Below are 57255 nucleotides of genomic sequence, written 5' to 3'. Positions count from 1 at the left end.
GCCCGCCGACACGGCGGCCTTTTTCTCGATGACTTTCTGCGCGAAAGCAGACCCGGCAGTTAATCCGACAAGTAGGAAAAGAAACAGAAACCGATGCATGATGTAGCGTTTAAAATGACGGAAAGTTGAGTAGCACAAGAGCGAAATACTCCGACAAGCGGACACCAGATCAGGCTCGGCGTCCGCTGTCACCTACTTAGCCTTGCGGACGAAAATGTCGCCGCTGATGGTTTTCAGCGACAGAGTTGCCCCACCGCCACCGTTGATGTTGCCGCTTACCGTTTGCCCCCCTACCCGCGTCATGTTCTCGGGTCCTTTGCCGAGGTTCAGGTCGAAGTCGGTGTAGATTTCGCCGGAGATAGAGCGCAGGGCCAGGTTGGCTTTGCTGGCGGCGGGCATGGTCACGTCCAGGTCGCCGCTGACCAAGGAAATCGAGCTAGGCTCTGACCGCATGCCGGTGAAGCGGACCGTAATGTCGCCGCTTACGCTGTTGGCTACCACCGGCCCCGACACGTTCAGCAGCTTCAAGTCGCCGCTTTTCACGGTAGCCTCTATGCTGCCTTCCACGTCGCGGATCACCAAGTCGCCGCTGTTCCAGTTGGTTTGGGTGAAGACCAGCGCCGTGCGGCGCGGCACCCGAATAGTGTAGGTAGCACTCTGGCGCGAGGCCTTCACCACGCGCAGGGTGTTGCCGGAACCCGGCGTCACCGACAACCCGATTTGGGTGTTGTCCTCGGCCGCATTGTAGACGGGGCGTAAGCCTTGTGCTTGTTTGGGGGGCCCATCATACCCGTTGCCGCGGATTATCAGCTCGTCGCCGTCGTATCCTTCCACGGTTACTTCGCTGCCTTGCATTTCCAGCACCACTTTGCGGTCTTGGCGGCCATTGAATTTCGCTTTGAATTCCTGCGCCTGTACACTAGCGCTGGCCGTGAGCAGGGCAAAAAAGGTGAGTACTACGATCTTGTTCATAAGTGAAAACGGTAAGTCGGGAGAGGAAAAGAGAAGTAGTTGCGGCCCGCTGCACAGCAGGTGCGGACAGAAACTGAGTGCACATCCGGATGCGTCATCAGGTTTGCTAGGCCGGCCGCAACAACCTTATATGAGCTGCCCCAAGCCGCTAGCGGCTTGCTGACGCACCGCGGGCAGTGCGTCGGACTGGCGCGAAAGGCGCTCCAGGGTTGGCACGGCCCGCTTGTCGCGCAGGGCTACCAGCAACTCAATCAGGGTGATTTGCACGTTGGGGTCGTTTTGATTGGGTAGGGCCTGCACCAAGGCCGGACCTACCCGGGGGTCGGCCCGCAGGCGGTAGAGGGCCTCGCAGGCGGCCAACCGCACATTGGGATTAGGGTCAGCATTCAGCGTATTGATAAGCACCTGGATGGCCGGGTCGCCGGGCTGCACCGAGGCCGGCGCTTCGGCCACCAGCTGAATGCGGCGGCTAGCGGTAGCCGGTTGGCTGGTAGCGGCCGTCAGGGTGGCGGCTAGCGTTTCGCCGGCGGCTGGCTGGCGCGAGGCTAGTTCCGGTGAAATGCCGGGGCGCAGCATCAGCCCAAGTAGCGCTCCGACGGCCAGCAATGCAATGCTAGCGGCTATCCGGAGCCAGCGGGCCGTGGGCGTGGGGGCCCAAAAGGCTACTACTTTCGCTTCGACCGGTTCCGTTGACTGCGCATCAACGGCTTTGGGGAGGGCCATTTTCTCCTCGGCCAGTTGCGCCAGAAAGTTGTCGCGGAGGGCCAGCGGGGGCATAGGGAACACTTGGTCGTCGATGCAGGCCAGCAGCTCCCGCAGTTCTCGCAACTGGGCGCGGCAGGCGGGGCAAGCCGGCAAGTGGACTTCCACCTGCGTTGTTTCCACCGCCGTCAAGTCCTGCTCGGCATAGCCAGCGAGCAAGGGCGCAATAGCTTCGCAATCAGGAGTGAAAGATTTATTTTCCAGAGACTCGTTCATGGTATGGATTCGGGTTCGGGCCCGGGATTTTCAGCTGAAATAAATTTTGCGCAACGCTTCCAAGGCACGGTGGGCTTTCACGCGGGCCGCGCCAGCGGTGCAGCCCAGCATATCCCCTATTTCGGTGTAGTCGAAACCCTGGAAGCGGTGCAACACCAGGATTTCGCGCTGCTCGGGCGGCAGCAAGTTCAGCGCTTCCTGCAAGGCCTGCTTCTGGTCAGTGGACTGGCAATCGGCCTGGGCTATGCGGCTGTGGCCGACGGTCCGTTCAACCCCGTCGAGGTCGGCAGTGGGCTGCTGGCGGCGGCTTTTCTGCCAGTGGTCGGCGTGGACGTGGCGGGCTAGTTGGTAGAGCCAGGCCCGCACCGGCTGGCCGGGTTGGTAGCTGGCCCGGTACTTCATAGCCCGGTAGAACACGTTCTGCGTAAGGTCTTGCCCAACTTCCGCATCGCCCCCACTTAGCCGGCACAAGAAGCCAAACAGCGGCCCTTGGTAACGCTCAAACAACGGTACCATCTGGTCCAGGTTGTCGGCTTTTACCTGAGCCATTAGCTCCTCGTCGCTTGTAGCAACTACCTGCATTCTAAGTGGAAAGAAACGTGGATGATTGATTTTGCACCGATTACCGGCGACCCGGCTATTCGTTACAGCCGGTATCATTTATTTTTTCGGAAGTAAGAATACAGCTTTCGCGGAACTGCTACTACTCTGTTTATCAAGCATAAAAAAACCAGCCTTATCGGGCTGGCTTCTCTGTGTTTACTATTGGTTGTGTTGCATTCATGATGCTGCAACTCATCTACAATGTGGTCATTACCACCCTAACCGTCCTGCTTCATCTGGTGTCCGCTCGCCGAAGTAGGACGAGGAAATGGACAATATTCTCCTAGCTAATAGCTAGTCACCGCGCTGCCGGTCCAAGGTTACGCGGGCGCGGTGGCAGATGCCACCCAGGGGCGGGTTGAACTTCGAGACGCTGACTTGCACGGATTCGATGTAGGGGAATTCTTCCATCACCCGGTCTATTACGCGGTAGCCCAAGTGCTCCAGCAACCGCGCGGGAGCCAGCATTTCCTCGGCCACTACCCGGTAGAGTATTTCATAATTCACCGTCTCGTGTAGCCGGTCGGAGGCACCGGCCGCGTGCAGATCCGTCGTGATGTAGAGGTCAACGCCATACTTGTTCCCGATTTTCTGCTCTTCGTCGTAGTAGCCGTGGAACGCGAAGAACTCCATTCCCTCCAGTGCAATCTGGCCCATGCGGTGAAATTGTGAGATTGTGAATGCCGAAATACGCAGGCGCAAGCTACGGCAACATTATTGTTGGCACAGAGGTCATGTTATGACCTAAGCTGAGCTGAGTATATATGCAGTAGCAGAGTCTGTAGTGCGAAGCCTGCGCTTCGCGTGTCAATGAACATCGTTGTTGTTACAGCACGGCACCAGTCGTTCAACGATACGCGGAGCGCAGGCTTACAGCCTATACGCCAGCGTAAGAACTGTTCTAAGTTGGTATTTGGCGCAGATGCAGATAGGGAATAGGAAATCAGAACACTAGCGCCGGGCTAACCATTAAACAACAAAGCCCACCCGTATTGGGCAGGCCCTGTGGTAATTACTGAAATCAAGTCTCGGGAAATCTGCCTTTATATCTCGTCGAAGAAAGACTTTTCGGTCGATGCCACGGCGGCCGCCATGCCAGGGTGAGTGGAAGGCTCGGGTTGCGTGATTTCGGGGTGGCTTGGGCCGATAGGTTGAATATCCGGCGCCATCGGCTCTACGCGGGGCTCACCGGGTTGGGGCACCGTGGAAGGCTCGGGCTGATAGATACGGGAAGGATCCACCCGGCCCGGATTTTCGCTCGGCGACGGGTTAGGCTGAATATCGGGGCCGGGGGTTTGGGCCGGGGCGCCCGGGTCGGGCTGTTGGCCGGGCTTGGGGTTGTAGGCTTGGGGCTCAGTGCGGGCAGAAGTTGACCCGTTGAAAGCAGCAACTGAGGCATCACCTACAGCGGCGGCCGAAGAAGGGACGGAGGAGCTAACGTGCATGGGAGCGTCGGATGGCGCTGAGTGGTCTGCAGCATCTATCCGGTTCACCTTTACGCTAGCCGCCCGCGAAAGGATGGCCGCCGTGCTGGCTTTCGGTTGGGCCCGCGCTTTTTCCACTTTCGCCAGCGCATCGGAAGCCAGATGGTGCAGGTCGCGCACGAGCCCGTCGAGGTGGGCTTCCAAGCGCTGGCACTCCTGGCCGAGACTGCTGACTTCCTTTTTCATCTCGGCCACCGTCTTCTCCGACTGCTGATACGCATCTTCCACCACGGCGCGGGCTTTTTGGCGGGCATCGGCAAGTATGTGCTCGGCTTTGAGTTGGGCTTCACGAATGCGCAGCTCGGCGTCGCGCTGAGCTTGTTCGGTGATGCTGTTGCCAGTGTCCTCGGCGGTTTTGAGGGTGCGGTAGAGGCTGGTTTCCACCTCGCGCATCTTGCTTACGTCCTGGGTGGCGTGGTCGAGCTTCACGCGCAGCTCGCGGTTTTCGTCGCCCATCCGCTCCCACTGCTGCGAGAGGGTAAGCAGAAACGCTTGCACTTCGTCTTTATCGAGCCCACGAAAAGCTTTTTCAAACGTTTTCTGGCGGATGTCGAGGGCGGTGATTTTCATGACTTTGGTAGTAAGTACTAGGTAGTGAGTAGCGAGTTGGTGGCAATAAAAAGGAAGAACGTTTGGTGAACCTACCGGAAGCTGGTCTTCTAAACATTGTTCTCGCCACTCAGTACCGACTACTCAGTACCAACCTGCCACACGGCAAGGCTGCGGTCGTCGCTACACGAAACTAGCCGATTCTGGGTTCCCGGCCAAAACAACTTGTTTACCGAGGTGCCGTGTCCGGCGTGCCGCGCTCGGTCTACCACCCGTAGCAAGGCCAGCGTATCGGCGTCCCACAACTTGATGCTCTTGTCCATGCTACAGGTGGCCAGCAGCCGACCGTCCGGCGAAAACGCCAGGTGGTTGATGGTAAACATATGGGCCACAATGCTCTGGTGCTCAACGTAACCGGCCGCCACGTCCCACACCCGCAAGTGGGCATCGCGCCCTGCCGTAAGCAGATACCGACCGTCGGGTGAGTAGGCCGCAGTAAAAACGGAATTGGTGCTGCCGTTAACGGTGTTTTTCACGGCCAGCGTATTCGCGTCCAGAATGCGAATGAGCCAGTCGGAGCCGCCTACCGCCAGTTCGCCCCGCTCTTCGTGCAGCGCCAAGCAGCGCAAACTTTTGTCGGACAAGCGCAGCAACGTTTCCACCCGAAAATCAGTTGCCCGCAGCACGGCCAGCGTCCCGTCGCCGAGCGCCACGTAGAGGCGCTGCCAACCTTCGGAGTACACCATATCGAAAATGGCCACCGGTGGCAGCGCGGTAGCAAAGGCCAGCTTCTTCTCGTCGAGGGCTATGGCTTGTATGCCCTGGAAGTTGTGGCCGAGCACCAATAAGTTACGCTGGGGCAGGTGCAGCAAGGCGTACACCGAGTTTTCCACTTTTGCCACTAGCTCGCCATCCTGCTCCGTTGCATCGGAGCTCCAAACGGCCACCATTCCATCAGCCCCACTCGAATAGAAGGTTGAGGCGCCTGCCGTACCGGCTAAGGCATACACACAGTCGCGGTGCCCAGTGAGGGCAGCGAGCTTCTGAACTTCGGGACGGTGCATGAGTGCCATGTCGCGAAGTTAGTTTCTCCTTGCCATTGCAAGGAAAAAACAATGATGCAACTCCTCTACTCCGCTCCACCAATGTAAGAAAAACTAGAGCTATACTAATCCAAGTACTTAGAGCTTGTCTAAGCAGACGATTATTGTCCACTGAGATAGAACCTTGTCCTTCCGACGCAAGAGGAATCCGAGAAAAGTCGTTCAACGAACTTACCTCAGCTTCCTCTTGCGTCGGAAGGACAAGGTTCTTACCTATTCGGATGGTGTCCTAGTTGAATGCCAGCACTGACTCTATAGTTATGCACCATCCCCATTCCCGATGGCCAGCTACCTTCGCTTTTATGCCGCTTCACTCTCTCACTCCTCTCTCCGACCACAGTGTGCTAGGCTTGTGGCAGCTTAGAGAGCCTGCGCAAGCCCTGCTGCAAGTCCTGCCCGAGCGGTACGCCGCCATTCAACCTACGGGCCGCGACCAGACGCGCAGCACGCAATGGCTGGCCGGCCGAGTTTTGGCGCACGAGGTACTGCGAGAGTTTTGTACGACTTCTGTCATCCTTGTCAACGATGCGAATGGCCGCCCATTCTTCGAGCAATTGCCGGCATTCGCCGTTTCTTTATCGCACTCCGGCCAGTGGGTAAGCTGTATGATAGCTACGCGAGGCCATGTTGGCACAGATGTTGAACTAGTGCGGGACAAAGCGCAAAAGTTGGCGCCGCGGTTTCTATCGGAAGCCGAACGGGCTGACGCCGGCGACGAAACAGCGAAGCACAGTCTCTATTGGAGTGCCAAAGAGACGATCTATAAGCTGTATAGTCGCCGGGGCCTGGTGTTTAAGGAGCATATTCTGCTCGACCCGTTTAAGCTGCGAGAGGCCGGTGTACTGACGGGACACCTGCTCCTAGAAAACTCTCGCAGCAAACACCAAATCCACTACCAGCGCCTCACTCCCGATTACGTGCTAACTTACGCTTACTGTGAAATGGTGATGTGGTGATATGGTGAGTTCAATGTTCTGTTTCTTGCTTTTCAGAACATCAAACTCATTTTTCACCAAAATAAGAACTCACTATTTCACCACATCACCACTTCACCTTTCTCCATGTCTCTCCGCCGAGTTCCTATAATTGCTGCTGCGGCTTTGCTATTCTGTACCGTCGCTGTGGGTGTAGCCCGCGCGCAAAGCGACCGTACCGTTAGTGATTTCAGCTTGAAAAACGGTGCCAATGCAGAGGTAGCTCTCCGCAATTACGCAGGCAGCAAAGCTGTGGTGGTCGTGTTTGTTAATCCGAATTGTGCATTCACTCGCTTATATCAAGCGCGCCTCTCGGCGCTGAGCGCGCAGTACAGTGGCAACGGGGTGCAATTCCTGTTCATTGAGGCGCCCATCAACCTTGATGCCAGCGCCGACACCGGAGATGCCGAAAAGATAAAAGTTAAAACTACGGGCGCCGATTTGCCCTTGCTCAGCGATGAAGGCCAGAAAGTAAGTACGCTGCTAGGAGCCACCAAAACGCCCGAAGCAATTGTATTACAGCCAGTCGGTAATGGCTTTGCCGTGCGCTACAAAGGTGCCATCGACGATAATCCGCAAATGGAGGGCTACGCCAAGGAACATTACTTGCAGCAAGCCCTCGACAACCTCTTGGCCGGTCGCCCCGCGGGTGTTCCCGACAAACGCGCGGCCGGCTGCCTGATTAAACGGAATTAAAGTTACTCATAGTTAAAACGGAAGAAGCCTTTGACGACTAGTCATCAAGGGCTTCTTCCGTTTTAACTATGAGTAACCGAGCAGAATGACATTGCTTGGTTCATCTTTACTCTTCTCCCTGCGGCGCGTCGGTAGTGGTAGATGGCTCTTCAGTGAGAATGGCCAGCAGTTTGTTGACTTCGGCGGCTTTGGCGGGCTCTTGGAGCTTCTCGAAACTCAGTTGCAGGTTGCGCAAGGCCCGGCGTACGATGTCGATATGTGAGCAAGGCTCGTAGAAAATATCGTTGGGCGTGAGGTTGAGTTGGGCTACGTAATGCTCGATGTCGGTGCGCGACAACACGAGGCCCCGGTTGTAGCAGTTGATGTAGAACGGTTCTACATCGAGGTCGTCGAGGCGGTAGGTGAGCACAAACAGGTTGGGCAGGTTCACGCCGTAAATGGGCAGGTTCAAACGTTGCGCCACCAGCAGGTAGATAACGCAGAGTGTGAGTGGGTTGCCGCGGCGAGTTTCCAGCACCCGCTGCAACATGGAGTTGGCCGGGGAATGAAAGTTTTGGGTGTTAGCGGCGAACTTATGCGTCTTAAACAGCACGTAGTTTAGGGCCTGCACTTGGTCGGCGGGGTGCATTTCTGGCTTCAGCAGCGTCCACACTTCGAAGCGCAACTGCTCGATGGCGCGGTTGAGCACTTGTAGGTCGGCATCAGGATACTGATACGAGTTCAGCAGCCACATCCCCTCAACCAGATTTTCACCACCAGAATCGCGCCACACGCGCAGGCGCTGTTGCAAGCCTTCGAACTGTAGATTGTGAATCAGATTTTCTAGCCGCTGCTGCTGCTGCGAGTCAAGAGTTTCTTCCCATGACTCTTCCAGGAAAGGAATCAAGCTTTCCCCGAGCGTTTGGATCTTCTCCTGAATCTGCGGCGCGACTTCGGGGTCGTCGAGCAGGGAGATAAGTGCTTTAATTTCTTTGTTGGTCATGTAGTAATAAAGGGAGCCGAAAAGGCAGAAGCGGCCGGAAGTAACAAATTAAAGCATCCGGCACGGTATCACCGCTGCCAGCTGCCAAGGATTAACAGTACCAACGGGTTGGATTGTTCAATTTAAAGAGGTTTCCAGGTTATCGTAAAAAGTAGCGCAAGCCTTCTAGGGTGTGGCCCGTACATAGTTGCCCGTCATGCTTCGACAAGCTCAGCATGACGGGCAACTATGTACGGGCCACACCCTAGCAAAAAGGTTACGTAGTGTGACACGCAACAAAACTTGCTTGTTTATCCAACAATCACCGGAAAAGGTTGGTCTTAGCTAGCTCGACCAGCTCATCACCGCGGCCGTTCATGATGGCTTTGAGGGCGTAAAGGCTGAAGCCTTTCACCTGACTGGCATCGATGGTAGGTGGCATGGAAAGCTCGGTGCGCTTGACCACGGCATCGAGTAGTACGGGACCCGGGTGGGCCAGCATTTCGGCTATGGCAGCGGGTAGGTCGGCGGGGTCACTTACGCGGATGCCGTGCAAACCAGCCGCCTCGGCCAGTGCGGCAAAATTCGGGTTGTCGAGCGCAGTGCCGTATTCGAGGAAGCCGTTGGCTTTCATTTCCAATTCTACAAATCCGAGGCTGCTGTTGTTGTAGACCACAATCTTTACTGGCAGCTTTAGTTGGCGAATGGTCAACAACTCGCCCAGCAGCATAGCCAGGCCTCCGTCGCCCGCCATGGCAATAACCTGACGGCCGGGGTACGTGAGCTGCGCCCCAATGGCTTGCGGCATGGCACAAGCCATACTGCCGTGGTTGAAGGACCCAATAAGCCGCCGCTTGCCATTAAAACGCACGTAGCGGGCCGCCCAGATAGTAGGCGTACCCACGTCGCAGGTGAAAATAGCGTCTTCGGCGGCTTGCTCGTTTAGTAGGCGGGTCACGTATTGGGGATGCATGCTGGTGTCGCCGGCTTCTCCGGTAGCCAATTCATCGAGGCTCTGGCGGGTGTCGTGGTAATGTGCCAACGACTTCTTTAGATGCGCCCGGTCGGTTTTGTAGGTAAGGTGCGGCAGTAGCAAGCGCAGCGTTTCGGCTACATCGCCCACCAAACCGACTTCTACGCGGGTGCGGCGGCCAATGTGCTCGGCGCGCACGTCTACCTGCACTACCCGGGCATCGTCGGGCAAAAACTGGATGTAGGGGAAGTCGGTGCCCAGCATCAGCAAGGCGTCGCAGTCCATGATGGCTTCGTAGCCGGACGAAAAGCCAAGCAAACCCGTCATACCCACATCATAGGGGTTATTGGGCTCGACAAACTCTTTGCCGCGCAACGCATGCACAATCGGAGCGCCTAGTGCTTCGGCCACGGCCAGCAACTCGGCGTGGGCCCCGGCGCAGCCTGCCCCGGCCAGAATCGTCACTTTTTCCGTGGCGTTCAACAGGGTTGCCGCTTCTTGCACATCGGCCTCGGCAGGGCGCAGGGTGGCGACGCGGCCCAGCGCGGGTAGGCGGGGCGCGGGCACATCGGGCACGCTCAGGTGCGTTACATCGCCGGGCACTACCAGTACGGCCACTCCGCGTTGGCTGAGGGCCGTCTGGATGGCGGCCTCGGTCATGCGTACGGCCTGGCCCGGCTGCGAAAGCAACTCACAATAGGCGCTGCACTCCTTGAACGTGACTTCGGGGTGGGTTTCCTGGAAATAGCCGGTTCCGATTTCGCCGCTCGGGATTTGCGCGGCAATGGCCAGTACGGGCACGCGGCTGCGGTGACAGTCGTAGAGGCCGTTGAGCAGGTGCGTGTTGCCGGGCCCGCAGGAGCCGGCGCACACCGCCAACGAGTTGGTGAGGTGCGCTTCGGCGCCGGCCGCAAACGCACCGGCTTCCTCGTTGCGCACATGAATCCACTCAATGCCTTCCCGCGCCCGAATCACGTCGGTGATGCCGTTGAGGGAGTCGCCGACCACGCCGTATACGCGCGTTACGCCGGCGGCCATGATGGTGTCTACTATTATTTCGGAAACGGATTTGTGCGCCATAGAGCAACAAGTATCGGCGGGTAGTGCGAGTTGCAGCCCACCCCTCCCGCCGAATAGCCGGCGGGCTTGTTACGTACGGCACCCGCTAACCCCTTGTTTAGCCCACTATTTCGCTACTTGGTCAACACGCGCAACGCCGCCCCCGACAGTTCCACTTGGGCACTGTCGCTGAAATGCAAGCGCAGCCCCGGCAACTCCAAGTTCTGGGCCACCAGCTTACCGCGGTGCTCCACCCGCACGTCGGTAGCAGCCAGGCGGTTGTCGGCGCTCAAGTCGAGTTCGGCGGTGCTACCGGTAGTGTTGCCGACTACCGCCCGCAACTGACCGAGGTGGTTGCCGGCCAATACTACGTGTGCGGTATGATTTTGTACCAGCCGCAAACTGTCCTGCGTGAAGCCTTTCACTAAGAGTTCTGTGCGGTTTGGTTGGTTTCGCAGCGCTACAGTTTGGGGGCTGCCTGCCCGCGTGTAGGTGCTGCCAGCCGTCAATAAATCGAGGCGGGGGCAACGAATAATAACGGCGTCACCCTGGCCGAGGTAGTCTTCTTTCTCCGGAAAATTCAGCGTAACCGTCAGTTGGCCGCCCTGTTGCTTTACGTGCACATAATCGGCGGCTTTCTTATTCACATAAACCGCAAAGGGCCCGGATTCCACTCGCACACGCATGATGCCGGCAGCGGGCAGGTTTAGCGTGTTGAAGTTGCGCAAAGACAGCGCCTGATAGTTGTTCAGCGGGTCTTTGTAGGCGCCATGCTGGTATTCGGCCCGCAAGGCGGCATTGTAGGTGGTGAGGGAACCGAGCAGCAGCAAGCCAGCGGCCGTCAAGAACTTGAGGCTGTTTTTCATAATTGCGGAGTAACGGGTTCGGGATGTTCGGCCAGAAATTGCACGTAGCGCTCCTGCACCTCGGTCAGGTCGACGCCCAGCAGCCGGATAGTGCGGAAAAAAGCGGGTAGTTCCTGCTGCAAAAAGCGAACTTTGCGCAGTTCCTGCACGCGCTGGGGGCCCCCAGGGGCCACAAAAAAGCCAATGCCGCGCTTGTTGTAAATCACCTGTTGGCTTTGCAAGTGCTCATAGGTGCGCATCACCGTGTTGGGGTTCACCTGCAAGTCGCCGGCCAGTTCCCGCACCGACGGAATCTTGTCGTCGGGCGGCCATAGCCCCCGCAAAATATGCTCGCTCACGTACCCAGCGATTTGCAGGTAAATGGCCTCGTTTTCGTTGAATTCCATGTGAATAGCTAGCCCCGAACTACAGTTGTTTTTCGGTCAGACGGGCATAGGCCCCCGCCCAGAGCAGCACGGCCAGTAGCAGCGGCAGCAGTATCAGCCAAGGTTGTTGCGCTGGCGGCAGCGCCAGTTCAAATAGTTGGCCGCCCGTAGCTAGCACTACATCACTAAACGGCAGCGCTGGCTGAATATCGTGAACAAGAATGCGCTTCAAAACCTGAAAGTTGACCAGCGCCAGCACGCCCACCAAGCCGAACACCGCGAAGGCCACCTTAATAACGTGCCGCCGCCGAAAGTAGATAGCGCCCCATAATGCCGCCGCGTGGAGCGCCGCGTAAGTCAGCAGTGCCCGCACCGAAATGGCCTGATTTTCCCGCAAGTCGAGCAATACACGCGGCTCCGTGCTGGATGCTAATTGCAACGTCAACGCATCAATGAGCAGAAAAACGCAAGTATACACCACCAGAAATACGGGCAGCGAGTATAGCCACACCACCAAGTATTTTTCGAGGTGTGACGCGGGCAGCAGCAGGGCCGGGGCCGCTTGCCGCTGGTCGCCCATGGCCGCGAACACCGAAGCCGTGAACATGGCCCCGGCAGCCAGCAACCCATACGTGAACAGTATCATCTGCACATTAGGCTGGAGTGGCCGGTCACTGATATACGTCAGCCCACCTAATACTGCTACCGTACCGCCGGCCAGTACGGCCGTACCCATCAAATAACTCCGCACGTGTTCGGCGGTGTGCTTGCGCAACAAGCGCCCGAAGCGAGAAAAACTAAAGAGCTGGTTCATGCGAAGGTTGAGCTAGGTAGTTTGTTAAAACAGCGTTGTCACCAACCAAGGCATTGAAAAGCAGTTCTAGATCAACCCGGCTTGGTAGCCCGGCCGGGTTGGGCCAGATACCCCGTTGCCCGCGTACCGAGGACTCCGCATAAATGGGAGTGGCAGCTTCGTTGGGCCGAGCTGCGCCGAAGCGCAAGCGTTCCGCCAGCTCGTCGATGCTGTGGTTGAGTACAATCCGGCGCTCGTGCACCACCACTACAGTATCAATTAGGGCGTCGAGGTCGCGCACTTGGTGGGTTGAGATAATCACGCACCGCTCGTCGCCTAGTGCCGAGGCCACAATCTTGCGGAACTGCGCTTTCGAGGGTATGTCGAGGCCGTTAGTGGGTTCGTCGAGCACCAGCAAGCTCGTGTTGGTGGCTAGGGCAAAGGCAATCATGAACTTTTTCTGCTGCCCAAACGACAGCGCCTGCAACCGGGCGTGGGCGGGCACCTCTAGTTCCTGGAGGTAGCCAGTGAGCTGCGTCTGGTTGAAACGCGGATAGAACGGCGCCGTGTTGGCCACAAATTGCTGAACTGTCAGCGCCGGCACGTATACTTCTTCGGGCAGAAAGAAGAGGTCGGCCAGCACGTCGGGCCGGCGCTCCGCCGACGGTTGCCCGTGCACCGTACACGTTCCTGACCACGGAAAAGCCAGCCCTACCATGCACTTGAGCAACGTGGACTTGCCCGCTCCGTTTTTGCCTAAAAGGCCATAAATATGTCCTCGCATGAGGCTCAGGCTAAGTTCTTCAAAAAGCGGTGCTCGGCGAGAATATCCAAATCGGAGATGCTGGATGGCAACCATGCGTTTATTGTTTTAGTGTACTATTAATCTAATACACCACAAACGTACGCGCTATATTCCGACCAGCAAATTTTATTTTGTTTTTTATACGGGCTATTGTTCGCAGCTACCCTTTGTGGTTTCGGTCAGTAGGCTTACGGACCCATTACTGCTAAAGCAGGTTTTAATGATCTCCATTTGGCTTGCCTCCACTAGCAGCGGTTTGCAAGCCGGCTATACCTTTCACATTCAACCGCGCAAACTTCTTTACTCGCTCAAACTTAGCGGCTACTGCCTCCAACTCTTCATCTTCGGGGAGTTTGGTAGGTACGTGCGTGCTGAGCAACTCAAATATGGAAGCGGCAATGTCCATGTAGCCAAGTAGCAACAAATACAGTTGCTTTTTCTGGTCCTCGGAATAGTTTTTGGTTCGAATAGCTTTTACCAATGTGTCTAGCTGGGTGGTCTCGTCGCTGTAGAGGTCGCGCAAGGAGTTCCGTGCGCTCCAGTAACCTGCTAGCTGCTCCTCATTAGCCGTGTGCAGGGCAAAAGGGAATTCATCAACGAAAGCAACAGAAGCTAAAAAGGCTTTCTCAGCCCCATAAACACTTATCAAATGCTTCTGCAAACTGGTCCACAGACCAGTGCGGGCCTTTTCAAATGCGGCGGTATTTGGTTCGTTCACGCTCAACTAAATGCAGGATGGACGGCAAAGGTAAGGTGACGAAGGTGCATTAGCCGCCCAGCCCGCACGCTTACCGTTTCTGGCTGAAACGGCGAAAAACCTCACGCTATTTCGTCGGCATTCACAAACTCCCAGCAGCCCAGTAATCCTGGCAGCATTACGTATGCAGTCGTGGTTTTGCCCGCGCCGTCGCAGCCAGCTAGGAGGTAGGGTGGAGGGTTTCATAGATGGCAAAAAAGCTACCATACGAGCGTATTCAATCCATAATAAAGGCTGTTATCTGCCGACTTCTCCATAGAGCAGACAGTTCTCGCAATTTATTTAACTCACGCGCCGACTGAACCACGACTAGGAAGGTAGCTTCCTGCTTATTGAGTTTATAAACGACTAGCAACTTCCCTGCGCCTGAACTTGTGCTACTCCCACGTGGCGCACCTGCGTACCGGTCTGATATCAATACAATACTTTTTAAGTCGCTGACTGCAATAGTCTGATTATTTACTATAAGATGATCTTCGCTTAGGCTAATAGTGCCCAGTTTCTGCTGTTGATTCGAGTTGATAATTTGCGCATGATCCAAAAGGCTCACTATCATAATAGCTACTAGCCAGCAACTTGTTGAAATTCCTGTCACCCACAACAAATCACAAAGTATTGCAAGCAAACCGTGATAAGTTGTTCCTGATGCGTTTTCACTTATCACTCGCACCCAGAAGGCACAAAAAGCAAACGCACTTAGTGAAAAGGCTCCTAAGTAATGAATGATTTTCAACCATCGTTTTGTTTCAGCGCGCAGAGGCAAGCATACTAGTTCAGCCATTTTTCACACCTGAATCACGCCCACATTGTACGCCTTTTCAATCGGCGCGTGATTAGCCATGGAGATACCTTGGGAAATGACCTTGCGGGTTTCCAATGGGTCAATGATGGCATCTACCCAGAGGCGGGCGGCCGCGTAGTAGGGCGAGAGTTGCTCGTCGTAGCGGACTTTGATGCGGTCCAGCAGTTCCTTTTCCGCTTCCGGCGTGATGACTTCGCCTTTGGCTTTGAGCGAGGCTACCTGAATCTGGAGGAGCGTGTTGGCGGCGGCAGCACCGCTCATAACGGCTAGTTGGGCGGTAGGCCAGGCCACGATGAGGCGCGGGTCGTAGGCTTTGCCGCACATGGCGTAGTTGCCGGCCCCGTAGCTGTTGCCGATTATCACCGAGAACTTGGGCACCACCGAGTTACTCATGGCATTCACCATCTTGGCGCCGTCCTTGATAATGCCGCCGTGCTCGGACTGTGAGCCCACCATAAAGCCCGATACGTCGTGCAGGAACACCAGCGGGATGCGCTTCTGGTTGCAGTTCATGATGAAGCGCGCCGCCTTGTCGGCCGAGTCGGAGTAAATGACGCCACCCATCTGCATGGCGCCTTTTTTGGTTTTCACGATCTTACGCTGGTTGGCCACAATGCCCACGGCCCACCCCTCGATGCGCGCCAGCCCGCAGATGAGCGTTTGACCGTAGAGGTCCTTGTAGGGCTCGAATTCCGAATCGTCGACCAGGCGGCGGATGATGTCCATCATATCGTAGGGCTTCACCCGGTCGGCGGGCAGCAGGCCGTAGATTTCCTCGGGCTTTTCCTTGGGTAGCGCAGGCGCTTTGCGCGAGAAACCAGCCGTGGCATGGCCGCCCATCTTGTCGAAAATGTTGCGGATGTGGTCGAGGCACTCCTCGTCGGAGGTGAACTTGTAATCCGTGACGCCCGAGATTTCGGAGTGAGTAGTGGCGCCGCCCAGCGTCTCGTTGTCGATGGTTTCCCCAATGGCTGACTTCACCAGGTACGAGCCCGCCAGGAACACCGAGCCGGTACCGTCCACAATCATAGCCTCGTCGCTCATGATGGGCAAGTACGCGCCACCGGCCACGCACGGCCCCATGATGGCGGCCAGTTGCACGATACCCAGGCTGCTCATCACGGCGTTGTTGCGGAAAATGCGGCCGAAATGCTCTTTATCAGGAAAGATTTCGTCCTGCATGGGCAAATACACGCCCGCCGAATCGACGAGGTAGATGATGGGCAGCTTGTTTTCGATGCTGATTTCCTGGGCCCGCAGGTTTTTCTTGGCCGTAATTGGAAACCAGGCGCCGGCCTTCACGGTGGCATCGTTGGCTACGACCACGCACTGCCGGCCTTGCACGTACCCAATGACCACGACCACACCCCCGCCGGGGCAGCCGCCCTCTTCCTGGTACATCCCCTCCCCCGCAAACGCCCCAATTTCAACGGTTTCCGAATTTTTATCCAGCAAGTAGGCTATCCGCTCCCGCGCGGTTAGTTTGCCTTTGGCTTTGTGCGCGGCAATGCGTTTCTCCCCGCCGCCGAGCTGCACCTTCTTTAAGCGTTGGCTGAGTTGAAAATTAAGCTGTTTAAGCAGATCGTCGTTTTTGTTGAATTCCAGGTTCATGCGGGTGGGAATGGGTAGTGAGAGAGTGAAGCGGTAAAAGTTGCAATGGCACAGCTAAAGCTTTACTTGCCCAGCTTAGAAGTACCAAATCATTATCCTTTTACGGTTTCACGGTAGGGGTAGAAAGCAGAAATCCGCCTGTGGGGGCGGATTTCAAAGGTAGATAATGTGGCTCGGTTCTGCGCCGTGCCGTGGGCAGCAGTTACTTCTGCACTGTCGAATCCGAGGATTGCAGGTCCGGTGTGCTGGTTACTTTCTTGGTTTCCGTCTTTACCTCCCCATTGGGTTTCTTCTCAACTTCTTTCTTGACCTTCTCCTTGCCACCACCGAACACCGAGAAGTGAACGTAGCGCTTCGGATTAGTTTGAAAGTCGGAAAGCAAAGAGTTTGTGCTGGCCGCGGTGGCATTCAGGTTATTATAAAGCGAATCATCATTGATGAGCTTGCCCAAAGACCCGCTTTGGTCGGTCATCGACTTGTTGAGCGTGGTCATGGCAGTTTGCGCTTCCGTCATGGTAGCGTTCAGCTTGCGCATAGCCGGCCCGACGGGCGCCCCCTTGAGCGAGTCGCTGAGTTGGCTGAAGTTGGAAGCAATTCGGTCGAACTTCTTGGTGGTCACGGCCAAGTCGGAGGTGAGTTTGGCCATATTGGTGGTAATCTGGTTGATGTTCCGTTGGTTCATCACCAGCAAGTTGCGGAGGGCCTCGGTGCTACCCTGGGCATTGAGCAAAGTGGCCTGTAGGCTCACGCGGGCATCTTTGTTCAAAAAGCTGTTTACTTTCGTCAGCGTCGAGTCGACTGTGCCTAACACGGGCAAGGCCTTCGCCTGAAATGCGTCGGTGATACTAGCTACCGTGTAAGACTTCAGTTCCTCGCCACCGTCATACACTTTGGAATTCTTGCCAAGAAAAAGCGTAATCGTCTTCGACCCTAGCAGCGAGCCACTCAAACTGGCCACTGTTGAGTCGCCGACAGTAATGCCTTTCTGCAATTCCACGGCCACCTTAATCCGGTTAGCTTGCTCAGGCATTAACTTCATTTCCTTCACCTGCCCTACTTTGATACCGTTCAGTATCACCGGGTTACCCACGGTGAGACCATCCACGTTGTCGTAGGTAGCGTAGTACGTACGGTCGGAAGAGAGCAAATTGGCTCCCTTCAGGAAGTTGAATCCAATAAACAGGGCCACTAAGGCCACAATGCCCAATAGGGCTACTTTAATTTCTTTCGCCACGGTGGTCTATCGTTAGTGATATGCAGAGGTGAGAACTGGCCACGACAGGCGCGAAAAGGGTTATTCCCCGTTCATTACCTCCAGTTCAGTTTTGTAGTCGCGGAAGGCCCGGTAGATACCCGAGGCCATATACGCTTGGCCCGCTTTATCGTTCAGATACTTCTCTTCGGTTCGGTTGGTAAGAAAGCCTGCTTCGATAAGTACGGAAGGCATTGTCGATTTCCAAAGCACTAGAAAACCCGCTTGCTTCACGCCCCGCGAAGGACGCTTGATGGTGGTGCGGAACTGCCGGTCCACTTTTTGCGCGAATCGAATACTATTTACGATGTGGGCGCTCTGGTAAAGAGAGAAAAGAATATGGCTTTGGGGAGAAGTAGGGTCGAAGCCGTTGTAGCGCTCCTGATAATTTTCTTCTTGTAGAATAACCGCGTTTTCCCGTTTGGCTACCGAGAGGTTGGCATCGGTCTTGTGCGGACCCATCGTCCAGACCTCCGTACCGTAGGCGGACGGCGCGGCAGCGTTGCAATGCACCGAGATAAACAAGTCGGCGTTGTTTTTATTGGCGATACCAGCCCGGTCGGCTAATTCGACAAATACGTTGGTTTTGCGGGTATACACCACTTTCACGCCGGGCATGCTGTCCTGAATCAGGCGCCCGAGTTCCAGCACGATTTTCAGTGCTACATCAGCTTCCCGGGCACTTACGCCCGCACAGCCCCGGTCTTTTCCGCCGTGGCCAGCGTCGAGAACAACCGTCCGCAACCGGTACCCCGTGGGCATGGCGGAGAGGGCAGGCCGAGGCGCCGGAGTTTCCGGAGCTACTGCGGCCGGCGAGCCGGAAAAACACAACACGCCTACTAGGCACAAGGCGACAATATTCCGCACAGTTTTCGTTAGTGAAGAGCAGCGACCCGCTACCTTTGCAAACCGCCACAAAATAAACGAATAAAACCACGTGGCCGTACTCGAGCCTTTGTCCGACGCAAGTATTATTTTCTTTATCAGGCCACTAAGCCGGATTATCCGGCCCCTGGTAGTATCCGTTATTCTAGGGTTACTGGCATTTCCGGCCCTGGCACAAACACCCACTCGACGCCCTGGCGCCGATGTGCCTTCCGACGTGCGGACTCCACCGCCCATCTTGCGCCCCGATACTATTCCTGGTACGCGCCGGCTGGGTACAAACTCGGCCGCCGATACGGCCGGATTAGTACGCCGGGCGGGCTTGGATTCGTTGCAGCTCTCGACTGGCTCTCGCCGCAGAGGCGACGTGGAAACAACCGTTAAGTATGCGGCCAAGGATTCCATTCGCTTCAATGTGCAAGAGAAAAAGGCTACGCTCTATGACAAAGCCAACGTAGATTATGGCGAGGTGTCATTGAAAGCGGCGGTAATCACCGTGGACTACAGCAAGAATCTGATTAATGCGGAAGGGGCTCCTGACTCTCTGGGTAAGGTGCAGGACAAGCCGGTTTTCAAGAATGGCGCGGAAAACTACGAGGCGGGGCGTATCAACTACAACTTCAAAACCAAGAAGGGTAAGATTGCAGAAGCCGTGACGCAGCAGGGCGAGGGCTATGTACACGCCGAAGTCATCAAGAAAAATCAGTACAACGAAATCTACGGCCGCAACGGACGCTATACCACGTGCAATCTGTCGCATCCGCACTTCTTCATCAACGCCAGCAAGATCAAGATGATTGCCGGCGAGAAGATTGTAACTGGCCCGTTCAACCTCGTTATTGGTGACATTCCGCTGCCGCTGGGTTTGCCGTTTGGCTACTTCCCCTCGCCGAGCAAGAGCCGGGCATCGGGCCTCATCATTCCCACCTTCGGCAGTTCCACCGAACGGGGCTTCTTCCTGCGCAACGGCGGCTACTACTGGGCCGCTAGCGACAATATCGGCTTGCGCCTCACCGGCGACGTCTATTCTGGTGCCGGCGAGAAGTTTGGTGGCTGGCGCGGCACGGCTGAAATGCAATACATTAAGCGCTACCGGTACAGTGGTTTGCTTAGCTTCGAGTTTTCCTCGCGCCCAGTCACTCAAACCTTAGGGCAAGACGGAACTACAACCAGCCTAGCTGCCCAGCAAATACGCAAGCCGCAAACATTCTGGTTGACATGGAGCCACGCTCCTACGCCCCGGCCGGGTGGCGGCCGTTTCTCGGCCAGCGTACGAGCTGGCAGCTCTGACTTCAACCGGCAAAACTCTATTGACCCCGGCCAGTACCTAGCGCCGGCCTTCAACTCGACGGTTAGCTACAGCAAGCAGCTGCGCAACGCACCTATCAACTACGCCATTAACGCGAGCCAGAGCCAGAACACCCAAACCGGCACTATGGACTTCACCCTGCCCGATATTACGGTTGGGGTGGCTCGGCAGTATCCTTATCAGTGGTTGGGCCTAGCGCCTACTGGCAAGTTCTACGAACAATTTGCTTTCTCATATACCCTGAACGCGCAAAACCGTCTCACAAATACCCAACCGGCCCGGTCGTTGGGCGCTGGTATTCCGCTACTCGGTGGAAGCAATACCAGTTCAGTCTTTCCGATAGAGCTGAGCAACGTTGACAAGTTGCTTGGCAATGCGCAGACGAGCATTCTGCACCAGTTTCAGATTTCGCTTGGCAGTTACAACCTCTTGAAATTCATCAACCTTGCTCCTTCTATCAATTACAATGAAGCTTGGTATCTGAAAAAGCTTAGCTATGAATATGATCCGGTAGCTCAAGCAGTACGAATTGATACCCTACGCCAATTCCGCCGGGTGAGTGACTTTTCAAGCGGATTTGGGGTGAACTTCGGGACAAATATTTATGGATTGTACCAAATAAAGGGCAAGAAAATAGAGGCTATTCGCCATAAGGTTACGCCAAACATCAGCGTCAACTACGTGCCGGGACGAAACGCTCGTGGGTCCGCACAACGAATTGACGGCCTGCCTTATTATGGTATTGCTCGCAATACTCCTGATGCTAGCCTAGAGGCTCTTCAAGCAGAACGGGACCCATTAACTGGCAACATACTGGACCGGCGCTATTACTCTTATTACCAAGGATTTACTGGCGCGCCCTCTATTACGAGTACTAGTGCAGCCGGTACCATAGGTTTCTCATTGCAGAATGCAGTGGAAATGAAGGTGCGCGACAACAACGACACAACGGGTACCACACCATTCAAGAAAGTCAGCTTGATTGATGGATTGGACTTGAACTTCAGTTATAATTTCCTTGCTGATCCTGGCATCCCTCGGCTTTCTCCGATTACCACTTCCTTCCGGACGCAGGTGGCGCGTAAGCTGAACATCCTGGTAAGTGCTACGTTTGAGCCGTATCAGCGCGATTCATCCGGCGCCGTCATCAACAAGTACCTTTTCGATCAAGAACGCCGGCGGTTAGCGCGTTTGGCTAATGCCAGCATGTCGCTGAATTATCAGTTCAACCCGAGCCAGAAACCAGGCCGCAAATCCAACATCAGCCGCGCCGTAGCCCCAGCCAATGACCCGGCGCTTGGCAGCCCAATCCCGATCAATCCGTACGAGGATTACGTGGACTTTGAATTGCCCTGGGAACTCAGTTCCGGCTTCACAGCGCAGTACACTGATCCGGGCCCGCGTCCTAGCCGCGGCACCTACGTCCGGCCGCGGTCCTTGGCTTCCGCCTCATTGAACTTAAGTGGCTCCGTAAAGCTCACGGAAAACACACGGGTAGGCTACACCACCAACTACGATTTTATCAACGGCACCTCCGCCTTCACGTCGCTCGATATTTTCCGCGACTTGCACTGCTGGCAGATTACGGGCACCTGGCGGCCATTTAGAGGCTATGCACAAGGTTATTTCGTGACTATTGCCGCCAAGTCGTCGCTGCTCCAGGACCTGAAGCTGAACCGCAACCGTACCTTCCTCAATCGGTAGTGGCTGCGGCTGCTACTAGCTGATTTCAAGTTAACAGATGAGGATTGCAGCCGGATAGAAACGGTAGGGCCGCGGAAATGCTAGAATTTCGACACTTTTGTTCCCGAATTCCAGTCACTGCATCAGCTACCTCTATATCCATTCTCTAATGTCGCAACACAAAGAAGTCAAGCTCGTGACTACGCACCAGTTGCTGGCCATGAAACGGCGGGGCGAGAAAATTTCCATGCTCACGGCTTATGACTTTTCAATGGCGACTATCCTCGATGGTGCGGGGATTGACGTGCTTTTAGTTGGCGATTCGGCTTCCAACGTTATGGCCGGCCACGAAACCACCTTGCCCATCACCCTCGACCAGATGATTTATCATGCTTCGTCGGTTGTGCGGGCCGTGAAGCGAGCTTTCGTGGTTGTTGATATGCCTTTTGGCTCGTATCAAGGAAACTCTTCAGAGGCGCTGCGCTCCGCTATCCGTATCATGAAGGAATCGGGCGGGCACGGCATAAAAGTGGAAGGCGGCGCTGAAATCAAGGATTCCATTACTCGTATTCTGACGGCCGGTATTCCGGTGATGGGGCATCTTGGCCTCACACCACAAAGCATTTATAAGTTTGGCACGTATACCGTGCGGGCCAAGGAAGAGGTAGAAGCGCAAAAGCTTCTCGAAGACGCTATTCTGCTGGAAGAACTCGGTTGTTTTGCGGTAGTACTGGAAAAAATTCCGTCCGCGCTGGCCAAGCAGGTAGCCGAGAAACTCACAATTCCCGTTATTGGCATCGGCGCTGGCCCCGACGTAGACGGACAAGTTTTGGTTGTACACGACATGCTAGGCATTACCAAAGAATTTAAGCCTCGTTTTCTGCGCCGCTACGCCGACTTAGGTGACGTAATGCACAACGCCGTACAACGCTACATCGAGGATGTTAAAAGCCGGGACTTTCCCAGCACCGAAGAAGCCTATTAATTTAATTGCAACAAGCAAGTATCAATGAGCAGCAAGCAATTGTCATTGATACGTTCTGCGCGAACATGCGCCGATGCTCGGCTGTTGCTCACCGTTCATTGCTGATTATTTACTAGTGAATCGTCCGAATCTGTGGTCGGAGCGGAAGGAAATTCTGTTCGAAGACAATCATCTCCTCGTTATTAACAAGCCAGCCGGCCTGCTCGTGCAGGGCGACGCCACTGGCGACGAACCTCTTTCTTCGAAAGCTGAAGAGTACTTGCGCTTCAAGTACAAAAAGCCCGGTGCAGCCTTCATTGGAGTGGCGCACCGCATCGACCGGCCCGTGAGTGGCATCGTGATACTGGCCAAAACCAGCAAAGCGCTGAGTAGGCTAAATGAAATGTTTCGCGACAACAAAATTCACAAAACCTACTGGGCCTTGACCGGCAAATGCCCCGATCCGACTAGCGGCCACCTTACCCATTGGCTGGTGAAAGATCCTATTCGCAATACCACAAAAGCTTATACCGAGCGCCACGGTCAGGGCCAAAAGTCCGACCTCGACTATACCGTATTAGGACAGGCTGGCACTCGCTATCTGGTGCAGGTAAACCCAATTACAGGTCGTCCGCACCAGATTCGGGTGCAATTGGCTACCGGGTTAGGGACGCCCATTGTCGGTGATGTGAAGTATGGTTTCCTGGCTCCGCTGCCTGATGTGAGCATTGCGTTGCACGCCCGGCAATTGGAGTTGCAACACCCAGTTACCAAGGAAGACATGAAGTTTGTGGCCCCACTACCCGATATGCCGCATTGGGAAGCAGCAGTAGCATACTATTAGGCTTCGCTTCTAGGAGCTATTGCCAAAGTTATCAGTTGCCTTCAGCCCTCAACCCTCCGTGTGATTGGTGAATAGTTACTATAAGCAGTGCCTAAAGAAAACATCAATCAGAACAAGGCGTGCTTCAGTTAAAAGTAAAACTATAACAACATTTTGGCCTTTCTATTCCGAAAATTGCACTCAGTAAATACTGGCCGTAGTTTTGTGAAAGCACTTCTGAACTAAAGGCTTGCATTTGGGCTTTGCCACCTGAAGCGCCCGCATCCGACTTCGATTCTCATCTATTTTCGCCATGGCAATTCTCGTATTCTTTGTTGCCCACTACTACTTGTCGCTGTTCACGCAGACGTTCTACCTGCACCGTTACGCAGCGCACAAGATGTTCACGATGAACAAGTTTTGGGAGAAATTCTTTTTCCTGTTCACTTACATCTGCCAAGGCTCTTCGTTTCTGTCGCCGCGGGCTTATGCGTTGTTGCACCGCATGCACCACGCGTATTCGGATACCGAAATGGACCCGCACTCGCCTCATTTCTCCTCGAATGCTTTTGCGATGATGTGGAAGACCAAGGTGATTTACGGTGAAGTAGTGGAAAATACCCATGATGCTGCCAAGCGTTTTGAAGGCGACACGCCAGAGTGGAAATGGCTGGATTGGTTTGGAGGCACCGCGTATTCCCGCTTAGGCTGGGGCACGCTGTACGTGCTGTTTTATATAAATTTCGCCACGGCATGGTGGCAATACTTACTGTTGCCGATGCACTTTTTGATGGGTCCTTTGCACGGCGCTATCGTGAACTGGGGCGGCCACAAGTATGGCTACCAGAACTTCGACAACCACGACAAATCCAAAAATACGCTGGCGCTGGACTTTCTCGCCTTCGGGGAGTTGTTCCAGAACAACCACCACAAACTACCGATGCGCGTGAACTTCGGCGTGAAGTGGTGGGAATTTGACCCTACGTACGTGTTCATCTGGACCATGGACAAAGCAGGCATTATCAAAATCAAGCGCAAGCAGAAAGCGCAGAAAATGCGAGTGGCTGCATAGCTTTAGTTTACGAGCAACAAAAAAGCCTGTTCCACTTCGGAACAGGCTTTTTTGTTGCTCGTAAATGGCGTCCACTGTTATTTCTGCATCACCATTACGCCATTCATCAAGAAAGTAGTGCCCTCGGCGGCTACCATGTTGTAAACCTTTTGCACGCCGCCTGCCCGCTCCTTTTTCTGTAGCACCGTGTAGGGTTCGTACGTTTGGGAAACCTTATTGAAGCATAGAACCTCTTCTCCCTCCGTAATCTCGCTTATCTTTTTAGAGCCGCTACGCGTCATCATCGGGTGATTGGGTGTGGCTTCCAGCACTTGGCTAAGCAAGTGAATTTCGGTAGCCGAAGCACTTACTTGCTGTTGGGCCGTTGCCACTACCAGCTTGGTAAGGGCATAGTTGCTTGCTTCGTGCGCTACCAACTCCTGCACCCGCGTGACGGCAGCCTGCTTGGTTTCGGGGTCGACTGTCACTACTTGGTCGCCGGGGCGGATGTCGCGCAGCAGCTTTCGGCCGCCGTTGGCCATAGCCACTTCTTGGTCGCCGGGGAAGCAAATATCGTTGCCGTAGGTGGCCGATTCCACTTTCAGGTCTTTGCCTTGGTTGATGTTCTTGTACTGCTGAAAACTCATCTCCTTGGACAGCACGTAAGAGAGCTTGAGCACAAAATTCTTTTCTTCCTTGTCGATGGCATGAATGTCCTCGAAGTATTGCTCCCACACGTTGCCGGCCGCCGTGAAGTCGGGTACTAGTACTTGGTAGCGCTTGCCTTTTTCGTTGGCGTAGCACACCATCAGCCCTATTTCCTGCATGCCCTCTTTGGCGAGCAGCTTATAGAGGTCGATGCGCTTCTTTAAGCCGTCGTCGCCGGTAATGAAGTAGGGCTTGCGCGTTTCGTAGCGGTCCAGGATGTAGGCGTTTTCAAACTTGACGTAGGTTTCAGTACCCGGGTCCTTGATCTGAAATGTTTTGGCCTTTTTATACTCGTCCAGGGTCAACGGGCGCGGATTGGTTTGCGCCTGTGCGGCCCCCACGCTGGCTAGCGAGAAAGCCAAGGTTAGTAGCTGTTTACGCATATTCAAAAGCTTTATTTACAGATAGTAGGGTTAGGACAGTTGCTTGAAGGCCGCGGCAAAAGCCTGCATTTCATCCATGCGGCCAATGCTGACCCGACACCAGTCTTGGTTGTTGAACTTCCAATTACGGATGCCGACTCCGCGCTGCGCCATTTCTTCTACGAAGCGCTTGCCGTCCATCTTCAGTGGAAACATCACGAAGTTGGCCGACGACGGGATGTAGGAGTAGCCTTCCAACTTTAGCGTGTCGTAGAGAAACTGGCGGGAGGCTAGAGTCTTCTGCAAAGCCTCTTTCATAAATGCCTGATCTTGGTAGGCGACGAGTGCGCCCCGTATAGCCGGCGCCGAAATGCTCATGCCCCCCACGGCATACTTGCTCAGGATTTTGATGGTCTCGGGCTGTGCCACGATGTAGCCGACCCGCATGCCCGCAAAGCCATAGAGCTTGGAGAAGGTACGCGCCACAATTACGTTCTGCCCCTTCTTCACCGCCTCAATCATCGTGACGCTCTGCGGGTCGGGCAAGTAGTCGATGTAAGCCTCATCAATGAAAACGGGCACTTTCTGGGATACTCGCTCCGTGAAGGCCTTAAGCTTGGCGGCATCCAGCACCGTCCCGGTTGGGTTGTTTGGGTTGCATAGGTACATGAGGGCGGTAGTAGCGTCCACCTTCTTCTCCATGGCCTCAAGGTCGAGCTTATACTCGGTTGTTAGCGGCACCTCCACGATGGTGGTACTAAGGTCTTTGGCGCTATCCGGCAAATCCCGGTAAGACGGCGCCCCGGTAATGATGGCCCCGCCTTTCCGGGAAAAGTGGATGGCGGCGGCTTGAAGCAACGGGCTGGAGCCGGCATCTACTAGTATATGCTCGGGCGTGACCCCCTCAAATGTGGCAATCTTCTGCACCAGCTCCCGCGCGTACATAGCCGGGTACTGATAACTGGTCGATAGCGCCTCCATCATCGCCTGCTTCACCTTTTCCGAAGGCCCAAACGGATTCTCATTCGCCAGCAGCCGCGCCTTTATTTGCGGCGGACTACCCAACAAGGCCGCTTCATCCGTCAGTTGCTCGCCGAGAGCGGAGACGGGCGGACTTGCTGCCAAAGCGGTAAGTCCCGAAGGTAACAAGGTAAGGCCACCGGCCAGCAGCGCGCCGGATTTCAACCAGGCACGCCGATTCATTGAAGTTTTCATAGTACTTAGGAGTTAGAAGGTTGTTCTGAAATTAATGGCCGCTCGTACTCGGGTAGCTGATGCGCTGCGCGCTTAAGCGCCCGTGCACGGCCGTCGCTACGCTCCGCGCCGACTCGAACGCGCCGGCCATCCAGGCGGTGAGGTAGGTGGTGTGTTCTCCGGCGAAATACACGTTTTTCTCTGGTTTCAGTAAGGCTGCGTAGTGCGTTTTGCGCTCGTCGGCGCTGTAGAGCGCCCAGCCACCGAGGCTGTAGGGCTGCTTTTGCCAACTTACGGAAAAAGACTGCTCAAACTCCTTGGCATATTGCGGGTGCACGAGCTGCCCTTTTTGCAGCGCCAGCTTTTCCCGCTCCTGGTAAGTCAACTCGCCGACCTTCTTGGCCTTCTCGTTGAAATTGTAGTAGCCAATCAATATCCCCTTCTTGCTTAGGTAGTCGTAAGACGGGTAGAAGATCTGCGTCAATTCGTTGTTGGTGTGCGTGATGCCGCCAAAGATTTGCTCGTCTTCCTCCCAGAACCGCCGCTTGAACTGCAACCCGATTTTACTGGTCTGGATGTAAGGCACAAAGTCGATGGCGCGACTGACATCCGCCGAAAAGTTGTGACTGATGTTGCTAAGCACAGGCAACGGCAACGTGCAGATGCACAGGTCGCCCGTCAATTCGTGCGTACCCTTCTGGTCTTTGTAAGTAACTTTCACGCCTTCCGGCTGGTTCTGAATAGCTATTACTTCGGCTCCCAGTTGAATACTGCCCGCCACTTTCTTTTCCAGCGCTTTGGCAATCTGCTCCATGCCGCCCACGGCCTGGAACATCGTCATTTGCAACTCGTACGTATACTCCGCCACGTTGTAGAAATCGGGGTCCAGCAAACCCGATTGAATAATTTCGGCCAGTTTAAGTGGATTTCCGAGCTTACCGGCTTTCGAACCGGCTCCCGGCGCCTCGGAGTAGCCGCGCCGGGCCGAGGCTTTATAGAGCTTGTCGATATCCAGGCCTCCTTCGGCTCGCAAGTACTCCAGCACCTTGGCGGCATCCTCCGGCGTAAGGCCGGTTTCCAGTTTTTTCTGATCGAGCGCCTTGGCCAGCAACTCGCTCATGTAGCCGCGCATATCATTGTGTACTTCCCGGGCGCGCACTTTCTGGTTAGACAAAGTTCCTTTGCCTTCCGCGTAGTAATAAGTGCCCTCATTCACATTGTTATAGACCTCTAGCGGCACGCCCAGTTCCCGGCAGTAGTGCATGGTGAGCTGGTGGTGGTGCGGAATGCGCGACGGGCCGGCGTTGAAGTAGAGTCCCTCATCGAAGCGCGCGGTCTGGGGCGGATTAGTTGTTTCCGTTGCGGTAGCACCCCTCCGGACGCTCCAGCAGCGGCCACCCGTGCGGGTGCGAGCCTCCAGAATGGTACAGTGGTAACCTAGCTTGGTAAGTTCGTACGCTGCCGTCATACCGGCTAGCCCGGCGCCGAGAATCAGAACGTGCTTGCCCTTACCGCTGCCCCGCAATTGAAAGGCATGTGCCGGGGCGGCGGGCAATAGATTTAGCGCCAATATAGCCGGATACGCCGCGGCACCTAAAACAGCACTTTTGGTTAAGAAGTCTCTGCGTGATAAAGATTTCAAAATCTGTATGCGTTGGTAGCATTCATAAGCTAGCAATACTTATGCGCACTTAAAAACTTGTTAACTAAAATAGATTTTCTGCTATTAATTTGTTAAGGGCACTTAATCAGCAGCTTACAAAAGTTGTTTGGAAACCCAAAGTACGAGTTCAGGCTTGTACCCTGCCTTAGCTGCCGTTGAGGTCAGGGGCCGCTTGGTTGGCACGCTGAGGCGGCCGTTATAAGCGCTATATTTTTGTGTGCTCTTCCTCGCTTCAAGCAAATCTTTGAAATCAGTATAGTTAACTAGCGCTTTTCCTTTTACCTTTGCACCTCATTTTCAATCAGACGCACGAGATGCGTCGCTTAACCAACTTGGTTTATGGCAGTTAAAATCCGCCTCGCCCGTCGTGGCCGCAAAAAGGCCGCTCAATTCGATATCGTTGTTGCCGACTCCCGCTCCCCGCGTGACGGCCGCTTTATCGAGAAACTTGGCACCTACGACCCCAACACAAACCCTGCTTCCATCAATTTTGATGGCGACAAGGCGTTCGATTGGATCATGAAAGGCGCACAGCCTACCGATACGGTTCGGGCCATGCTCTCTTATCGTGGTGTTCTTTACCGCAAGCACTTGCAGCTAGGTGTTATCAAAGGTGCTATTTCGCAGGAAACTGCCGACCAGCGCTACACCGACTGGAAAGAGCAGAAAGATGCTAAGATCGAAGGCAAGCGTAGCTCGCTTGGCTCGGCTAAAGACGATGCTCGTGTAGCTCGTCTGGCTGCTGAAACCAAAGTAAAGGAAGCTCGTGCTGAGGCGCTGCGTAAGAAAAACACGCCAGCTCCCGTGGAAGCTCCTGCTGCCGAAGGTGAAACCGCCGACGCTGAAGCTTCAGCCACAACTACCGAAGAAGCTAGCGCTTAAGCTTTTTGCTGGTAATCGAAGGAGAGGTGATTAGGAATTGAGTGATTGGAATGCGCCGGCTTCTGATTACTCGCTCCTAATCACCTCTCCTCATTTACTGAACTTTCTACCCTTATGACCCTCGACGACTGCTATTTGCTCGGTTCCATCGGTAAGCCCCACGGCCTGAAAGGGTTTGTCATGGCTTTTTTGGATGTAGATGACCTTGATGCGTACCGCAAGGTGAAATCGGTATTAGTGGAAATGCCTGCTACTCCCGGCAAGTTGACTACCTACGAGGTGGAAAAGCTCCAACCGCAGGCCGAGAACCGAGCTTTACTAAAACTAAAGGGTATTGACCGAATAGAGGAAGCGGAACCCCTACGCAATGCCAAGCTTTACCGCCCGCTAGAGGAGTTGCCTAAGTTGGAAGAAGACCAGTTCTACTTCCACGATGTAATCGGCTACACGGTAGTAGACGAGCAATTAGGTGAGTTAGGAGTCGTGGAAACCTTTTACGAGCTACCTCAGCAAGACTTGCTAGCCATGCGCTACAAAGGCCAAGAAGTGCTGATTCCGGTAGTAGACGAGTTGATTTCTCATGCCGACCAAGTGGGCAAGAAGCTGCACGTGCAACTACCCGAAGGCCTGCTTGACGTGTATCTTACACCACCCTCCCGCGAGCGGGACGAACCCGACGAATTCGACGAGGCATAGCCTACTTTCCTAAGCTCGTATGCGTATCGACATCGTAACGTGCCAGCCGGATTTGCTGGTCAGCCCCTTCGCGCATTCCATTGTGAAACGCGCCCAGGACAAAGGGTTAGCCGAAATTCACCTGCACGACTTACGCCGCTACGCCATCAACAAGCACGGGCAGATCGATGACTACGTGTTTGGCGGTGGGGCCGGCATGGTGCTACGAGTTGAGCCGATTGCAGCTTGTTTTGACGAGTTACTGGCCCAGCGCAGATACGATGCCGTCATCTACATGACCCCCGACGGAGAAACCATGCGGCAGCCGCTGGTCAACCGCCTGTCGCTGGCAGACAACTTGCTGGTTCTGTGTGGCCACTATAAAGGCGTAGATGAACGAATCCGGCAAGCCTACATCACCCACGAAATTAGTGTTGGTGACTATGTACTGAGTGGTGGCGAGTTGGGCGCGGCGGTGCTAGTCGATGCGGTGGTCCGTTTATTACCGGGCGTGCTGGGCAACGAGGAATCAGCGTTAAGCGATTCGTTTCAGGATAACCTGTTGGCGCCACCGGTATATACTCGTCCGGCGGAATGGCGGGGGCAAGAAGTACCAGAGATTTTGCTCTCCGGCAATACCCCCCAAATTGATGTCTGGCGGCATGATCAGGCGTTGGAGAGAACCCAAAAGCGCCGCCCAGATCTTTTACACGAGTAACCAAGCCCTTAAGTAACTGAGCATTTTCGGCTAACGACCCGTCAATAAGGTAGTACTGATTCACTCAGCCACTCAGTTACTTGCAACGGAAGTTGCAATCATCAAACAAGAGCGCTATATTTGCGCCTCTTTACCCGAAACCATAGACGGCGCGGCCGTCCTTTCACAGTTTTTTCAGCCATGAGCGTACTACTCGATTTTATTCAGCAGGAATCCCAGGAGCGCCGCGCCAGCTTCCCTAGTTTTGCTGCCGGCGACACGATCAACGTCCACGTAAAGATTCGCGAGGGCAACAAGGAGCGTATTCAGCAGTTTCAGGGTGTCGTTATTCAGCGTAAGAACCCTAACTCCAACGGTGAGACATTTACCGTTCGTAAGATTTCCAACCAGATTGGTACCGAGCGTATTTTCCCTCTCTTGTCGCCCAACATCGACAAAATCGAGGTAATCCGCCGTGGCAAAGTCCGTCGGGCTCGTCTGTTCTATCTGCGTGGTTTGTCGGGCAAAGCGGCTCGTATCAAAGAGAAGCGTTTAAACATAGCCGAAAAGGTTACTGCTTAAGCTCTCTGCTAGTCATAAAAAAGCCGGCCCGCTCTTTACAGAGCGGGCCGGCTTTTTTATGACTAGCTCGGATTGCTCTAACGATTCGCAGAGTCCTTCTGCAAGTCTTCTTCACTTGAGGCTTGTGGATTTTGCACTTGCTTGGCAGCTTTCAGCAGGTTCTCGCCTAGCTTCGTGACGCGTTCCGAGGTATTCGGGTTGTCGGCGAATATGGCCGCCTTGATCGTATTCTCGCCAAGACGTCCTAGGAGTTGCCCTACTAGCTTGGAGTCAATGGAACCACCACCGAAGTGCGCTTTCAGGGCCTGCAAATCAACTACTATCTGATGTAGTTCGGGGTTGCTGACATCTTTTACATCTTCTATCCAGCGTTGCAATGCGTTGTCGAGGCCGGCGCGGTTGGTTTCCTCGAATAGGTCACCGGTCAGAATTTTGCTGGTGCCGTCGAGGTGGTTCTGGTGTTGAGTGTCGTCTTTGGGCTGTTTGTGGAAGGACATGGCGCTGTAATTGGGCCGCCGTAGCGGGATTAGAAAGTACTGCCTGTGCAAACGACGGGTACCTAGCAAAGGTTGTAGCGCAGCCATACGCAACAGATCGTTACTTTCGTTTCTGTGTCGTCTCGTCCCTTGTTGCCCCATATGAAAAAACTTATAATCGGCTTCTGGCTGACTGCGCTACCCTTACTGGTACTGGCGCAGCCCACAGCCAAACCCGTGGCCCCTACCGCTTATTGGCAGCAACAGGTCAACTATTCTATTGACGTAACGCTAAACGACCAGCAGCATGTACTAACGGGCCGTGAAGAGTTGGTATACACCAATAACTCTCCTTCGGCCCTTCCCTTCATCTGGTTCCATTTGTGGCCCAACGCTTACCGCGACGACAAGACTGCTTTTGCTCGGCAACAACTCCGTAATAATAGCCGCAAGTTTCACTTTTCAACTGCCCAACAGCGCGGCTTTATCGACCAGCTTGACTTTCAGGTGAATGGGCAGCCTGCCAAGTTAGAGTATGACCCTGAAAGCCCGGATATGGCCAAACTGCTGTTGCCGCAGCGGCTGGCCGCTGGCGCCAGCGTTACAATCACCACGCCGTTTCGGGTGAAAATTCCCGATTCCTTCTCGCGCTTCGGCCATGTAGACCAGAGTTATCAGATCACGCAGTGGTACCCCAAGCCAGCCGTCTACGACCGGAAAGGCTGGCACCCGATTCCTTATCTCGACCAAGGCGAATTCTACTCGGAGTTTGGCTCTTTTGATGTTCGTATTACCCTTCCCGCCAACTACACCGTGGGTGCTACCGGCGTGCTGCAAAACGCGGAAGAGCAAACCCGTCTCGACCAGTTGGCCGCGGCCACAGCACTCAAGAAAACCGCAGCAGACTTCGGCGACGACCTAACGTTTCCTGCTTCCGCCACCGCAACCAAAACATTGCGCTACGTGCAGGACCGCGTACACGATTTTGCCTGGTTTGCCGACAAGCGCTTCAACGTACTGAAAAGCGGCGTCACGCTGCCCTCGGGTCGGCAGGTAGCCACGTGGGTGATGTTCACCAACAAGGAAGCTGCTAAGTGGCGGAAAGGCCTCCAGGACGTCGACTCGGCTGTGGTATATTACTCGCGTTGGGTAGGCGAATATCCCTATAGCGCCGCCACTGCCGTAGATGGCGCCCTGAGCGCCGGCTCGGGCATGGAGTACCCCATGGTAACTGTCACGGAGCCAGCAGCAATTGTGCACGAAGTAGGCCATAACTGGTTTTATGGCATCCTGGCGTCCAATGAGCGAGACTTTGGCTGGATGGACGAAGGTGTAAACTCTTATGTAGAAAACCGTGTGGCCGAATTGCACGGAGAAAGTGGTGGCATTTTGGCGGGCCTGCCTACTACAGGTACCGGCGCACGGCTCCTTAGCATCGACGGCCTGCCCAACTCGGCGCTGAGCCATATTCCCTACCAAGCAGTAGCTAGCCGTGGCCTCGATCAGCCAATCAGCAACGTTACTTCGGCCGATTACGGCAAGCTCAATTACGCCGTCATCATGTATGGCAAGACGGCGTCTTTGCTGAAGTACTTGGCAGCGTATTTGGGGCAGGCAAAGTTCGATGTAGCTATGCGCGCTTACTACGAGCAGTGGCAGTTCCGCCACCCCTATCCAGAGGATATGCAGGCAGTATTCGAGCAAACCGCTGGTCAGAAACTAACTTGGTTTTTTGGGCCAATGCTCAATGGCACCTACCGCTACAACGCCGTAATAGCCAAGTCGAAGCAGGAAAAAGGGCAGCGTAAAGTACTGATTCGCAATGACTCCCCTACTCCTTTCCCATTTCCAGTCGCTACGCTCGATGCGCAAGGCAGGGTGCTAGAAACGCAATGGACAGTTCCTTTCACCAATACCGATGAAGACGACAGTGCCGTGCTACGGTTTCGGGAAGAAGGCGTAGCAGCCATTGTTGCCGATCCTGAATATCTCACGCCCCAACTTAATCGGCGCGACGACCACTTGCGGACTGCTGGGTTTCTGCGGGCCTTAGAGCCAGTGAAATTACGACCCGTGATAAGTCCGGAGCGTTGGGACCGAGCGGCTGTCAATTGGTTTCCCGTACTGGGCGCTAACACGTCAGACAAGTTTATGCTAGGCGCTGCTTTTTACAATAGCCCGATTAACGTTAAGAAGTTCAGCTACTTAGCTATGCCTATGTACAGCTTCAATCAGAAGGAGCTAAACGGTATTGGTTTTTTGAACCTGAATATTTTACCGGTTCAAGTTACGCGCCGAGCCGTGCTGGGCGTCGTAGTACAGCGCTTCGAGCGTTATCGTAAGGTGGAACCAAGTTTGACGCTTCAGTTGCCCCACACAGCCTTCGACAAGCCGCAGCACACTGTGAAGCTAGCCAATACAGCTGTCTACAACCAAGACGCGCGTGTTACGGCTAGTATTCAGTCGTTGGAGTATGGCTTAGGCATCAGTAATGCCCTTCGCCGTTGGAATGCACATGCCGAACTCAACTATTTTACCCCCAACCTTTCCGAAGATAATAAGCGCACGGTAGCGGCATTAGTTCGGGCTGAAGTTAACCACATACGGTATTATTCGCCCAAAAAGACTTTTTCAATACGTTTGTTCGGGGGCAGCTTCTTGCAAAAGGCTAACGATGCACCTTTTGCCATGGGTCTGAGCGGTAGCTTCGACTACCGCCGTCAAACTATGTTCCTCGACCGACAGCAAATTTCGCCAAGCTTAGCCAGACAGGAGCACCAGTTCGATGATCGTGACGGTGCTTTCAAAGCCAATGTACCGGTCGCAAGTCGTCGCTGGCTTACTACCCTTAATTTGCAGGCTGATTTGCCAGTAACTCCACTTGGCGTATTCGCGGATTTTGGGGCTACTAAGGAGAAAATCCAGGTGGTGGCGGGCCGCAGCCCACAACGGCTGTATTATGACGCCGGAGTGAGCTTGCCCCTTATCAATCGGGTACTGAGCTTTTATTTTCCGGTGGCCGGCTCCCAGTACAGCAACGGATTTCCTTCCTCTCGCAAGGACTTCACCAATCACATCCGCTTCGTGCTGCGCCTCGACCAATTAAATCCGTTTCGGTTGCTCGATGAGCAGCTAGCTCACTAGTCTATTTTTATTGTTCCTCTTTTCACGTGTCTGGCATGCGCTATTCCGGTGGCTTCGTAGTGTTGTTGCTGAGTGAGCTGTTTGGAGGCTGCACCCCACACTACGAAGAGCTGCCCACCTTTTCGGCGGAGCGGAAGCTTTTGCAGGTGGTTGTAGAAATGCCAGCCGGAACCAACCATGCCCGCCACTACGACCCAACCAGCCACGACTTCGTGTCCGTACGTCGGGCTGGCCTCGATTTGGTTGTCGAGTTTCTGCCGTGCCCCGGCAACCAAGGCTTTATACCCGGCACCCGCTTAGGTGCAGCCGCTAGGCCTTTATCGGCGCTTGTACTTGCAGAAACTCAACCAGCGAGTACTATACTGGAAGTAGTACCCATAGGTATGCTCACGCTCGACGACAATGGCGTGCTAAAGCCGATAATACTGGCGGTACCAGCCCGCCCTAGTCAGCAAATTTTACCTGACGTAGTTACCTGGCAAGCTCTAATTAGCCGCTATCCAGGTGCTCGAGAAGTCATCCGGCAATGGTTTTTGCACCAAGGGCGCCCTAACGAAATACGAATTGCGAGTTGGAAAGACGAAAAAGCAGCCGAAAAGCAAGTGAAAGAGGCTATGAACTGAACCACAGCCTCTCTTGAAATAGTAGCAACAACAAGAAACAGATACTTATTTAGTCTGTCAGCAAGAGGTGGACAGGACCTAGTTTTGTTTTACAGCTTGATAGAATAATGATATATTAGACAAGAGTTTATAGGCAAAACCAGATATGGTAGTAAAACGAGAAAGCCGCTCCTACGGAAGCGGCTTTCTTGCTAATGGCCTGTACAATTTGACAGCACGTTAGTATCTAGACTCGTTGCTACTATTCAATCTTGTTCATGCGCTCTTTTACGGCCTCTAGCGCAACGCGCATGTTTACAATGTCGGCGCGAGCTGCTTCCTGCTCCTTAAGGTTCAAGTCTACCTGGTTGTTGTACTGAAGCAATTCAGCGGCATTCTGAGCCAATTGCTGCTGAATTTCAACCTTCTTCAACTTGTTCTTGTCAATGTCTTTTTTGATGGCATCCGATTTTTGAATCACTGCCATATGGTTGTTCTGCGATGACACCAGGGACTTTTCCGCTTCGGCTACCTGCACGGCAAGGTCCTCACGGTACAGCATCCGAGCGAAGTCTTTTAGGTACTTCTCGCTGGCTTTCCACTGTACAGGGGTAGCTTCTTTGCTTAGATAAGCATTGCCTAAGTCGATAGACCACCATACCGACGTACCGGTAGGAGTGGCGTCTACCTTGCTGATCACGCGAACAGGCGTCTTCGAAACATCTTCGATAACAACACCTTCAAGTTGGTAAACGCCCTTGTCGGCCTTCACTTTGTTGCCGAACTGCGTGTCAAGATGCTTTTTCCAGGAATCATCTACGCGCTTACTGTCCAACTGAATAGTTACGCGCTGGCCTTTACGGGGAATCCCTTTGATAGCCATGTCCGTTTCATCAACGGGTGATTTCTGTGCGTAGCCAGTCGCCGTCAGCACAAAAAACAACAGGGAGAGGAGTACGCCTTTTTTCATGTGAATGAGGTAATTAATGATACGTTAGTCTCGTTTAAGTCCGGTTTTTACATTTCGGCTCTTCAAATTTAACTACTCCCCATACATCTCCCTACGCCTTGGAATGTTTTTTTTTGGTTAAATGATCTTTTATTAAATAGGTTATACCACATGTTGATAAACTGACAAAAATGCTATTTATCAGCCATCTCAAGTCCTCTCCCAAAGACACGTGAATTCCGAAACAAAATCAACTACTCGCGGTTTCCTTCTCCTATGCCTGTAACTGTCTGCCGAAAAGAACACTTCAATGCCGCGCACCGTCTGCATAATCCTGCCTGGAGCGACGAGCAGAATCAACGCATTTTTGGTAAATGCAACAACCCTCACTACCACGGCCACAACTACGAGCTCATCGTACGCCTGACTGGGGAAACCAATCCGGAAACCGGCTACGTGTATGACATGAAGCGGTTGAGCGACCTCATTAAACGCGAAATTCTGGATACCTTTGATCATCGGAACCTAAATCTGGACACCGAGGAATTCCGTCAGCTTAACCCAACCGCCGAGAATATTGCGGTTGTTATCTGGAATCGGTTGCGTGAGCATTTAGATCCCCAACTGAGCCTCTCGGTTACTTTGTATGAGACCGAGCGCAACTTTGTAGAATATCATGGATAAATCTGTGCCTAGCCCAGTTGGGGGTACCCCACCCGTCGATACCCACCTCTCGGCTGATTTACGCACTCCACTCCGCTCCGACGCCTTTGCTCTCTCCGATGAGGAAAAGATAGCCGGTATAACCGAGCACTTTCGCGAGATTATGCACCTGTTGGGCCTCGACTTAACCGATGACAGCCTAGCGGGCACGCCTCGCCGAGTGGCCAAAATGTACGTGCAAGAGTGGTTCCGGGGACTCTCGCCGGACCATCGACCGGAGGTGCGTCTTTTTGACAACCGTTATCAATACGAACAGATGCTGGTGGAGCGCGACATTACGCTTTTCTCTTGCTGTGAGCACCACTTTGTTCCTATTATTGGTAAGGCTCACGTGGCTTACTTGCCCGGAGAGCATGTAGTTGGTCTAAGCAAGCTCAATCGTGTCGTGCAGTATTATGCTCGTCGGCCACAAGTGCAGGAGCGCCTCACCCGTCAGATTGCCGAAGAACTGAAACACGCACTTCATACCGATAATGTGGCGGTACTTATTGAAGCCGACCATTTGTGTGTGATGAGCCGCGGAGTAAACGACACCAGCAGTTCCACCCTTACGGCGGAGTACGGGGGCGTTTTTGGAGAGGATGCCGCTTTGCGAGCCGAATTTTTGCGCTTGATTGGCAAATGAGTTTTAAGGCAGATTGCAGGTTTTTCTGGTTTTAGTTATAGGTTGCCGTATGTTTTCAATCTAGGCACCCGAAAGCAGCTCTTTGCCCTGCAACTACACACCTCAAGCACCCTACGCCATGTCTCGTAAAGTCCTCATCAGCGGTGGTACAGGAATGATTGGCACCCGCCTTGCCGAGATGCTTATTGATGCGGGCTACGAGGTAGCACTGCTTAGTCGGCAGCCTAGCACTGGCCACTACCGCAGCTTTCGTTGGGATTTGCGAGCAGGCACTATCGACGAAGCCGCTGTGCCCTACGCCGATTACGTTATTAATTTGGCTGGCTCCAGCGTTTCAGATGGCAAATGGACTGAAGAGCGCAAACGCGAAATTCTAACGAGCCGCTTGGGCGGTACCGCTTTATTGGCCCGTGAGTTAGCCAAGGATGGCCACCATGTGCGGGCGTTTGTTTCAGCCTCGGCCATTGGCATTTACGGGGATAGTGGCGACCAAGTAGTGAACGAAGAAACGTCTCCCGCTTCGGCCACTGATTTTCTGGTGGATGTTTCGCAGCGCTGGGAGTTAGCGGCGCACGATGTGGAACGCCTCGGCATCCGGACTATTATTACTCGTATAGGCATTGTGTTGAGCCCGGAAGGCGGGGCGCTGGTGCCGCTGGCACGTACCGTGAAGATGATGGCTGGTGCACCGCTTGGCACTGGTCGGCAGTACATGTCCTGGATTCACCTCGACGACCTGTGCCGCCTCTTGATGCAGATGCTAGAGGAGCCGCAGTGGCAAGGCACTTACAATGCTGTTTCGCCGAACCCCGTCACCAACAAAGAATTCACGGAAACCTTGGCCAGCGTCCTACACCGCCCGTTGGTGTTGCCCAAGGTGCCGGAGTTTGCTCTGAATCTGATGATGGGCGAAATGAGTGAAATTGTGTTAGCCAGCCAGCGAGTTAGCGCCGAGAAAGTACTTCGGCAGGGCTTCACATTCGAATATCCCCACCTGAAGCCAGCGCTGGAGTCGTTTTACGAAGAGGAGTAACGGCGGCTGATGCGAACGTTGTTGCGAGTACCGCTGGTTTTTGCACAAACTGAATAGCAGAAGTAAAGTGTTGCCAATAGCAACATGCTATGCAACTATCTAGGAGGAACTAGGCTCCTCTTTACATGAAAAAAACCTTACTCCTGTTGTCTGCGGCCACACTATTATCCTCTGCCACCTGCTGTCGAGAAGATGTTGAAATGCCGAGCCCGTCCCAACCAATAGCCTGCACGCTCGTGCCCGAGCCAGGCATGTGTAACGCGGCGTTTGTTCGCTACTACTACGATCCTAAAGAAAAGAAGTGCAAACAGTTCGTTTGGGGTGGTTGTAACGGTGTCGTACCTTTCGTTACGCTACAAGAATGCTTGGACTGCGGCTGCGACCAATCCAACAACTAACTTTTACAAGCTGTCCGGTACGGGCAAGGCGCCACTGTTGAGGTTTTCCAGCAGATTATCTACCACAATCGTATCGACGGCCTCGGGCTGACGACGGCGCGGCTGCTCGGAAACGCATTGGTAGCGGCGCGTGATTTTGCCGGGGTACTTCGGGAACGGACCCATGGTAATGCCGAGGTCGGAATCCTCGTATACTTTCTCCATATACGTGCCGAAGATGGGTAATGCCGTACGGCCGCCTTCGCCCTGCTGGGAGCCCTGAAAGTGGATGCTCCGGTCTTCGCCGCCCACCCAAACGCCCGTGACAAGGTCTTTGGTGACGCCCATGTACCAGCCGTCGGAGTAGTTGGAAGTGGTACCGGTTTTGCCGCCAATCTGGTTGTTTTTCTTCCACAATTCATACTCCCACAGGGCCTGCGAAGTGCCACCCGGCTCGTCCATGCCGCCGCGCAGCATGTAGAGCATCAGCCACGCCGTTTCCGGCGGGATGGCGCGTCGTTGCTTGGGGTCGAATTGCTTGATGACGTTGCCGTTGCGGTCCTCGATGCGCGTCACAATCATAGGGTCGGACTGAAACCCTTGGTTGACGAAGGTGCTGTAGGCATTCACCATTTCGTACACGCTCACGTCGCCGCCCGATCCGAGGCCGATGCTAGGCACGGGCAGCAGAGGGCTCTTGATGCCTACTTTATGGGCATATTTGGCCACGTTGTCCCACCCAACCCGTTCGGTTAGTTGCGCCGTAACCGAATTCACGGAACGGGCCATAGCTTGGCGCAGCGTCATATTGATGCCCGTGTACTCGCGCGTCACGTTGTCGGGCTTCCACTCCATATCCTTGCCGTTCTCAACGTAGTTGATGGTTACACGCTTATCCTGAATTCGGTCGCAGGGGGCGTAGCCGTTGTCGATGGCCGTGAGGTAGACGAACGGCTTGAAGGTGGAGCCGGCCTGGCGCTTGCCTTGCTTGACATGGTCGTACTGGAAGAACCGATAGTTGAGGCCGCCTACCCACGCCTTTATCTGGCCGGTGAAGGGGTCCATGGTCATCATGCCGGCGTGCAGGAAATGCTTGTAGTACGCCAGCGAATCGAGCGGGGAAAGGAGCAGCGTGGTGTCGCCGTCGCCTTTCCAGGTGAATACTTTGGTGGGGTGCTTGTGGTGCAAAGCCGAATCGAGGCGGGCAGGCTGGCCTTTGTAGCGTTCGGCCAGGGCCTTGTACTGCTCGGTTCGCTTCATCTGGGTTTCAATGAAGTTGGGAATTTCATTGCCATCCTCGTCCACCCACGGGTTCTTGTCACGGTTGCGCCAGAAACGGTCGAACTGCTGTTGCAGCCGCTTCATCCGGTCCTGCACCGATTCCTCAGCGTACTGCTGCATCCGCGAATCGATGGTGGTGTAGATTTTCAGCCCGTCGCGGTACATATCGAAGCCATTCTTCTCGCACCACTCGTTTACGAACTGGCTCACGGCCCCGCGGAAATACGTAGGCGGGCCGTCGATGTGCTGCTCGAACTGGTACCTGAGCTGGATAGGCTGCGCCTGGAGCGCGGCAACTTCGGCGACGGGCAGCACGCCTGCCTGCCCCATGCGCGTGAGCACCAGGTTGCGGCGCTTGCGGGCCGCCTCGGGGTGAAAGCGCGGGTTATAGGCCGTTGGGTTGTTGAGCATACCCACGAGCGTGGCGGCTTGCTCGGCCGTGAGGCTGTCGGGGGAGGTGCTAAAGAACGTTTTGGCGGCTACTTTGATACCGTAGGCTTTCGAGCCGTACTCCACCGTGTTGAAATACATCCGCAGTATCTCCTCTTTGGTGTAGCGGCGCTCCAGCTCCACGGCCGTGAGCCACTCTTTGGTTTTGCTGATGAGTGTACTCACCCCCGGAATGTAGCCGAGGCCACCACGGGTTTCGCCACGGCGGGTTTTATAGAGGTTCTTGGCGAGCTGCTGGGTGATGGTGGAACCACCGCCGCTGGGGTTGCCGCTCAACACCCCCGTAGCAGCGCGGCCTAAAGCCGTCAGGTCGATGCCGGAATGCTCGTAGAAGCGGACGTCTTCGGTGGCAATGAGGGCTTTGATGAGAAGCGGCGAAATCTTGTTCAACGTCACCGGCACGCGGTTTTCGCGGAAATATTTGCCGATCAGCACCCCATCGGCGGTGTAGATTTCCGAGGGCTGCTCCACCTTGGGGTCTTCCAGCTCTTCTAAACTAGGCGACTTGCCGAAGAGGAACATGAAGTTCATGCTCACCAGGATAGGATAAAGCAGAAACGTGCCGACGCCCAACACAAAAAAGGCCCAGATGGCACGCGTTACGCGGTTCGACCAAGGACGGCGCGGTCGGGGAATGGGGTTCGTTTTCAGCGTTTCTGGAGCGGACATTCAGAGCAGATTGGGCGGCGGCGTCCTGGGGTGACAGGTCAAGAAGTGGTAAATATACCAGTTAGGCGCGGGCTGACCGGTCGTTTCTGTCGTTTTGCCACGGAATCGGCCTTACTACAAAGCTTTATATTATTGAAAACAAGCAACTTACCACTCTAGATACTCGACCTCGTTTCTTTCAGTGCCTAACAACGAAATAGTGGATGCATATGGTGTATTGAGGTAGGGCACGCAGCTCTAAATACTGGTCAGCCCCACAGCAACGCTACAATCACTAGCAACACCGCTAGCCCCACACCTATTGCGGTAGCCCCAATGGCTGCCAAATACCACATCAGCCGCCAACCCGGATGCTCGACGTGCATGGCCACCTGCCACAGCCACACAATACCTACCGGCGGCAACGTAACGAGGCATGCCATGGCAATCCATTCCGCCACTGTGGCAGCAGCAGGCGTGTTTGGGAAAAGCTCTTTTTCAAGCTTGATGCTAACGAAAGCGCCAATCAGTGCCCCCAGCATCCACCACAAGGAAGTAGGTACCAGGCGTAACGCGCGGGCAGCAAAGGTTTGGAGATAATTCATTGGAAACTACAGTCACCGACAGCGCAGAGCACCATCTTAAAGCAGAGAAATAGCCAAGGAACAAGCGTAGCCACATGGAACAGCACACATATCTTCAAAACCAAGCTGCGCTTGGTTTCTTCGGTGTTATAGCGTGCGCTATTCCACAGCGGCTTGGTGCTCAGCTGAAAGACAAACCAGTTGCTTACTACTGGCAGAATCAGCCACACCCATTCATTGTGCACCAAGCTGTTATAGTTGTTGTACTGCTGCCTATTCCCGATGCCTGAGTAGCACCATTCAGGCCATTGCGTCCAAAGCCACTGCACCGCCACTACGGCAACCAATACCCCCAGCGCCCGACCAGGCGAAGGTAGAGCAGGGTAATTGTCGGGCGTAATCATAAGCGTGCTGCGCTTTCCACTTTGTGCCCGCTATGAACCGCTTCTGCCAAGGCAATTAAGCTCACGCCCATTCCCACTAGATAGCCGACACTCAGCAACCCGGCTGCTTCATGCAGTTCGGCCTTCATTTCCGCCGACTGAAACAAGAGCACGCAAAAGAATTCGTGCACAAAGCTGAAGCTCCACAGCAACAAGGCGCGGTGCGGGTTGCTGGTGCCGCGCACCAGCCGCCAGCGCAGGAAGTACAGGAGCAAGCCCGGAATGGCGACGCCGAACAGGACCCCAAAAACCAGCCAGATATTCATACCCAGAATGGTTAGCGTATCCTTGAGTTGTTGCGCAGCCGTCAGCCAGCAACTCAGTTGCGTGCTTTTCGGTGGTAGAGAAGTAGTTAGTTGATTTTCCATGAAGTAGAGAATTGAGTTTAGTTACCAAGTAGTACCTCAGTTCCTTGCGGCGACCAAAGCATCATCAGGGAAAACAGCGTACCCAGCAGCACCAAAAGCAGCAGACCACTCACGGGCAGCACACCCCTGAGCAGGCGTTGGCGGCGAGAATCAGGGTCGGCGGCGCGCTCTTGCCAGGTAAGCAACGTGGCTAGTGCCGCTACATCGCCAACACAGATAAGCAAGCCCACAGCGGTAAGGGAAAGTTGAAGGAGCATAGGAGTGCAGTAAGGAGTTGATGGGTTTGTGAAGTGGTTGGTTGTGCGTTGAAGCTTCTGCTTCTACAGAAGCGGCCGGAATTTTGAACTCACCATCCCCGTTCTACCATCTCACTATAGGCTTGGTAGTCGGCGTAGGTATAGCTGGGCCAATGGCGGGCTTGCTGCAAGGCACGAAACTGGGTTAGGCGCTGCTGGAGTTGTTGGGTGGCAGCAGCAGACTCCAGTTTCTGCCAGGTGCCGTAAGTTTCGTGCACCAAGTGGCGGTTTGGCAATACTGCCTGATTGGCCGCTAACACGGGAAGCACCCGGTCGGGCATGTCGAGCAGGAAGCCATAGTCGAGCACCTGAAACTCCGGGCGCAGATTGTAGCGCACAATCCAGATTTCCCAATTGCCGCAAGCCAGCCCAAGCATCAGAACATAGGCGGCCAGTCCGTTCAAGCGTACCAGCGAGTAGCTGGAGCGGCGTTGCCATATTTTCAGCAGCACCGTCACTAGTCCGAAAAAGGTTAGCAACAGAAAGCCGTACACCCCAATGCGCTTGTAGGCTAGGCCCGTGTACAAAATGTAGTAGTAGTTGCGCAGCCCCACCGATACGGCCAGCACCACGTTTTGCAGCACCCACACCGTAGCCAGCCAGCGCAAAGCAGGCAACCCCTTCTGGTAGAAGTTCAGGTTGCGGCGGAAAAACCACAACACAATCCCCATGGCTACCAGAATACTCAGAATCAGCACATAGGTGCCTTCGTGCACAAACTGCGTGAGGTTGAAGCCGGGGGTGGGCTTGAAACCAAACCATATCCAGTTGATGTCGATACTATTAACGACCAGCAGCAGCACGTTCACCAAGATCAGCAAACTCAGGGCAATGAGGTACTCCTTGCGCAGGTCGAGGGCTCGGAAGTGTTGGGGCCGAAAATCGGGCCGGCGAACGGCGAAGGAGGCAACCCGGTCGCGCTGCCGGATGATAAACTCGCCTAGGCGCGACTCCTGATCCACGAAGTAGTGCACGGGCACCAGCACCAGCGCGGCCCCAGTCAACGCTAGCCCCAAAACAAAGAATAAAATGTGCAGCACCGAGATGTCCTCGAATAAGGCAGCTAGCCACTCCTCTATTCTATCCAGTACTTTACCAACCAACTCGCTGTATACTGGGTTGGCTATCAGAAACAGGATATGAAACACAGCCAAGGCCAAAAGTGGTACGCCCAGCAAACGCCCATAAAACCAAGTTCGGCCCATTCGGCTGCCGATGTTGCTAGGCAGGCGCATCAAGGCGGTTAGCCCTGGTAATACTTGTAGAGCACTACTCAGCGCCGTAAGCACCGCATTACTCACTAGCTTCAGATGCGGCTGATTAAGGTAGCCGAGCCAGGCTGCCAAAGAAGTTAGGCAGGCCAACTGCGCTGCCCCCGAGCCATACCAGGCCACCATGCCCGCACTAAGTAGCGTTCCGGTCAGGGTCAGCCGGAAATAGCCGGAGCGCCATTGGGGTGCGTGCCGCGGTAGCCCGAGTAGCACCGCTACCACCACAAACACTGTGTAGAGCAGCATATTTAGGGCTGCCCGCTCGTGCCAGAATAGCACATCAAATACAATCGTCCCGAAGGGTAAAGCTACTTTTTGTAAGGTGGTGAGCGTGAGACGCGGAGCCGAGGAAACCTTGAGTTGGGTGCCTGGCAAATGCACAGAAGTGTTCATACGTGTTGTTAGCTGAGTGTATTGCAATAATTGGGGTTCTATTATTTAAAAGAACTTTGCGTTTCAAAGTAACAGAGTAAAAAAATATCCTACCCGCGTAAGAGCTTTTCTAGCGCCGCTAGGTGGTCTTGAAAGGCTTGCTTTCCTTCCGTAGAGGCGGTGTACGTTGTGTTAGGTTTCTTGCCCACAAATTGCTTGACCACTTGCACGTAGCCCGCTTTTTCTAGGGCCGCTACATGACTGGCAAGGTTGCCATCGGTTAGGTCGAGAACTTCTTTTAGGTCGGTGAAACTTACGCCGTCGTTGGCCATAAGCACGGCCATTACGCCCAACCGCACGCGGTGGTCAAATGCTTTGTTGAGCGTATGAATTAGGTGTTTCAATGGCTTGCAGCTACCCTACTCTTATGTTTCACTTACGGCGCTCTCGCTATTGGGGTGGCAACCCAATCGAAAACAGCCGCTACTATACGTTATGTGCCGGCTCGGCAGTCCTTTGCCTTGCTGGGGTGCAGCCGGCCTCATTGCCGCTCGTAGCGGTTATACATCAGCAGACCATAACCAATGTGCCCTAATCCAAATCCGAGGGCAAAAAACAGCAATCCAGCACCAGGCAGTAAAATTGCCAGCAACCCTAGCCCTATTTGCGTAAGGCCCAACCACCGGATTTCATCCAAGGTGTACTTGCTAGCATTGAGCAGCGCCAAGCCATAGAATAGCAGCAGCCCCGGCACTACCAAGCTGACGGCCCCGCGCAGAAACAGCGCCAAGCAGAACAAGCCGCCTGCTACTAGCGGAATTATCAAGCTGATAGCTAGCCGGCGCCCCAAAGTGCTCCACAGAGGCTGACTAGCTTTACGGGCGCGCCGTAGAGTGAAAAACATTGCTACGGCTAACGCCGCCGCTATCATGCCTCCTGCTAACAGCAGCAGAAACGGCAATATCAAATCCCGCTCACTGGCTGTGCTTTGGAGCAGCCGCATGTAGCCCAGGTAGCCATATTCCCGGCTCAGATACCAGTGCCCTACACCTGACCCTGCCAGCGCTACCATACCGGCACCAACACCGGAAAGGCCGCTTAACGAGATAAAGCGGGACGAACGCTCCATAATGGCGCGAATCTCGGTGAGTTGGGCTAACGGGTCGAGGGCAGGCTTCGTCATATTTAAAAGCACTTTGTATGGCAAAGCACAACAAACTTTTTCTTGTTTGCAAGCATCGCCGATATTTTTCTGCGCAGTAGAATCTGCAAGTATAAGCTTAGCATCCTATGTGGCTTTCGCGGCTGAGAAGTAGCGGCGTTTGCCTTTATACTATTCAAATTGGGAAATTCTATCTGCTCTAAGCGTCAAACTGGAAACAACTTTCTCAAATAAGTCCAGCTTTAACTTACCCTTAATAAAGATCGGACTCGTAAACCAACTGCTATGCGCACCTTGTACCAGCGCGTATGCCGACTGGCCTAGGGGAGTGGCCTGTTATGTATGTATCCTTTTTTATGCTGAAATCCTATTCCTTGCTTCATTCTACTATCGCTCGGACGCTGCTGCTGTGGCTAATTAGCAACCTAGGCGGCACGTTGTTGTTAGGTGTTGGTTTCGCTCTCACACATCGGCTCAACGACAGCACTATTGCCGTAGCGGCTGGCATGTTGGCTTTTCTCGTAACCCTGCCCCTTGTACCCTTGGCAGTGCCCTTTTTCGCAGTTTTAGGGAAGGTATGTGCTGACTGGCCACGTCGTTCGATGGCGTTGCTTGGGGTCGTGCTGTTTTTTCTGCTGGCCAACGAGGTGCTGCATCTGCTGCTTCCTTTTGCTACTTTTTTGGGACTGCTGGAAATGTCGTTGCCCTACTTGGCGGCAGGGATACTGACGGTGCTCTGGCTCTATAGTTCGGGTGGCAAAACCTTAACTACCGTTTTGCTAACGAAGAAGCGTACCGGCCACGTCCATCTGAGTGAGTAGCTGCGCACAGCGCTTTGTGCGTATTTAGGGAAGTGAAAATTCGCCTCCAACTATTCGAGTTTGAAGATTTGTCTTGGTTTCCGCACGTTATCCGAGCGGGAATGATGGACTACCTACGGTTCATGATTTCGGTGCTAGGCACCTATCAGCCCATTGTGCCGCTGTTGCGCGAGGCTTTGCTGAAAGCCGGAACGTCGCACTTGCTGGAGTTGGGCGCCGGCGCCGGTGGTGGCACCGAAGGAGTCTTGCGCCGGCTGCACAAGATAGGCTTGCCCACCGCCCGCATCACCCTCACCGATTTGTACCCGCAGCCCGCCGCGTGGCAGCTACTTGCGGCCCGCACCGCCGGCCTCGCCTACGAAGCTGCTCCTGTTGATGCCACTGCCGTTCCGGCAACTCTCACCGGGTTCCGCACCATATTCTCGGCTTTTCATCATTTTCCGCCGCCACTAGCCCAAGCCATTCTTGCCGATGCTGTTCAACAGAAGGCGGGTATCGGCGTGTTTGAAGGAGCTGGCAAACACTGGCTGGAAATCATGCTGGCTTGGACGGTACTGCCCATTGCGCAACTGTTGTTCACGCCTTTTATGCGGCCCTTTCGCCTGAGTCGGTTGTTTTTCACGTATCTGGTGCCCCTGATTCCCCTCTTCACTATCTGGGACGGCACAGTTTCTATTCTGCGGCTATATCCACCCGCGCAGCTTCTGGCACTGGCTCACCGCGCCGATCCGCAGGGCACTTTCGAGTGGCAGGCGGGCAAAGTCCGACACTGGTGGGGGCCAGAGGTGACTTATCTACTCGGGGTTCCACGTTTCAGACACTGATAATCAGAGCCTAAGCTAGATCTCTATCGGCGTAAGTACTTAGGACTTCAATTTATATGTCCCGTTGTTTTTTATGAGTTCGTAAACAACTTCCATCAACAAAATGCAGAGCGCCTAATACCTCTATTACGTGTGGTCCAAACTAGCCAACAACTGCTGGTTATTCTGTGCAAGTTCTTGCCGATGGATGTTACGGGCTGCATTCTATGCCTAACCCGTACCTTGCCTTCAACTAGAAATAAGCTAACTGAAACCCGCAATTGTAAAATGTCTTATCGTCGCGCGCTCCTGCTGCTGCGCATTCCGTTTTCCGTTTACTTGATGCCGGTGTACTGGTTTGGGCTTAGCGCCCTGCGCCAGCCCCTGAGCGTGAGCCGGGCAGCGGGCGTGTTCGTGGTACTGCACCTATTGGCTTATCCGGCTTCCAACGGCTACAATTCCTACTACGACCGGGACGAGGGCAGTATTGGTGGCCTCAAGCAGCCCCCTAAGGTATCGGAAGAGTTGCTCCATTTAGTGTATCTGTTCGATGCCTTGGCCGTGCTAGGGGCCGTATGGTTGAGTCCGCTATTTGGGCTGATGGTGACGGTGTATCTGCTGGTGTCGAAGGCGTATAGCTACGAGGGAATCCGCCTCAAGAAACACCCACTGCTGAGCACAGCCGTGGTAGTGGTGTTTCAGGGCGCTTTCACGTTTCTGATGACGCAAGTGGGCCTTGGAGCCAACCAAACAGTTTTATTCGAGAAAACCAACCTGCTATTAGCGGCTGTTAGCAGCTTGTTTTTGTGCGGCTCTTATCCGCTTACCCAAGTGTATCAGCACCAAGAAGATGCCCGCCGCGGCGACCAAACGTTGAGTTTGCAACTCGGCATCCGAGGTACGTTTGTGTTTGCGGCCGTTGGCTTATTAGCGGGAGCAACTTTGCTGGCGTACACGCTCTGGCTGCGCAACGAACCCCACCATTTACTGATTTTTTTGGTTGCTACTGGTCCCGTAGTTGCGCTATTTGGGCAGTGGGCCTATGCCGTCTGGCGCAACCCCGCGGCGGCCGATTTCGAGCATACCATGCGCATGAATCAAGTTTCGTCGCTGTGCATGAGTTTGGCGTTTGCCTTGATGCTGTGGTGGTAATGCTCCTGCCTTACGCGGCGCAATACTTAAACAGTGAACCTGAAAACCGCGTATTGCTGGCACTTACTAGTGTACTTCTGTACTCCCGACTATGCGCTTCATTTCACTGCTTCCTCTGCTCGGATTTGCTGCCGCCTGCTCCACTCCCGATACGCGTCAGGTAGCCACCACTACTTCCACGGCCGATACAGCAACTCAGCTCGAGCCCATGGATACCACTCGTGCAACAGCTGCCAACGCGCAGTCTGACACGCTGAAAACGGTACGCAAGCGTCATATTTTCTCTTCGCCTAGCTCGCCCGACGAGTTTCGCTTGGTGATGCGCGGCCAGGATATGCTGACCGGCGAAGTCACCTTCACCATAACTGAGGCCAGTGGACAGGTCATCTTCCGCGAAATGCTAGCCGCGGAAGACCTGGAAGCCGCAATGGTCTATGAAATGAAAACGTCTACTGCTTCTGCTGCTGAGCGGCAAGCCTACATTCGGCGGCGTATGGACGAGTTTTTCAGCGACAAAAACTTCCGCACTCCCGCCCTTACTGCCAAGGATGCGTACCCAACCGGTAGCACCATCGACCGGGCCACTTGGGACGACCTGCGTCAGCGGGCAGATGCTGTTAGTTTCGGGTATCTGGTTGGCAAAGAAGACCGTCGCCGCATTGCCTGGGCTCCGCGCACCAAGCAGGTAGTGCATTTGCCTGGTGGCGGCAGCTAAGAATACCGATACCTCATGCTGCACTCTTAGGGTACTGACTCAGACAGATATAACTAACCTGCGCTTGTATCATACACGCTTCTGGTTGCGCTTTTCTGTGTCCGCGCTAAAACGCTGCTATTGCATAAGCTAGCTTCCTTTGCTTCAACTTTAAATCCTGCTTGAAAATAGATTAGGCGGCAAGATCTACTTCTTACGAAGCATATGGCTTATTAAGTACTCCTACAGTGTGATTCTGAGAAAATGTTACAACGCAATTAAAAATTTTATTACAAGTTTTTTTCTCGGGTAAGAAGGTCAGTCGTTTACTTAAAGCACCTTATACTTACTCCCGTTTTTTGTACTTCTCCGCTTAGTGCTCGTATCTGTAGCATAACCTGCTTGACTGCTATTTTACTATTCCTTGAAGGAGTGCAAAGGCCATCAACCTCTTCAGATAAAAATAAGGGCTTCCTTATTGCAAATGGCAACCGATATACCTACGGTGCAAAACAAATAGCACTTAGTGCCATATTTGCTAAAACCTTTTAGTTTTCTAAATTAGCAACGCAAACGATTACGACGATTCGTTTTTTGCCTCCCATTCTCGTTTTTTAAGCTTAAACCCTTCCTGCCCTATTTCTCTTAAGCCTGTCGCTATGCAATCGATTTACAACTGCCTGCTGTTTTCTTATTCATGATCTTGGCGAAGCTCCGATCTACTACTGTAGCCTAGTAATGCTCCTATTCACGGCGATGGCCATAAGAGAATTTAGCAGCACTATTAAAAGATTCCCCCAGAATCGACTACGGTCTCGCAAGCAAGTACGCTTGGCGTGCAATAGCTGACCACTTTCTTACCAGCAACGCCACTTCTGCGAGTGAACTCTCTGCACGTTTTCAACTAATTCTCATTCCTTTCTCATCCTCTATGAAGAAGATTTTATTCATGACTGCTGCGGCGGCTTTTGCAGCAAGCCCCATAGCACTAGTTGCCCAAGCCCCGGTTGCTCTTAAAGGCACCGTGACCGACGCAAGCAGCGGCGAAGGGCTGCCCGGAGTCAGCGTGGTAGTGAAGGGCACCACCAATGGCACCGCTACCAACACCGACGGCTCCTTTTCACTTTCCATTCCTACTGCTGACGCCACGCTGGTTTTTTCCTATGTAGGCTTTCAGACACAGGAAGTCTCGTTGAACGGCCGCACGTCAGTGGCCATCAGCCTGAAAAACGACCAGAAAGCTCTGGAAGAAGTGGTAGTCATCGGTTATGGCTCCGTTAAAAAGAGTGACGTAACGGGCTCTGTTGCCACCATCAGGACGGAAGACCTGCTTAAAACGATACCAACCAGTATCAACCAGGGTCTGCAAGGGCAAGTAGCGGGCGTGAATGTTAATAGAAGCGACGGAGCACCTGGGGCCGGTATCAGCTTGACTATTCGGGGGGCCAACTCCTTCACGGGCAGTGAGCCGCTCTACGTTATTGATGGCATTCCCTTTACTTCACCCACTCCTACGGGCGGGGGCACTGAGGCGCAACGGCAGTCAACCAACGCCTTATCCTACATAAATCCGCAGGACATCGAGTCGATGGAAATCCTGAAGGATGCCTCGGCCACGGCTATCTACGGCTCGCGCGGCGCCAATGGCGTAGTCCTCATCACCACCAAGAAAGGCAAAGCTGGCGAAGACCGCATCGAGCTGATTGCGAATACCAGCATTTCGGCGGTATCCAAGCGGGTGAACGTGCTCGACGCTTATCACTACGCCCTGTTTCAGAATGAGGCGTACCAGAACAACATCACCTACAACGGCGCCGCCCCCACTACGGCCCCCTTTCCTGGTACAACGGGGGTTGACCAGGTAACCGGATTGACCGTGTACCAGCCCGCGCCTGAAGACTTTCTGACGGGGTTGCAAGGAACAGCCTTGCCGGATGGCTTTAAAGGAACAGACTGGCAAGACGAGATATTCCGCCGGGCGCTGACCAAGGATTACACCCTTCGGATGTCGGGCGGCAATGAAAAGGGCACCTACTCGGTTTCCGGCAACATGCTGGACCAAGAGGGCATCATTTTCAACTCTGGGTTCAAGCGCTATGGCTTGCAAGCCAACATTGCGCGCAAAGTGCATAAGTGGGTGGAAATTGGCTCGAACAACAACATCACGTTCAGCAACTACAACCTAAGCAAATCCAACTCGGCCGGCAACGAGGCCAGCATTGTTAGCTCGGCGTTGACCTTTCCGGCCACCTACCCCGTTTCCGACCCCAATCAGCAAGCCCGCGAAAACAACATCTCGTGGTATGCGGCCGCCAACCCGTACCTCTACACCCGCACGGCCAAGGACAGAACAGCTTCCACGAGCATCTACTCGTCTACGTACGCCCAGCTCACCTTTACCGACTACCTGAATTTCCGGCAGAACGTGGGGGTGAACTACAACGTGAACAACCGCGAAGTGTATTACAACCGGCGGTTGCAGGAAGGCCGGAGCCCGCGCAACGGCTACGCGGCTGTGTCGGATGATACGTGGCGGGGCATTACGCTGGAGTCAATCTTGAGCTTCAACCGCACGTTTGGTCAGGACCACAATATCAACGCGGTGGCGGCCGTCACCCGCGAAACCGGCTATTCGTACTACCGCAACGTGTCGGTACAGAATTTCCCGGATGATGTGCTGGAAAACAACAACATAGGCGCCGGCCTCGACCAGAAAACCCTGGGCAGCGGCAAATCGGATAACGCGCTGTTGTCTTTTCTCTCCCGGGTAAACTACAGCTACAAAGGCCGTTACTTAGCCACTGTCTCTTTCCGCCGGGATGGGTCGAGCCGCTTTGCCACCTTAAACAAGTGGGCCAACTTCGCTTCGTTTGCACTAGCCTGGAATGCTTCCGAGGAAGCGTTTGTGCAGAACCTGAACCTGTTCAGCACCTTGAAATTCCGCGTGGGCTACGGCCAAACGGGTAACCAGGGCATTGGCTCTTACCGGTCGCTCCCGCTGTTTGGCTTCTCTCCTTATCCCATTGGTGGTACGCTGCAAAGCGGTTACGCCGACTATGTGTGGCGGGGGCCAGCCGATCCGAATTTGAAGTGGGAAACGACAGGGCAGTACAACGCGGGCGTTGATATGAGCTTTATGCAAAATCGTTTTGGCCTCACCGTCGATGTATATAAAAAGAAGACGTTCGACTTGCTGCAACCCGTTGGAACTCCTCCAAGCTCGGCCTTCGAAACCAAACTAACCAACTTCGGCACCGTTGAGAATAAAGGATTGGAGATTTCCGGCACCGGCGCGTTGGTAACTGCTGCTCGGTTCCGCTGGGATTTGAATGCCAACATCTCGTTCAACCGCAATAAAATTCTGGATTTGCCGGGCGACCAGTTCGCTCAGCGCCTCTACTTCAACGCCGACAACTTCTTCTTGCAGCGCAACGGCCAGCCCATCGGGATTGTGTACGGCTACGTGGAGGATGGTTTCTATGACAACCTGGCCGAGGTAGTGGCGGACCCGCAGTACGCCGGCCAGCCAGAAGGCGTGCAGCGCAGCATGATTGGGGAGATTAAGTACAAAAACTTCGACGAAGACCCCAGCATCGGCAACAAAGACCGCCAGATCATTGGAAACGTCAATCCGGATTACACCTTCGGCGTCACCAACAACTTCACCTTCGGAAACTTCAACATGAGTGTTTTCTTCCAGGGGGTGCAGGGCAACGACATCGTGAACACCAACCTATACCAGATCAAAATGGGCGTGGTGGCCAACATTCCGCAGTTCGTGTACGACAGCCGCTGGACCCCGGAGAATACCGCTGGTGCCAAGTGGCCCAAAGCCCTGGCAGCCGATACGCGGCAGCTCAGAATGTCGGACCGCTTAATCCAGGACGGCTCTTACGTGCGGCTCAAGAACATCAACGTCGGCTACGTCTTCAAGAAGCCAGTCAACTTCATCGAGTCGGTTAATCTGTACGCCAGCGTAAGCAACGTGCTGACTTTCAGCAAATACAACTGGTTTGACCCAGACGTCAATGCTTTTGGCAGCGATGCGTCGCGCCGGGGAGTGGACATGAACTCCTATCCTAACAGCCGCACCTTCACCGTGGGTGTTCGCGCCGGATTCTAATTAAAACCCGCCTTTTCTTTTACATGAAGTATATGAAGAAGATAAAACTTTTCATTTTCCTCGTGGCCGCTTCGCTCGCTACTACGGCCTGCAAAGATTTCCTCGAAGAAACCCCCTTGTCTGATATTAGCCCCGACCAAATAACGGACGCCAACTCCTACGTGAATGGGGCCCTCAACGCCGTCGTTTCTGATCCTATGTTCCGCTACGGGCCGTTTCCTAACCTGTGGGACTATGACTCCGACGATTCTACGGGTCCTAGCTGGGCTTATGGCGACGTGGGCGCCGGCAACTTCCAGGGATATTGGGGCATCGACTACGCTTGGCGCGGACCTTACATCCTGATTCATCGCTGCAACTTTGGCATCTCTAGAATAGAAGCCATGACGGGGATGGACGAGACGATGAAGAAAAACGCGCTAGGGCAGCTGTATTTCCTACGAGGCTGGGCGTATTTCCTGCTGGTGAGAGCTTATGGCGAGGTGCCCATCCTCACTAAATCCATCACGGAAGGCGAAGATCCGCAACAGCCCAAACAACCCGTTCAGGATGTTTATGCCCGCGCTATCGAAGACCTGAAAACGGCGGAAGACAACCTGGGTCCTTACCAAGCCGGGCGCATCACCAAAGGGGTTGCCAGCAGCTTGCTCGCCAAAGTTTATCTGACTATGGCCTCCGGCTCTCTGAGTAGCGGACAAGTAACCGTATTGGGCGGCCGGGCCACCCAAATGGTAGCCGGCCAAAAGGTACTCCTGGCGCCGCAGTCCATTACGCACAGCAAGACGGCAGTTGCGGGCCTGCAAGGCCTGAACTCAGCCGAGTATTTCACCTTGGCCCGCGACAAAGCCCAGGAAGTAATATCGAGCGGTGAGTACCGTTTGTTTCCGTCTCATGCTGATGTTTGGAAAGTCGCCAATCAAAACCAGGGAGAGCATATCTGGTCGTTGCAGTCGATTAGCAACCACATCGAATTCGGCAACGAAATGTCGCTGTTCCGTATTGGTCGGATTCAAACGAACGGGGAGATTGAAGGCGGCTGGATAGCGGTTTCCGACCATTGGTACAACCTGTTTGAAGAAGGTGATCAGCGCATCACCGAGGGCGTGCTGCACCGCTGGAAAATGTATGGCGGCACGCACTACTATCCGCTGCGCGACAGCTCGGTGGTGGATGGCACCGACACAAGCCCTGAGGCGGCGGCTAAGCGCACCAAATACGGCTACTTGCCCACCGACATTTCCACTTTGGATGATACCCACGTTGCCCGTTTACGCAAGTTCGAGGCTGTATCGGATCGGGGCGTAACGCGGGCTAACTTCAACTTCCCGCTGTTGCGCTACGCCGATGTGCTCTTGATTTTTGCTGAAGCGGCCAACGAAGTGAACGGCGGCCCGACAGCCCCGGCCAGGGAAGCGGTAAACCAGATCCGTCGCCGCAACGGTGCTACGGAAGTAGGTGCGCTGAATCAGCAGCAGTTTCGCTCGTTTGTGTTGGAAGAGCGGCGCCGCGAGTTGGCGCTGGAAGGCGACCGGCGGTGGGATCTGCTGCGCTGGGGTATTTACTTGCCCGTCATGAATGCCATCGAAATCGATGAAAACAACGTGATAAAGCGTCGGCAGCAAAAGCATTTGCTGTTCCCCATCCCAGTTTCCGAAATCAACTCCAATAAGGCTCTCACTGGCAACAACCCTGGTTGGTAAGCGCTGCCCGGCCGGCTCTCATCAACCGCTTGGTTAGGTGGGAGCCGTCGGAAAATTGGTATTCCCAAAAAATCAACGAGATGAAACATACAACGAAGGTCAATAAGCTGTGGGCATGGGTGCTGTTGGTGGGCGCGCTGGGAAGTTCCTCTTGCGAAAAAGAGGAGCTGTCTGCTTGTAGCGGTGCGCCAACTATCGAGAAAGTGGTGATGCCTACCAAGCGGGATGAACCCCGCACCGCCGGCAACCTAGCCGATTGGGTGATTATCCAGGGCAGCAATTTTTGCAACGTCAGCAACATCGTGTTCAACGATGTGGAAGCTGATTTAACGGATGCTTACGTCACCCCCACCGAAATAACCGTCCGTATTCCGCGGATTATTCCCAAGGAGGTGAACAACAAAGTCACGGTGACGTCAGATGCGGGAACTGCGGAAATAGCCTATACTATTTCCATTCCACCGCTGCTGATAGCGGGTATGAGCAACGAGTACACGCCAGCCGGGCAACGCATGGCTATTGTAGGTCAGAACTTGGATCTGTACGGCATCACCCCGGAAAAAGGCAAGGTGCTCTGGAACGGTACTGCCCTGGCCATCACCCGCACCACCGCCGATTCGGCCTACTTTGTGGTGCCCGCCAACGCTACGCCGGGTGCCACCTTGAAAGTGGTGGATGCCAACAACATAGAGAAAAACGTACCCGGACGCTACAAGGACGACCGGAACATCGTTTTCGGCTACGACCAAGGCGGCAGCATTTGGGGCGGCAACACCTATATCACGCAGGGCCCTGTTCCCGCGCCTATCAACGGCAGCTTCATCCGTGTAGTCACAACGGTCAAGGAATGGATATGGACCGAGTTTTCAACCAGCAACCAGTTGACCTTGCCTAGCGCAGTGGTAGCCAACCCAGCGGGCTACGTGTTGCGATTTGAGATGAATACGCTGAAACCATTCAATACCAGTGGCATCAAGCTTGTAATTGATGGGGATGCCAATACGTACGCCTGGATGCCCACCGTGCCCTTCAACACCCGCGGCCGGTGGAGCACTCGAACGGTCAACCTCACCGATATCGTTAAAACTCCGCTGGAAGCAACCCGGACTTTACACGAATTCAAATTTGTGTTTCACGGCCCCGGCAACTTGGACGCGGATATAGCATTCGACAACTTCCGCATCGTGCCTAAAGACTAAACTCTTCGGTGAAAATGGGGAAGGCAGGCTGGTTAGCCTGCCTTCCCCATTTCCTTGTTGCTACGGCTTGTGTTTGCGCCGTTTTTTAAAGCGTGTACCTCTGCCTGCTTGTATTACTTCTTCAACCCGGCAGCTACCAATTGCCAAACGCTTAGCTTGAAATTTAATGAAATTCGCTCCTCTTTTTACCCTTGGTCTGCTAACCTCTTTTTCAGCCTTCAGCCAAGGAAACAACTACGTTCAGAACTACAAGAAATTCGAGAACCTAGCGCTGACGCCCCCTATGGGCTGGAACAGCTGGAACAAGTTTGCCTGTAATGTCGACGAGAAGCTGGTCAAGGAAATAGCCGACGCCATGGTGAGCTCCGGCATGAAAGACGCCGGGTATACTTACATCAACATCGACGACTGCTGGCACGGCGAGCGGGACGAGCAAGGTTTCATTCACCCGGACCCCAAGCGTTTTCCGTCCGGCATGAAGGCCCTCGCCGACTACATTCATGCCAAAGGTCTCAAGTTTGGGGTTTACTCTGATGCGGGTTCCCAAACCTGCGGCGGCAAGCCAGGCAGCCGCGGCTATGAGTTTCAGGACGCCATGATGTACGCCAGCTGGGGCGTCGACTACCTGAAGTATGACTGGTGCAACACCGAAGGTTTGAAAGCAGAAGGCGCCTACAAAACCATGACGGCGGCTCTGCGCAAAGCCGGTCGCCCCATTGTGCTTAGCATCTGCGAGTGGGGCAACGACAAGCCCTGGGAGTGGGGCCCCACGGTGGGCCACCTCTGGCGCACCACCGGCGACATCTACAACTGCTTCGACTGCATCAAGGACAACGGCAGCTGGAAGGCCTGGGGCGTGATGCAGATTGTGGATAAGC

At 54.3% G+C, this 57255-nt stretch carries 55 protein-coding genes (1 of these 55 only partly in view); 24 read left to right on the top strand and 31 right to left on the bottom strand.

Features of this window, described 5'->3' with window-relative positions:
- The 7 genes from ACFE7X_RS10735 to ACFE7X_RS10705 form a co-directional block, all read right to left on the bottom strand.
- A protein-coding gene (locus tag ACFE7X_RS10735; RefSeq protein WP_375435661.1) for a hypothetical protein crosses the window boundary here: on the bottom strand, positions 1–99 show its beginning. 621 nt of this gene lie to the left of the window's left edge; the window shows 99 of its 720 coding nt (coding positions 1–99); its start codon is at positions 97–99; its stop codon lies off the left edge, out of view.
- 93 nt (positions 100–192) lie between these two features.
- Positions 193–972, bottom strand: coding sequence for a DUF4097 family beta strand repeat-containing protein (locus ACFE7X_RS10730; protein WP_375435660.1), 780 nt, complete (start codon positions 970–972; stop codon positions 193–195).
- 126 nt (positions 973–1098) lie between these two features.
- A complete protein-coding gene (locus ACFE7X_RS10725) occupies positions 1099–1950 on the bottom strand; it encodes a HEAT repeat domain-containing protein (protein WP_375435659.1) in 852 nt (283 codons plus the stop codon).
- 30 nt (positions 1951–1980) lie between these two features.
- The gene (locus tag ACFE7X_RS10720; protein ID WP_375435658.1) at positions 1981–2532 is read right to left on the bottom strand and encodes an RNA polymerase sigma factor; all 552 of its coding nucleotides are present in this window, start codon (positions 2530–2532) and stop codon (positions 1981–1983) included.
- 315 nt (positions 2533–2847) lie between these two features.
- On the bottom strand, positions 2848–3210 hold the full coding sequence (folB, locus tag ACFE7X_RS10715; RefSeq protein ID WP_375435657.1) for a dihydroneopterin aldolase: 363 nt from the start codon (positions 3208–3210) through the stop codon (positions 2848–2850).
- A 386-nt stretch (positions 3211–3596) separates the two neighbouring features.
- The gene (locus tag ACFE7X_RS10710; RefSeq protein WP_375435656.1) at positions 3597–4607 is read right to left on the bottom strand and encodes a DivIVA domain-containing protein; all 1011 of its coding nucleotides are present in this window, start codon (positions 4605–4607) and stop codon (positions 3597–3599) included.
- A gap of 119 nt (positions 4608–4726) precedes the next feature.
- A complete protein-coding gene (locus ACFE7X_RS10705) occupies positions 4727–5650 on the bottom strand; it encodes a WD40 repeat domain-containing protein (protein WP_375435655.1) in 924 nt (307 codons plus the stop codon).
- A gap of 341 nt (positions 5651–5991) precedes the next feature.
- Between ACFE7X_RS10705 and ACFE7X_RS10700 the strand changes: the two genes are divergently transcribed.
- Both ACFE7X_RS10700 and ACFE7X_RS10695 read left to right on the top strand, forming a co-directional pair.
- On the top strand, positions 5992–6645 hold the full coding sequence (locus ACFE7X_RS10700) for a 4'-phosphopantetheinyl transferase superfamily protein (protein WP_375435654.1): 654 nt from the start codon (positions 5992–5994) through the stop codon (positions 6643–6645).
- A gap of 105 nt (positions 6646–6750) precedes the next feature.
- Entirely contained in the window at positions 6751–7359 is a 609-nt protein-coding gene (locus ACFE7X_RS10695) for a redoxin domain-containing protein (RefSeq protein WP_375435653.1), read from the top strand.
- A 106-nt stretch (positions 7360–7465) separates the two neighbouring features.
- Here ACFE7X_RS10695 and ACFE7X_RS10690 read toward each other — a convergent pair whose 3' ends face one another.
- The 11 genes from ACFE7X_RS10690 to ACFE7X_RS10640 form a co-directional block, all read right to left on the bottom strand.
- Positions 7466–8341 carry a transglutaminase-like domain-containing protein gene (locus ACFE7X_RS10690; RefSeq protein WP_375435652.1) on the bottom strand — a complete coding sequence of 292 codons (876 nt, stop codon included), beginning with the start codon at positions 8339–8341 and terminating at the stop codon, positions 7466–7468.
- A gap of 301 nt (positions 8342–8642) precedes the next feature.
- Positions 8643–10373, bottom strand: coding sequence for a ubiquinone-dependent pyruvate dehydrogenase (gene poxB, locus ACFE7X_RS10685; RefSeq protein WP_375435651.1), 1731 nt, complete (start codon positions 10371–10373; stop codon positions 8643–8645).
- A 113-nt stretch (positions 10374–10486) separates the two neighbouring features.
- Positions 10487–11218, bottom strand: coding sequence for a hypothetical protein (locus ACFE7X_RS10680; RefSeq protein ID WP_375435650.1), 732 nt, complete (start codon positions 11216–11218; stop codon positions 10487–10489).
- Positions 11215–11604: a GntR family transcriptional regulator gene (locus ACFE7X_RS10675; RefSeq protein ID WP_375435649.1), complete on the bottom strand. Its 390-nt coding sequence runs from the start codon at positions 11602–11604 to the stop codon at positions 11215–11217. Before ACFE7X_RS10675 ends, ACFE7X_RS10680 begins: the two co-directional genes overlap by 4 nt.
- A 19-nt stretch (positions 11605–11623) precedes the next feature.
- Entirely contained in the window at positions 11624–12397 is a 774-nt protein-coding gene (locus ACFE7X_RS10670) for a hypothetical protein (protein WP_375435648.1), read from the bottom strand.
- Positions 12381–13235, bottom strand: coding sequence for an ATP-binding cassette domain-containing protein (locus ACFE7X_RS10665; protein ID WP_375435647.1), 855 nt, complete (start codon positions 13233–13235; stop codon positions 12381–12383). The genes ACFE7X_RS10670 and ACFE7X_RS10665 overlap by 17 nt, the downstream gene beginning before the upstream one ends.
- 163 nt (positions 13236–13398) lie before the next feature.
- Positions 13399–13899 (bottom strand): hypothetical protein, encoded by a 501-nt coding sequence (locus ACFE7X_RS10660; RefSeq protein WP_375435646.1) that lies wholly within the window; start codon positions 13897–13899, stop codon positions 13399–13401.
- A gap of 256 nt (positions 13900–14155) precedes the next feature.
- Positions 14156–14719, bottom strand: a complete 564-nt coding sequence (locus tag ACFE7X_RS10655; protein WP_375435645.1) for a hypothetical protein — start codon at positions 14717–14719, stop codon at positions 14156–14158.
- Positions 14720–14722: 3 nt separating this feature from the next.
- Positions 14723–16351, bottom strand: a complete 1629-nt coding sequence (locus ACFE7X_RS10650; protein WP_375435644.1) for an acyl-CoA carboxylase subunit beta — start codon at positions 16349–16351, stop codon at positions 14723–14725.
- Between the two features lie 202 nt (positions 16352–16553).
- Positions 16554–17585 carry an MlaD family protein gene (locus ACFE7X_RS10645; protein WP_375435643.1) on the bottom strand — a complete coding sequence of 344 codons (1032 nt, stop codon included), beginning with the start codon at positions 17583–17585 and terminating at the stop codon, positions 16554–16556.
- A gap of 60 nt (positions 17586–17645) precedes the next feature.
- Positions 17646–18365 (bottom strand): N-acetylmuramoyl-L-alanine amidase, encoded by a 720-nt coding sequence (locus tag ACFE7X_RS10640; RefSeq protein ID WP_375435694.1) that lies wholly within the window; start codon positions 18363–18365, stop codon positions 17646–17648.
- Positions 18366–18558: 193 nt separating this feature from the next.
- Between ACFE7X_RS10640 and ACFE7X_RS10635 the strand changes: the two genes are divergently transcribed.
- The 4 genes from ACFE7X_RS10635 (at position 18559) to ACFE7X_RS10620 (ending at position 24339) form a co-directional block, all read left to right on the top strand.
- A complete protein-coding gene (locus ACFE7X_RS10635; RefSeq protein WP_375435642.1) occupies positions 18559–21501 on the top strand; it encodes a putative LPS assembly protein LptD in 2943 nt (980 codons plus the stop codon).
- A 148-nt stretch (positions 21502–21649) separates the two neighbouring features.
- Positions 21650–22465 (top strand): 3-methyl-2-oxobutanoate hydroxymethyltransferase, encoded by an 816-nt coding sequence (gene panB / locus ACFE7X_RS10630; protein ID WP_375435641.1) that lies wholly within the window; start codon positions 21650–21652, stop codon positions 22463–22465.
- Positions 22466–22580: 115 nt separating this feature from the next.
- Positions 22581–23288 (top strand): RluA family pseudouridine synthase, encoded by a 708-nt coding sequence (locus ACFE7X_RS10625; RefSeq protein ID WP_375435640.1) that lies wholly within the window; start codon positions 22581–22583, stop codon positions 23286–23288.
- A 292-nt stretch (positions 23289–23580) separates the two neighbouring features.
- The gene (locus ACFE7X_RS10620; protein ID WP_375435639.1) at positions 23581–24339 is read left to right on the top strand and encodes an acyl-CoA desaturase; all 759 of its coding nucleotides are present in this window, start codon (positions 23581–23583) and stop codon (positions 24337–24339) included.
- Positions 24340–24416: 77 nt separating this feature from the next.
- Here the strand turns inward: ACFE7X_RS10620 and ACFE7X_RS10615 are convergent, their stop codons facing one another.
- From ACFE7X_RS10615 to ACFE7X_RS10605, 3 genes are read right to left on the bottom strand one after another with little or no spacing between them, the layout of a single operon-like run.
- Positions 24417–25409, bottom strand: coding sequence for a Hint domain-containing protein (locus tag ACFE7X_RS10615; protein ID WP_375435638.1), 993 nt, complete (start codon positions 25407–25409; stop codon positions 24417–24419).
- Positions 25410–25439: 30 nt separating this feature from the next.
- A complete protein-coding gene (locus ACFE7X_RS10610; RefSeq protein WP_375435637.1) occupies positions 25440–26603 on the bottom strand; it encodes a pyridoxal phosphate-dependent aminotransferase in 1164 nt (387 codons plus the stop codon).
- Positions 26604–26634: 31 nt separating this feature from the next.
- Positions 26635–28224, bottom strand: a complete 1590-nt coding sequence (locus tag ACFE7X_RS10605) for a flavin monoamine oxidase family protein (protein WP_375435636.1) — start codon at positions 28222–28224, stop codon at positions 26635–26637.
- 360 nt (positions 28225–28584) lie between these two features.
- On the opposite strand from ACFE7X_RS10605, the gene ACFE7X_RS10600 reads away from it, so the two are divergent.
- The 4 genes from ACFE7X_RS10600 to rplS all read left to right on the top strand — a co-directional run bounded on the left by ACFE7X_RS10600 (position 28585) and on the right by rplS (position 31081).
- Entirely contained in the window at positions 28585–29127 is a 543-nt protein-coding gene (locus ACFE7X_RS10600) for a 30S ribosomal protein S16 (RefSeq protein WP_375435635.1), read from the top strand.
- Between the two features lie 114 nt (positions 29128–29241).
- Positions 29242–29823, top strand: a complete 582-nt coding sequence (rimM, locus tag ACFE7X_RS10595) for a ribosome maturation factor RimM (RefSeq protein ID WP_375435634.1) — start codon at positions 29242–29244, stop codon at positions 29821–29823.
- Positions 29824–29842: 19 nt separating this feature from the next.
- Entirely contained in the window at positions 29843–30520 is a 678-nt protein-coding gene (trmD, locus tag ACFE7X_RS10590) for a tRNA (guanosine(37)-N1)-methyltransferase TrmD (protein ID WP_375435633.1), read from the top strand.
- A gap of 180 nt (positions 30521–30700) precedes the next feature.
- A complete protein-coding gene (gene rplS / locus ACFE7X_RS10585) occupies positions 30701–31081 on the top strand; it encodes a 50S ribosomal protein L19 (RefSeq protein WP_277232047.1) in 381 nt (126 codons plus the stop codon).
- A gap of 77 nt (positions 31082–31158) precedes the next feature.
- Here rplS and ACFE7X_RS10580 read toward each other — a convergent pair whose 3' ends face one another.
- Positions 31159–31578, bottom strand: coding sequence for a hypothetical protein (locus tag ACFE7X_RS10580; protein WP_375435632.1), 420 nt, complete (start codon positions 31576–31578; stop codon positions 31159–31161).
- A gap of 141 nt (positions 31579–31719) precedes the next feature.
- Between ACFE7X_RS10580 and ACFE7X_RS10575 the strand changes: the two genes are divergently transcribed.
- Positions 31720–34701 carry a M1 family metallopeptidase gene (locus ACFE7X_RS10575; protein ID WP_375435631.1) on the top strand — a complete coding sequence of 994 codons (2982 nt, stop codon included), beginning with the start codon at positions 31720–31722 and terminating at the stop codon, positions 34699–34701.
- A gap of 35 nt (positions 34702–34736) precedes the next feature.
- Complete coding sequence (locus tag ACFE7X_RS10570) at positions 34737–35324, top strand: inorganic diphosphatase (protein WP_375435630.1); 588 nt, start codon at positions 34737–34739, stop codon at positions 35322–35324.
- 241 nt (positions 35325–35565) lie between these two features.
- Here the strand turns inward: ACFE7X_RS10570 and ACFE7X_RS10565 are convergent, their stop codons facing one another.
- The gene (locus ACFE7X_RS10565; RefSeq protein ID WP_375435629.1) at positions 35566–36273 is read right to left on the bottom strand and encodes a DNA repair ATPase; all 708 of its coding nucleotides are present in this window, start codon (positions 36271–36273) and stop codon (positions 35566–35568) included.
- 255 nt (positions 36274–36528) lie between these two features.
- On the opposite strand from ACFE7X_RS10565, the gene ACFE7X_RS10560 reads away from it, so the two are divergent.
- The 4 genes from ACFE7X_RS10560 to ACFE7X_RS10545 all read left to right on the top strand — a co-directional run bounded on the left by ACFE7X_RS10560 (position 36529) and on the right by ACFE7X_RS10545 (position 39031).
- On the top strand, positions 36529–36936 hold the full coding sequence (locus tag ACFE7X_RS10560) for a 6-pyruvoyl tetrahydropterin synthase family protein (RefSeq protein WP_375435628.1): 408 nt from the start codon (positions 36529–36531) through the stop codon (positions 36934–36936).
- Positions 36929–37600 carry a GTP cyclohydrolase I FolE gene (gene folE, locus ACFE7X_RS10555; protein WP_375435627.1) on the top strand — a complete coding sequence of 224 codons (672 nt, stop codon included), beginning with the start codon at positions 36929–36931 and terminating at the stop codon, positions 37598–37600. Before ACFE7X_RS10560 ends, folE begins: the two co-directional genes overlap by 8 nt.
- Before the next feature lie 118 nt (positions 37601–37718).
- Positions 37719–38633, top strand: a complete 915-nt coding sequence (locus tag ACFE7X_RS10550) for a TIGR01777 family oxidoreductase (protein ID WP_375435626.1) — start codon at positions 37719–37721, stop codon at positions 38631–38633.
- 125 nt (positions 38634–38758) lie between these two features.
- Complete coding sequence (locus ACFE7X_RS10545) at positions 38759–39031, top strand: BPTI/Kunitz-type proteinase inhibitor domain-containing protein (RefSeq protein ID WP_375435625.1); 273 nt, start codon at positions 38759–38761, stop codon at positions 39029–39031.
- A gap of 3 nt (positions 39032–39034) precedes the next feature.
- On the opposite strand, the gene ACFE7X_RS10540 is transcribed toward ACFE7X_RS10545, so the two are convergent.
- The 8 genes from ACFE7X_RS10540 to ACFE7X_RS10505 form a co-directional block, all read right to left on the bottom strand.
- The gene (locus tag ACFE7X_RS10540) at positions 39035–41410 is read right to left on the bottom strand and encodes a transglycosylase domain-containing protein (protein ID WP_375435624.1); all 2376 of its coding nucleotides are present in this window, start codon (positions 41408–41410) and stop codon (positions 39035–39037) included.
- A gap of 248 nt (positions 41411–41658) precedes the next feature.
- Positions 41659–41994 carry a hypothetical protein gene (locus ACFE7X_RS10535; RefSeq protein WP_375435623.1) on the bottom strand — a complete coding sequence of 112 codons (336 nt, stop codon included), beginning with the start codon at positions 41992–41994 and terminating at the stop codon, positions 41659–41661.
- A complete protein-coding gene (locus tag ACFE7X_RS10530; RefSeq protein ID WP_375435622.1) occupies positions 41991–42377 on the bottom strand; it encodes a hypothetical protein in 387 nt (128 codons plus the stop codon). Before ACFE7X_RS10530 ends, ACFE7X_RS10535 begins: the two co-directional genes overlap by 4 nt.
- Complete coding sequence (locus ACFE7X_RS10525) at positions 42374–42784, bottom strand: hypothetical protein (protein WP_375435621.1); 411 nt, start codon at positions 42782–42784, stop codon at positions 42374–42376. The genes ACFE7X_RS10530 and ACFE7X_RS10525 overlap by 4 nt, the downstream gene beginning before the upstream one ends.
- 17 nt (positions 42785–42801) lie before the next feature.
- Positions 42802–43041 (bottom strand): hypothetical protein, encoded by a 240-nt coding sequence (locus ACFE7X_RS10520; protein ID WP_375435620.1) that lies wholly within the window; start codon positions 43039–43041, stop codon positions 42802–42804.
- Between the two features lie 89 nt (positions 43042–43130).
- Positions 43131–44744 carry a DUF4173 domain-containing protein gene (locus ACFE7X_RS10515; RefSeq protein WP_375435619.1) on the bottom strand — a complete coding sequence of 538 codons (1614 nt, stop codon included), beginning with the start codon at positions 44742–44744 and terminating at the stop codon, positions 43131–43133.
- Between the two features lie 89 nt (positions 44745–44833).
- Positions 44834–45127: a winged helix-turn-helix domain-containing protein gene (locus ACFE7X_RS10510; protein ID WP_375435618.1), complete on the bottom strand. Its 294-nt coding sequence runs from the start codon at positions 45125–45127 to the stop codon at positions 44834–44836.
- Between the two features lie 137 nt (positions 45128–45264).
- The gene (locus ACFE7X_RS10505) at positions 45265–45906 is read right to left on the bottom strand and encodes a hypothetical protein (RefSeq protein ID WP_375435617.1); all 642 of its coding nucleotides are present in this window, start codon (positions 45904–45906) and stop codon (positions 45265–45267) included.
- A gap of 335 nt (positions 45907–46241) precedes the next feature.
- On the opposite strand from ACFE7X_RS10505, the gene ACFE7X_RS10500 reads away from it, so the two are divergent.
- The 8 genes from ACFE7X_RS10500 to ACFE7X_RS10465 form a co-directional block, all read left to right on the top strand.
- Complete coding sequence (locus ACFE7X_RS10500) at positions 46242–46706, top strand: hypothetical protein (protein ID WP_375435616.1); 465 nt, start codon at positions 46242–46244, stop codon at positions 46704–46706.
- A gap of 32 nt (positions 46707–46738) precedes the next feature.
- Entirely contained in the window at positions 46739–47530 is a 792-nt protein-coding gene (locus ACFE7X_RS10495; protein ID WP_375435615.1) for a class I SAM-dependent methyltransferase, read from the top strand.
- Between the two features lie 267 nt (positions 47531–47797).
- On the top strand, positions 47798–48661 hold the full coding sequence (locus ACFE7X_RS10490; RefSeq protein WP_375435614.1) for a UbiA family prenyltransferase: 864 nt from the start codon (positions 47798–47800) through the stop codon (positions 48659–48661).
- Between the two features lie 91 nt (positions 48662–48752).
- Positions 48753–49376 carry a hypothetical protein gene (locus ACFE7X_RS10485; protein WP_375435613.1) on the top strand — a complete coding sequence of 208 codons (624 nt, stop codon included), beginning with the start codon at positions 48753–48755 and terminating at the stop codon, positions 49374–49376.
- Between the two features lie 910 nt (positions 49377–50286).
- Positions 50287–53478: a SusC/RagA family TonB-linked outer membrane protein gene (locus ACFE7X_RS10480; RefSeq protein WP_375435612.1), complete on the top strand. Its 3192-nt coding sequence runs from the start codon at positions 50287–50289 to the stop codon at positions 53476–53478.
- A gap of 32 nt (positions 53479–53510) precedes the next feature.
- Complete coding sequence (locus tag ACFE7X_RS10475; protein ID WP_375435611.1) at positions 53511–55178, top strand: RagB/SusD family nutrient uptake outer membrane protein; 1668 nt, start codon at positions 53511–53513, stop codon at positions 55176–55178.
- An 80-nt stretch (positions 55179–55258) separates the two neighbouring features.
- Complete coding sequence (locus tag ACFE7X_RS10470) at positions 55259–56377, top strand: glycan-binding surface protein (RefSeq protein ID WP_375435610.1); 1119 nt, start codon at positions 55259–55261, stop codon at positions 56375–56377.
- 166 nt (positions 56378–56543) lie between these two features.
- Positions 56544–57255: glycoside hydrolase family 27 protein (locus tag ACFE7X_RS10465; protein WP_375435609.1), on the top strand; the 712-nt coding region annotated here is incomplete at its 3' end.

Origin of the sequence: uncultured Hymenobacter sp., from assembly GCF_964242765.1 — a bacterium.
Taxonomy (GTDB): domain Bacteria; phylum Bacteroidota; class Bacteroidia; order Cytophagales; family Hymenobacteraceae; genus Hymenobacter.
Note: the sequence above shows the minus strand (reverse complement) of the source record. Positions and strands in the feature narration are given on the sequence as shown.

Excerpts from the sequence above, each read along its gene's own strand:
- ACFE7X_RS10730 (WP_375435660.1), bottom strand. The coding sequence starts at position 972 with ATGAACAAGATCGTAGTACTCACCTTTTTTGCCCTGCTCACGGCCAGC.
- ACFE7X_RS10725 (WP_375435659.1), bottom strand. The coding sequence starts at position 1,950 with ATGAACGAGTCTCTGGAAAATAAATCTTTCACTCCTGATTGCGAAGCT.
- ACFE7X_RS10720 (WP_375435658.1), bottom strand. The coding sequence starts at position 2,532 with ATGCAGGTAGTTGCTACAAGCGACGAGGAGCTAATGGCTCAGGTAAAA.
- folB (WP_375435657.1), bottom strand. The coding sequence starts at position 3,210 with ATGGGCCAGATTGCACTGGAGGGAATGGAGTTCTTCGCGTTCCACGGC.
- ACFE7X_RS10710 (WP_375435656.1), bottom strand. The coding sequence starts at position 4,607 with ATGAAAATCACCGCCCTCGACATCCGCCAGAAAACGTTTGAAAAAGCT.
- ACFE7X_RS10705 (WP_375435655.1), bottom strand. The coding sequence starts at position 5,650 with ATGCACCGTCCCGAAGTTCAGAAGCTCGCTGCCCTCACTGGGCACCGC.
- ACFE7X_RS10700 (WP_375435654.1), top strand. The coding sequence starts at position 5,992 with ATGCCGCTTCACTCTCTCACTCCTCTCTCCGACCACAGTGTGCTAGGC.
- ACFE7X_RS10695 (WP_375435653.1), top strand. The coding sequence starts at position 6,751 with ATGTCTCTCCGCCGAGTTCCTATAATTGCTGCTGCGGCTTTGCTATTC.
- ACFE7X_RS10690 (WP_375435652.1), bottom strand. The coding sequence starts at position 8,341 with ATGACCAACAAAGAAATTAAAGCACTTATCTCCCTGCTCGACGACCCC.
- poxB (WP_375435651.1), bottom strand. The coding sequence starts at position 10,373 with ATGGCGCACAAATCCGTTTCCGAAATAATAGTAGACACCATCATGGCC.
- ACFE7X_RS10680 (WP_375435650.1), bottom strand. The coding sequence starts at position 11,218 with ATGAAAAACAGCCTCAAGTTCTTGACGGCCGCTGGCTTGCTGCTGCTC.
- ACFE7X_RS10675 (WP_375435649.1), bottom strand. The coding sequence starts at position 11,604 with ATGGAATTCAACGAAAACGAGGCCATTTACCTGCAAATCGCTGGGTAC.
- ACFE7X_RS10670 (WP_375435648.1), bottom strand. The coding sequence starts at position 12,397 with ATGAACCAGCTCTTTAGTTTTTCTCGCTTCGGGCGCTTGTTGCGCAAG.
- ACFE7X_RS10665 (WP_375435647.1), bottom strand. The coding sequence starts at position 13,235 with ATGGTTGCCATCCAGCATCTCCGATTTGGATATTCTCGCCGAGCACCG.
- ACFE7X_RS10655 (WP_375435645.1), bottom strand. The coding sequence starts at position 14,719 with ATGGCTGAACTAGTATGCTTGCCTCTGCGCGCTGAAACAAAACGATGG.
- ACFE7X_RS10650 (WP_375435644.1), bottom strand. The coding sequence starts at position 16,351 with ATGAACCTGGAATTCAACAAAAACGACGATCTGCTTAAACAGCTTAAT.
- ACFE7X_RS10640 (WP_375435694.1), bottom strand. The coding sequence starts at position 18,365 with ATGCCCACGGGGTACCGGTTGCGGACGGTTGTTCTCGACGCTGGCCAC.
- panB (WP_375435641.1), top strand. The coding sequence starts at position 21,650 with ATGTCGCAACACAAAGAAGTCAAGCTCGTGACTACGCACCAGTTGCTG.
- ACFE7X_RS10620 (WP_375435639.1), top strand. The coding sequence starts at position 23,581 with ATGGCAATTCTCGTATTCTTTGTTGCCCACTACTACTTGTCGCTGTTC.
- ACFE7X_RS10615 (WP_375435638.1), bottom strand. The coding sequence starts at position 25,409 with ATGCGTAAACAGCTACTAACCTTGGCTTTCTCGCTAGCCAGCGTGGGG.
- ACFE7X_RS10610 (WP_375435637.1), bottom strand. The coding sequence starts at position 26,603 with ATGAAAACTTCAATGAATCGGCGTGCCTGGTTGAAATCCGGCGCGCTG.
- ACFE7X_RS10600 (WP_375435635.1), top strand. The coding sequence starts at position 28,585 with ATGGCAGTTAAAATCCGCCTCGCCCGTCGTGGCCGCAAAAAGGCCGCT.
- rimM (WP_375435634.1), top strand. The coding sequence starts at position 29,242 with ATGACCCTCGACGACTGCTATTTGCTCGGTTCCATCGGTAAGCCCCAC.
- trmD (WP_375435633.1), top strand. The coding sequence starts at position 29,843 with ATGCGTATCGACATCGTAACGTGCCAGCCGGATTTGCTGGTCAGCCCC.
- rplS (WP_277232047.1), top strand. The coding sequence starts at position 30,701 with ATGAGCGTACTACTCGATTTTATTCAGCAGGAATCCCAGGAGCGCCGC.
- ACFE7X_RS10580 (WP_375435632.1), bottom strand. The coding sequence starts at position 31,578 with ATGTCCTTCCACAAACAGCCCAAAGACGACACTCAACACCAGAACCAC.
- ACFE7X_RS10575 (WP_375435631.1), top strand. The coding sequence starts at position 31,720 with ATGAAAAAACTTATAATCGGCTTCTGGCTGACTGCGCTACCCTTACTG.
- ACFE7X_RS10570 (WP_375435630.1), top strand. The coding sequence starts at position 34,737 with ATGCGCTATTCCGGTGGCTTCGTAGTGTTGTTGCTGAGTGAGCTGTTT.
- ACFE7X_RS10565 (WP_375435629.1), bottom strand. The coding sequence starts at position 36,273 with ATGAAAAAAGGCGTACTCCTCTCCCTGTTGTTTTTTGTGCTGACGGCG.
- ACFE7X_RS10560 (WP_375435628.1), top strand. The coding sequence starts at position 36,529 with ATGCCTGTAACTGTCTGCCGAAAAGAACACTTCAATGCCGCGCACCGT.
- folE (WP_375435627.1), top strand. The coding sequence starts at position 36,929 with ATGGATAAATCTGTGCCTAGCCCAGTTGGGGGTACCCCACCCGTCGAT.
- ACFE7X_RS10550 (WP_375435626.1), top strand. The coding sequence starts at position 37,719 with ATGTCTCGTAAAGTCCTCATCAGCGGTGGTACAGGAATGATTGGCACC.
- ACFE7X_RS10545 (WP_375435625.1), top strand. The coding sequence starts at position 38,759 with ATGAAAAAAACCTTACTCCTGTTGTCTGCGGCCACACTATTATCCTCT.
- ACFE7X_RS10540 (WP_375435624.1), bottom strand. The coding sequence starts at position 41,410 with ATGTCCGCTCCAGAAACGCTGAAAACGAACCCCATTCCCCGACCGCGC.
- ACFE7X_RS10535 (WP_375435623.1), bottom strand. The coding sequence starts at position 41,994 with ATGAATTATCTCCAAACCTTTGCTGCCCGCGCGTTACGCCTGGTACCT.
- ACFE7X_RS10530 (WP_375435622.1), bottom strand. The coding sequence starts at position 42,377 with ATGATTACGCCCGACAATTACCCTGCTCTACCTTCGCCTGGTCGGGCG.
- ACFE7X_RS10525 (WP_375435621.1), bottom strand. The coding sequence starts at position 42,784 with ATGGAAAATCAACTAACTACTTCTCTACCACCGAAAAGCACGCAACTG.
- ACFE7X_RS10520 (WP_375435620.1), bottom strand. The coding sequence starts at position 43,041 with ATGCTCCTTCAACTTTCCCTTACCGCTGTGGGCTTGCTTATCTGTGTT.
- ACFE7X_RS10515 (WP_375435619.1), bottom strand. The coding sequence starts at position 44,744 with ATGAACACTTCTGTGCATTTGCCAGGCACCCAACTCAAGGTTTCCTCG.
- ACFE7X_RS10505 (WP_375435617.1), bottom strand. The coding sequence starts at position 45,906 with ATGACGAAGCCTGCCCTCGACCCGTTAGCCCAACTCACCGAGATTCGC.
- ACFE7X_RS10500 (WP_375435616.1), top strand. The coding sequence starts at position 46,242 with ATGCTGAAATCCTATTCCTTGCTTCATTCTACTATCGCTCGGACGCTG.
- ACFE7X_RS10490 (WP_375435614.1), top strand. The coding sequence starts at position 47,798 with ATGTCTTATCGTCGCGCGCTCCTGCTGCTGCGCATTCCGTTTTCCGTT.
- ACFE7X_RS10485 (WP_375435613.1), top strand. The coding sequence starts at position 48,753 with ATGCGCTTCATTTCACTGCTTCCTCTGCTCGGATTTGCTGCCGCCTGC.
- ACFE7X_RS10480 (WP_375435612.1), top strand. The coding sequence starts at position 50,287 with ATGAAGAAGATTTTATTCATGACTGCTGCGGCGGCTTTTGCAGCAAGC.
- ACFE7X_RS10475 (WP_375435611.1), top strand. The coding sequence starts at position 53,511 with ATGAAGAAGATAAAACTTTTCATTTTCCTCGTGGCCGCTTCGCTCGCT.
- ACFE7X_RS10470 (WP_375435610.1), top strand. The coding sequence starts at position 55,259 with ATGAAACATACAACGAAGGTCAATAAGCTGTGGGCATGGGTGCTGTTG.